The organism is Curtobacterium luteum (genome assembly GCF_014646995.1).
GTDB classification, from domain to species: domain Bacteria; phylum Actinomycetota; class Actinomycetes; order Actinomycetales; family Microbacteriaceae; genus Curtobacterium; species Curtobacterium luteum.
On sequence record NZ_BMOI01000014.1, the window covers coordinates 1 to 57671 of the forward strand.

A 57671-nucleotide genomic window follows, 5' to 3' on the forward strand; every position below is an offset into this window, starting at 1 on the left:
AGATGAGCCACGGGGTCAATAAATTGGCATTGACAATGTGCACGCTGTTGAGTTCTCAAGGACCAGACGCACTCCCCCCCCGACCCCGAACACGAGGTTCCGCCAGAGAGGCACTTCCTTCCACACCGAACACGACACCTTGCGGTGACGCTTCTTCGGGGTGATGTTGCTGCGAGCGGGACCCCGTCCGGACTGCATCTCCGGGTCTGTGACCCGGTGACCGTCTCGGCCGTTCCGTTCTCCGCCTCAGCGGCAACGAGTGATTACTCTACACACGCCCCGGGGGCCCCGCCAACCGTGGTCTATCCCGGGCGTGTCGCGCTCCCGGACGCGGCGGTCGTCCCGTGCATGAACGCGGACGGCCCGCCCCCTGAGCAGGGAGCGGGCCGTCCGTCGGAGCGGGTCAGTGGTTGGCGATGACCGGGTTCCGGAGCGAACCGAGTCCGGAGATCGTCACCTCGACGACCTCGCCGTCGCGGATCTGTCCGACGCCGGCGGGCGTGCCGGTGAGGATGACGTCACCGGGCAGGAGCGTCCAGATCGACGAGATGAACTCGATGAGCGTCGGGATGTCGTGGATCATCTCGTTCGTCGAGGCGGCCTGACGCAGCTCACCGTCGACGCGGGTCTCGAGGCGGATGTCCGACGGGTCGATCTCGGTCTCGATCGCGGGGCCGAGCGGGCAGAAGGTGTCGAAGCCCTTCGCCCGGGTCCACTGGCCGTCCCGGGCCTGGAGGTCGCGGGCCGTGACGTCGTTCGCGATCGTGTAGCCGAGGATCACGCTCGCGAAGTCCTCGCGGCGGACGTTCTTCGCGAGCGACCCGATCACGATGGCGAGTTCGCCCTCGTGGTCCACCCGTCCGATGTCGGCGGGGAGTCGGATGGGGTCCTCCGGACCGATCACCGCGGTGTTCGGCTTGAGGAACACCACGGGGTCGTCACCCGAGCGCTCGTCCATCTCCGATGCGTGCTCGGCGTAGTTGAGCCCGACGCCGATCACCTTCGAACGCGGGATCACCGGCGCGAGCAGCTTCGCCTCCGTCAGGGGCACCCGCTCCCCCGTCGTCTCGAACCCCTGGTACATCGGGTCCCCGGCGAGCACGACGAGGTCGCGCTCGTCGAGGATGCCGTAGCGGGGATCTTCGCCCTTGCTGCTGAACCGTGCGATCTTCACCGTTCGACCCTACCGACGCCGGAGCCGCGATCAGGACGCGTCGGTCAGCTTGGTCATCCAGCCGTGCGGGTCCGGCAGGCGCCCGTACTGGATGTCGGTGAGCTCCTGGCGGAGGGACATCGTCAGCTCGCCGGCGCCCTCGGTCGGGGAGCCGATCGTGAAGCCCTCGCCCCGGAGCTCGGCGATCGGGGTCACGACGGCAGCGGTCCCGCAGGCGAAGGCCTCCGTGATGGAGCCGTCCGCCACGCCGTCACGCCACTCGTCGAGCGACACCCGACGACGCTCGACGCGGAGGCCGCGGTCCTCGGCGAGCTGCAGGATCGAGTCGCGGGTGATGCCCTCGAGGATGGAGTCCGAGTCCGGCGTCACGAGGGTGCCGTCCGACTTCACGAGGACGACGTTCATGCCGCCGAGCTCCTCGAGGTACGTCCCCTCCGCCGAGTCGAGGAACATCACCTGCTGGCAGCCGTGCTCGTACGCCTCCTGCTGGGGCAGCAGCGACGACGCGTAGTTGCCGCCGGTCTTCGCCGCACCGGTCCCGCCCTTGCCCGCGCGGGCGTAGGTCGTCGAAAGCCAGATCGACACCGGCTTCGGGCCCGAGGTGAAGTAGGCACCCGCCGGGCTCGCGATGCAGTGGTAGTCCACGGCCTGCGCCGCGCGGACGCCGAGGAAGGACTCGGTCGCGATCATGAACGGCCGGAGGTACAGGCTGGTCTCCGGGGCCGAGGGCACCCAGTCGACGTCGGTCTGCACGAGCTGCCGGATCGACTCGACGAAGGCCTCGACCGGCAGCTCGGGGAGCGCCAGTCGCCGCGCCGACCGCTGGAAGCGCCGGGCGTTCGCGTCAGGACGGAACGTCCACACCGATCCGTCGGCGTGCCGGTAGGCCTTGAGGCCCTCGAAGATCTCCTGCGCGTAGTGCAGGACGCTCGCGCTCGGGTCGAGGGACAGCGGACCGTAGGCGTGGACGGCGGCGTCGTGCCAGCCGTCGTCGAGCGTCCAGTGGACGGTCGCCATGTGGTCGGTGAAGTGCTTGCCGAAGCCCGGGTCGGCGAGGATCGCCTCACGCTCGGCCGCCGCGCGGCGGTCGGGCGACGGCGTGGTGGAGAACTCGAGCCCGAAGGCGGTGTCGGTCGTCATGGGGGTGACTCCTGTCAGGCGGTGGTGGTGCGTGCCGTGAGGGCGGCGACGATGGCGTCGCCGACCTCGGACGTTCGACGCTGCGTGGTGCCCCGGTCCGCGAGGTCCGCCTCGACCGCCCGGGTCACCGCCGACGCGAGGTCGTTGCGACCGAGGTGGTCGAGCAGCAGGGCGACGGAGAGGACGGCGGCCGTCGGATCGGCCTTCTGCTGACCGGCGATGTCGGGCGCGGAACCGTGGACCGGCTCGAACATGCTGGGGAAGGTGCCGTCCGGGTTGATGTTGCCCGAGGCCGCCAGACCGATGCCGCCGCTGATCGCGCCGGCCAGGTCGGTGATGATGTCGCCGAAGAGGTTGTCGGTGACGATGACGTCGAACCGAGCAGGGTCCTGCACCATGTGGATCGTGACCGCGTCGACGTGCTGGTAGTCGACGGTGACGTCGGGGTACTCCGCGCCGACGGCCGCGACGGTGCGCTGCCAGAGCGCTCCGGCGTTGACGAGCACGTTGCTCTTGTGCACCAGGGTGAGGTGCTTCCGCGGCCGCCGGTCGGCGAGCGCGAAGGCGTACCGGACGACCCGCTCGACACCGTGCGCCGTGTTGAGCGACACCTCGGTCGCGATCTCGTGCGGGGTGCCGACGCGGATGGCGCCGCCGTTCCCGACGTACGGTCCCTCGGTGCCCTCCCGCACGACGACGAAGTCGACCGTGCCCGGGTCGGCGAGCGGGGTCGTGACCGCGTCGTACACCTTCGTCGGGCGGAGGTTCACGTAGTGGTCGAAGGCGAAGCGCAGCTTCAGGAGCAGCCCGCGCTCGATGATGCCGCCGGCGAGCCGCGGGTCGCGCGGGTCGCCGCCGACGGCGCCCAGCAGGATCGCGTCGTGCGACGCGATCGCCGCCAGGTCGTCGTCGGTCAGGATGTCCCGGTCGCGAGGAACCGATCGGCGCCGAGCGAGAACGCGGTCTCCTCGACCACGAGGTCCTCGGGCAGGACGGCGTGGAGGACCTTGAGCGCCTCGTCGACCACCTCGGGTCCGATGCCGTCGCCGCGGACCACGGCGAGCTTCACGGTCTGCGTCATCTGCCCGACTCCCCTACAGCGTGATGTCGATCTCGCGGAGCGAGGTCGCGTCGATGGTGGACCGCACGTGCTCGAGGATCTCCGCGGGCACCGGGGAGTCGACGGTGAGGACGCTGAGCGCCTGACCGCCGGCCGCTTCGCGGGAGATCTGCATCGCCGCGATGTTGATGCCGGCCTCGCCGAACTCCTTGCCGTAGACGGCGACGATGCCGGGGCGGTCGACGTACTCCATCACGACGTGGTGACGGTCGAGCGGAACCTCGACGTCGTGCCCGTTGATCTCGACGAGCTTCTCGACCTGCTTCGGACCGGTGAGCGTGCCGGAGACGCTGATCGCCGGGCCGTCGGACTGGGCGCCGCGGATGGTGAGGACGTTGCGGTACTCCGGGCTGTCGGCGTCGGTGATGAGCCGGACCGAGACCCCGCGCTGCTCCGCGATGAGCGGGGCGTTCACGTAGGAGACCTGGTCGCTGACGACGTCGGTGAAGACGCCCTTGAGCGCCGCGAGCTTGAGCACGCTGACGTCGTATCCGGCGAGTTCGCCGTGCACCTCGACGTCGATGCTCGTGACCGGCGAGGTCGCGAGGCCGGTGAAGACCTGGCCGAGCTTCTCGACGAGCGGGATGCCCGGGCGCACGTACGGGTCGATGACGCCGCCGGCGACGTTCACCGCGTCGGGGACGAGCTCGCCGCCGAGCGCGAGCCGGACGGACTTCGCGACGGAGACGCCCGCCTTCTCCTGGGCCTCGTCGGTGGAGGCACCGAGGTGCGGGGTGACGACGACGTTGGGCAGGGACGTCAGCGCGTCGTCCTGCGGCGGCTCGGACACGAAGACGTCGAGACCTGCGCCCGCGATCGTGCCGGAGGTGAGGGCGCGGCGGAGGGCGTCCTCGTCGATGAGCCCACCGCGTGCGACGTTGACGACGAACGCGGTCGGCTTCATGAGCGCGAACTGCTCGTCCGAGATCATGCCGACCGTCTCCGGCGTCTTCGGCATGTGGATCGTGGTGAAGTCCGCGCGGCGGAGCAGGTCCTCGAGCGAGACGAGTTCGACGCCGAGCTGCTGCGCCCGCGCCGTCGTCACGTACGGGTCGTACGCGATGACCGAGACCCCGAAGGCCTGCAGACGCTGCGTGATGAGCGCACCGATGCGACCGAGGCCGATGATGCCGACGGTCTTCTCGTAGAGCTCGACGCCGGTGTACGCCGAGCGCTTCCACGCACCGCCGGCGAGCGAGGCGTGGGCGGCCGGGATGTGACGCGCGAGCGAGAGGATGTGGCCGACGGTGAGCTCCGCGGCGGAGATGATGTTCGACGTCGGCGCGTTCACGACCATGACGCCGGCCGAGGTGGCGGCCTTGATGTCGACGTTGTCGAGACCGACACCCGCGCGGGCGACGACCCGCAGGTTCGGGGCCGCGGCGATGGCCTCGGCGTCGACCTTGGTGGCGGACCGCACCAGGATCGCGTTCGCGTCGGCGAGGGCGGACAGGAGCGCTGGTCGGTCGGTACCGTCCACGTTCCGGATCTCGAAGTCGGGCCCGAGGGCGTCGACGGTGGCGGGCGAGAGTTCTTCGGCGATCAGGACGACCGGCTTCGGCACGACTGCTGTTTCCTCACACGAGACGGGCGGTATCCCACCATGCTACCGACGCGAGCGCATGGTGACGACCGCGTGACGCTCGCGGTGGTGACCGGACGACGGACGGGAGGCACGGTGCGGGCCCGCACCGTGCCTCCCGTCCGGCCGTCCGCCGGGTCCGTCAGGACCCGATGGTGGTCGTGGTCGTCACGTACTGCAGCAGGCTGAACCAGAGGGCGCTCACCGCGCAGAGCGCGGTGAGGAACACGACGATCGTCCGGGCGGGCGGCATCCGGCGCGACACGACGAGGGCAACGACGAACCCGACCGGGGCGATCGCGACGTCGAGCACCAGTGCAACCCACGGGACGGAGCTCTGCAGGGCGGTGGCCCCGTTCTTCGCGAGGAACTCGTTGTTCGCGAGGATCGGGGTCGAGACGCCGACGAAGTTCCCGACGGCCTGCGTCGTCACGTAGGCGAGCAGGAGTGCGGCGACGACCCAGACGACGATCCGCCACGGGACGAGCACCCGGGCGGGGGTGGATGCGGGTGCGGGCGCGCTCAACCGAAGCTCCTCGTCAGGATGAAGGGCCACGGGATCAGCACGACGGCACCGATGAGCAGCCAGACGAACTTGGTGCGGTTGCGGCTCGACTGTCCGATCCAGAGCGTCGCGACGAACCACAGCGCCGGCGCCACGATCGCGAGCGCACGCATGACCTCGGAGGCGAGGTCACCCACGGCGAGGACGCTCGCGCTGATCAGCCACGCGACCGTGTAGAGCAGGTAGAGACCACCGAGGACGCCGAAGCCGATGAGCGGTCCGGAGCCGAGCGGGCCCTCGTCGTCGTGGGAGCGGCGCTCCTTGACGGCGACCGGGTTGTGGGCCGCGTCGACGTGCGTCGCGTCGTCCGCGTCACCCCAGCTCAGCGCGTCGTCGTCGTCGTGGTCGACGGACCCGTCCGGAGGTGAGGCTGCGGTGGTCATGCCTCGATTCTACGAGGCGTCGAGGAGTGCCGGTGTCGGCGGGGGGGCGACGTCGGTCGTCCACACGGGCGGGACGACGCGGGCAGCCCCGGACCGGGTCAGACGTCGGCGGACTCGGTGGCGAGGACCGCCGCCACGACGTCGCGGACCGCCGGGAACAGTGGGTGGCTCTCCATGAGGCCCGTGAGGATCTCGGTGAGGGCGTGCGCCGTCGCGCCGGAGCGCAGCAGGGCGTGCAGCTCGATCGACTCGGGGTCGTCCTGGTCGTCGAAGGCGAGGGCCGCACGGATCGCACCGAGGAGGTGGTCGACGGGCATGCTGCGTTCGGCGAGCTGGGACGCGGGGCCGACGAAGCGCTCGCGGCGCCCGAGCTTGCGGAGCGGGTTCCGCCCGACCCGGAACGTGGTGTCGGGCAGGTGCGGGTTCGCGATCCTGGAGAGGTTCGCCGCGACGTAGCGGGCGTGCTCCTCGGGGTCGAAGCCGTGCTTGGCGATGAGCAGTGCGGTCGTCTCGGCGAGGACGCCGTCGACCTCGGCCCGGACCTCGCGGTCCTCGAGCGCCTCGCGGATGAGGCGGATGCCGCGCGTGGAGCCGTGGTACGCAGCAGTGGCGTGCGCGGTGTTGACCGTGTAGAGCTTGCGCTCGACGAAGGGCTGGAGGTCCTCGACCCAGGTCACGCCGTCGATGACCGGCGGTTCGGTGTCGGAGGAGTCGAAGGGCGTGCGCTCGATGACCCACTCGTAGAAGGGCTCGAGCACGACGTCGAGGCCGCCGGACTGGCCGAGGACGCCCGACTGGTCCGGGACGATGCGGTCGATCGCGCAGTTGGCGAAGACGGCCGCGATGTCGCGGTCCTCCAGCACCGGGGCCCGTCGGATGCTCGCGTGCAGCGAGTCCGTGGCGTTGAAGGCGTTCTCGCACGCGACGATGGTGACGTCGCCGCGCTCGGTGCCGCGGGCGGCGAGTCCCTCCGCGATCACCGGGGCGACCAGCGGGAGGGTACGTGCACCGACAGCGGTGGTGACGACGTCCGCCTCCGCGATGGCCTGGACCACCCGCGCACGGTCGGTCTTGCTGTTCAGTGCGCGGAAGCCGTGGACGAGGTGCTCGACCGGCATCTCGCCGACCTCGTGGACGACGAAGCGACCGGCCTCGTTGAGGGCCGAGACGACGCGCTCGTCGACGTCGACGAAGGTGAGTTCGTACCCGCTCGCCACGAGGAACTGCCCCACGAAGCCGCGCCCGATCTTGCCGGCGCCGATGTGGACCGCCCGTCTCGTCACCGCCATCGGACGATCATCCCACGCCGATCGGTACGGTCCTGACCATCCCGGCCCTCGGTCGCCGACGGGCGTCGTCCGAGGGACGCGGGGACCCCGCGGACACGCCGATCTCCGGCGCCGGGGGTGATGAAGAGCTGCTGCATAACGTTCGGGTCACATCGAGAGGCGGCGGTGCACGGTGCACCGCCGCCTCGTCGTCGAGTGGTCTGCGAAGACTACCGCGCGGCCGAGCCGTCCACGTAGTCAGCGTCGTTCGACTTCCACGCGAACAGCGCGCGGAGCTCGCGGCCGGTCGCCTCGATCGGGTGGCCCTCGCCCTTCGCGCGGAGCGCCTTGAACTCCGGCGCGCCGGCGTCCTGGTCCTCGATGAAGCGCTTGGCGAAGGTGCCGTCCTGGATGTCCGCGAGGACGGCCTTCATGTTCTCCTTGACCTCGGGCGAGATGACGCGGGGGCCGGAGACGTAGTCACCGAACTCGGCCGTGTCCGAGATGGACCAGCGCTGCTTGGTGAGGCCGCCCTCCCAGATGAGGTCGACGATGAGCTTGAGCTCGTGCAGCACCTCGAAGTACGCGATCTGCGGCTGGTAGCCCGCCTCGGTCAGCGTCTCGAAGCCGTACTGGATGAGCTGCGAGGTGCCACCGCAGAGGACGGCCTGCTCACCGAACAGGTCGGTCTCGGTCTCCTCGGTGAAGGTCGTCTTGATACCGCCGGAGCGCAGACCGCCGATGGCCTTCGAGTACGACCACGCGAGGTCCCAGGCGGAGCCCGAGGCGTCGACCTCGACGGCCACGATCACTGGGACGCCACGGCCGGCCTCGTACTCGCGGCGGACGGTGTGGCCCGGGCCCTTCGGCGCGACGAGCGACACGTCGACGCCTTCCGGCGCCTGGATGTAGCCGTAGCGGATGTTGAAGCCGTGGCCGAAGACGAGCGTGGCGCCCGGCTTGAGGTTCGGCTCGATGTCGTCCTTGTAGACGATGCGCTGCACCTGGTCCGGCGCGAGGATGACGACGACGTCGGCCCAGGCGGTCGCGTCGGCCGGGGTCAGGACCTCGAAGCCCGCCTCCTCGGCCTTCTGGCGGCTCTTCGAGCCCTCCTTGAGGCCGATCTTCACCTCGACGCCGCTGTCGCGGAGGTTGAGGGCGTGGGCGTGGCCCTGCGAGCCGTAGCCGATGACGGCGACCTTCTTGCCCTGGATGAGCGTCAGGTCGGCGTCGGCGTCGTACACGATGTCAGTCACGAGGGTGTGTCTCCTTGGTTCTGTGGTCTGTGGGGGCCGACGGGGTCAGCGCACCCGGTCGGTGATGCTCTTGGGTCCGCGGCCCATGCCGAGGAGGCCGGCGCGCGCCAGTTCCTTGATGCCGTACGGCTCGAGCACGCGGAGGATGGCCTGGATCTTGCCGGGGTCGCCCGTGACCTCGACGACGAGCGAGTCGGTCGCCACGTCGACGACCTGCGCACGGAAGAGGGTCACGGCCTCGAGGACCGCCGAGCGGGTCTGGTTGTCCACGCGGACCTTCACGAGCATGTGCTCGCGCTGGACCGACTGCGAGAAGTCGAGCTCGACGATCTTGATGACGTTGACGAGCTTGTTGAGCTGCTTGGTCACCTGCTCGAGGGGCAGGTCCTCGACGTCCACCACGACGGTGATGCGGCTGAGTCCCTCGACCTCGGTGTTCCCCACCGCGAGCGACTCGATGTTGAAGCCGCGGCGGGCGAAGAGGCCGGCGACGCGCGTCAGCAGACCCGGCTTGTCCTCGACGAGCAGGGAGAGGACGTGGCTCATGCGGGGTCTCCGGTCATGTCGGCGTCCTCGACGTCCCAGCTGGGCGCGTGGTCGCGGGCGTACTCGATCGAGGAGTTGCCGACGCCCTGCGGGACCATCGGCCAGACCATCGAGTCGCGGCTGACGACGAAATCGATCACCACGGGACGGTCGTTCGTCTCGAGGGCGAGCCTGATGGCGTCGTCGACCTCGTCGGCGCGCTCGACGCGGATGCCCAGGGCACCGTACGCGTCGGCGAGCTTCACGAAGTCCGGCACCCGCCGGGTCTGGTGCCCGGTCTCGAGGTCGGTGAACGAGTGGCGGCCGTCGTAGAACAGCGTCTGCCACTGCCGCACCATGCCGAGCGACGAGTTGTTGATGATCGCGACCTTGATCGGGATGTCGTTGATGACGCAGGTCGCGAGCTCCTGGTTGGTCATCTGGAAGCAGCCGTCGCCGTCGATCGCCCAGACCACGCGGTCCGGCTCGGCGACCTTCGCGCCCATCGCCGCCGGGACGGAGTAGCCCATCGTGCCGGCGCCGCCCGAGTTCAGCCAGGCGTGCGGACGCTCGTACTGGATGAACTGCGCGGACCACATCTGGTGCTGCCCGACGCCCGACGCGTAGATCGCCTCGGGTCCGGTGAGCTCGCCGATCCGCTTGATGATCGCCTGCGGCGCGAGGAGTCCGTCGGTCGGCTCGGCGTACCCGAGCGGGAAGTCCTTGCGGAGCCCCTCGAGCTTCTCCCACCACGCGGCGGTGTCCGCGCGGTCGGCGGGTGCGATGCCGCCCCACGCGTCGAGCAGGTCGGCGAGGACCTCCTTCGCGTCGCCCACGATCGGCACGTCGGCGAACCGGATCTTCGAGATCTCGGCCGGGTCGATGTCGACGTGCACGACCTTGGCGTCGGGCGCGAACTCATCCGCCTTGCCCGTCACGCGGTCGTCGAACCGGGCGCCGAGCGCGATGATGAGGTCGCTGTCCTGCAGCCCGAGGACCGCGGGCACCGTGCCGTGCATGCCGGGCATGCCGAGGTGCTGCGGGTGCGTGTCGGGGAAGGCGCCGCGGGCCATCAGGGTCGTGACGACCGGCGCACCGGTGGCCTCGGCGAACGCCTTGAGCTCGGCCGTCGCACCGGAGCGGACGACACCTCCGCCGACGTACAGCACCGGACGCTCGGACTCGGCGAGCAGCTGCGCGGCGGCCGCGATCTGCTTGCCGTGCGCCTTCGTCACGGGGCGGTACCCGGGCAGGTCGATCTTCGGCGGCCACACGTACGGCGCCGACTTCTGCTGGGCGTCCTTCGTGATGTCGACGAGCACCGGACCCGGACGGCCGGTCGTGGCGATCTGGTACGCCGCCGCGAGGGTCGCCGGGATGTCGGCCGGGTCGGTCACGAGGAACGAGTGCTTCGTGATCGGCATCGTGATGCCGACGATGTCGGCCTCCTGGAAGGCGTCCGTCCCCATCAGGGTCGAGAACACCTGCCCCGTGATGGCGATGAACGGCACCGAGTCCATGTAGGCGTCGGCGATGGCCGTCACGAGGTTCGTGGCACCGGGGCCGGAGGTCGCGATGGCGACCCCGACGCGGCCGGACGCCGAGGCGTAGCCCTCGGCGGCGTGACCGGCGCCCTGCTCGTGACGGACGAGGACGTGGCGGATCGTCGTGGACGCCATGAGCTCGTCGTAGAAGGGGATGATGGCGCCACCGGGCAGGCCGAAGACGTCGGTGATCCCGAGGTGCTCGAGCGTCCGCAGGACGGCTCCCGAGCCGGTCAGGACCTCCGGCGTCCGGCGTGCACCGGCGGCCGCGGACAGCGGAGTGGCTTCCGTGGGCATGAGGTGTTCCTTGCCTGGAGTGATGGCGGTGGTGCGTGTGTCGACGCTAGCCCGTGACCGCGCCCTTGGCGGCGGACTGGACGAGCTTCGCGAACTTCGCGAGGACTCCGCGGGTGTAACGCGGGGGCAGCGGGGCCCAGCCTGCTCGGCGGGCCTCCAGCTCGGCGTCGTCGACCAGTAGGTCGAGCGAGCGAGCCGCGATGTCGACACGGATGCGGTCGCCATCGCGCACGAATGCGACTGGACCTGCGTCCACCGCTTCCGGTGCGATGTGGCCGATGCACAGGCCGGTTGTGCCGCCTGAGAATCGTCCGTCCGTCAACAGTAGTACATCCTTGCCGAGGCCCGCGCCCTTGATGGCCGCCGTGATCGCGAGCATCTCGCGCATGCCCGGACCGCCCTTCGGGCCCTCGTACCGGATGACGACGACGTCGCCCTTCTGGATCCGACCCTCGTCGAGGGCGTCCATCGCGGCGCGTTCGCGGTCGAACACGCGTGCGGGGCCCTCGAAGACCGCGGCGTCGAACCCGGCCGTCTTCACGACGGCACCCTCGGGGGCGAACGAGCCCTTGAGGATCGTCAGTCCGCCGGTGGCGTGGATCGGCTGGTCGAGCGGGCGGAAGACCTTGCCGTCGACCGCCGGCGGGTCGATCTCCGCGAGGTTCTCGGCCATGGTCTTGCCCGTGACGGTCATGACGTCGCCGTGCAGCAGCCCGGCGTCGAGGAGGGCCTTCATGACGACGGGGATGCCGCCGTTCTTGTCGACGTCGTTCATCACGTACTGACCGAACGGCTTCATGTCCGCGATGTGCGGCACCTTCGAGCCGATGCGGTTGAAGTCGTCGAGGGTGAGGTCGACCTCGGCCTCGTGCGCGATGGCGAGGAGGTGCAGCACGACGTTGGTCGAGCCTCCGAGTGCCATCGCGACGGCGATCGCGTTCTCGAAGGCCTCCTTGGTCAGGATCTGGCGCGCCGTGATGCCCTTGCGGAGCATGTTCACGACGGCCTCGCCCGAACGGTGCGCGTAGTAGTCACGGCGACGGTCGGCCGACGGCGGCGCGGCCGAGCCGGGCAGCGACATGCCGAGGGCCTCGGCGACCGACGCCATCGTGTTCGCCGTGTACATGCCACCGCAGGCGCCCTCGCCCGGGACGATGGCGCACTCGATCTCCTTGAGCTCGGCCTCGGTGATCTTCCCGGCCTTGCACGCGCCGACCCCCTCGAAGGAGTCGATGATCGTGACCTCCTTGAAGGAGCCGTCGGCCTGCTTCACGTACCCGGGCATGACCGAGCCCGCGTAGAGGAAGACGCTCGCGAGGTCGAGGCGCGCGGCTGCCATGAGCATCCCCGGGAGCGACTTGTCGCAGCCGGCGAGCAGCACGGTGCCGTCGAGGCGCTCGGCCATCACGACGGTCTCGACGCTGTCCGCGATGACCTCGCGCGAGACGAGGGAGAAGTGCATGCCCTCGTGGCCCATCGAGATGCCGTCCGACACGGAGACGGTGCCGAACTGCAGCGGGTAGCCGCCACCGGAGTGGACGCCCTCCTTGGCACCCTGCGCGAGGCGGTCGAGGGACAGGTTGCAGGGGGTGATCTCGTTCCAGGAGGACGCGATCCCGATCTGCGGCTTCTCCCAGTCGTCGTCGCCCATGCCGACGGCCCGGAGCATCCCACGCGAGGTGGTGGCTTCGATCCCGTCGGTGACGACCCGGCTGCGCGGCTTCACGTCGATGTCAGGCATGGGGTGAGTCTAGGCGCAGTTGGGATACCAGCCGAGCAACAACATGCGTCCGCATGGTGTGCGGTGCGGCGGCGGGGGCCGGGCGGGCGCGCGCGAGCGGCGGCCTGGAGGCTCGGGGCGCGTCCGTCAGGCCGGTCGCGTGGTCAGGCCGGTCGCGTGGTCAGGCCGGTCGCGGCGGTCAGCGCGTCGCGCGCGCCCGGGCGAGCTGCTTGAGCACCTCGGTGAGCGCCGCCGGGTCGGTCACCCGGTACCCGGCGAGCGTGTCGCCCTGGCCCACCTTGACCCCGACGTCGCCCTCGCGGAGCACGCGGAAGCCGTCCTCGTCCGTGACGTCGTCGCCCGCGAAGAACACCGCGTCCGCGCCGCGCAGCTCGCGCAGCCGGTCGATCGCGTCGCCCTTGGTGACGTGCCGGACGGCGAACTCGAGGATGTCCTTGCCGCCGCGCTCGAGGACGGCGTCGTCGACCTCGTGCGCGACCCGGCTCGCCTCGGCGTCCGCGGCCGCGGCGGTCTCGGCGTCGACGCCGCGGGTGTGGATGCCGAGGCCGGCGGGCTTGTGCTCGATCCGGACGCCCGGGTACCGCGAGACGACCTCGTCGAGGGCGGCCCCGAGGCGCTGCACGCGTGCGGACTCGTCGTCGGTCAGGGCGTCCTCGTCGTGGCCGTCGACCCGCCACTCGACCCCGTGGGACCCGACCAGCGCCATGCCGTCCGGCGCCTGGGTCACCCGGGCGAGACCGTCGAGCGGGCGGCCGGACACGAGCACGACCTCGGTGTCGCGGGCGCGCTGCAACGTGAGGACCGCGGCCCAGGAGCCGGGCAGCGCCCCGACCTGCGCGGGGTCGTCGGCGAACGGCGCGAGGGTGCCGTCGAAGTCGAGGGCGACGAGCAGTCGCGGCGCAGCCGCGAGCGTCTCGAGGGCCGACGACAGGGCGGACGGGTCGGTGACGGTCTCAGGCACCACGGGCCTCCCGGGTGTCCTCGGCCGCACGCGCGGTCTGTGCGCCTTCGTCGAAGATCGACATGCCGTCGTCCTCCGCCTCACGGTGCGCGTCCGCAGTCGCGTCCGGGTCGATGCGCGACCCCTTGGGCGCATGGCGGTCGAGCGCTTCGAGGAAGGATCGCGACCAGCGCGCCACGTCGTTCTCGCGGACCCGCTTGCGGAGCGCGCGCATGCGCGTGGAGCGCTCGCGCCGGGGCATCTCGATCGCGCGCTGGATCGAGTCCTTCAGCGCGCCGATGTCGTGCGGGTTGACGATCACCGCCTGCTTCAGCTCGTCGGCGGCGCCGGTGAACTCGGAGAGGATGAGCACGCCGTCGTTGTCGAAGCGCGTCGCGATGTACTCCTTGGCGACGAGGTTCATGCCGTCACGCAGGGCCGTCACGAGCATCACGTCGGCGGCGAGGTAGAGCGCCACCATCTCCTCGCGCGGGTAGCCGTGGTGCAGGTAGGCGATCGGCTGGTGCCCGATCACGCCGAGGTCGCCGTTGATGCGGCCGACCGTCAGTTCGATCTCGTCTCGGAGCGCGGCGTACGTGTCGACGCGCTCGCGGCTGGGGCTCGCGACCTGGATGAGCGTGGCGTCCTCGACCGCGACCCGGCCGTCCTCGACGAGTTCGCCGAAGGCCTTGATGCGGTGGCGGATGCCCTTCGTGTAGTCCAGCCGGTCGACGCCGAGGAGCACGGTCTTCGGGTTGCCGAGGCTCGCGCGGATCTCGCGGGCGCGCTCCTGGACCTCGGGCCGGTGCGCGATCTCCTCGAAGCCGGCGGCGTCGATCGAGATCGGGAAGTGCCGGGCCTCGACGTGCCGCACGGTGATGCCCTTGCGGCTGCGCGGGGCGGCCGGGTCGTCGACGGGGACGTCGATCGTGGAGCCCTTGGTCGTGTAGCCCTTGATGTGCCGGACCGCCCGGAGGAAGTCGCTCGCGTCGTCGTGGCGCTGGAAGCCGATGACGTCGGCGCCGAGCAGGCCGTCGAGGATCTGCGCGCGCCACGGCAGCTGGGCGTAGATGCCGACCGGCGGGAACGGGATGTGGTTGAAGAAGCCGATCGTGAGGTCGGGTCGGAGCTCGCGGAGGAGCGCGGGCACGAGCTGGAGCTGGTAGTCCTGCACCCAGACGACGCCGTCCTGCTCGACGATGTCGGCGATCTGGTCGGCGAAGCGCTGGTTCACGCGCTTGTAGGCGTTCCACCAGTCGCGGTGGTAGCTCGGGTGCTCGATGACGTCGTGGTAGAGCGGCCAGAGGGTGTCGTTGCTGAAGCCCTCGTAGTACTCCTCGACGTCCGCGGTGCTGAGCGGTACCGGGACGATGTGGATGCCGTCGTTGTCGAACGGGGGGACCTCGACCTCGGGCTGCCCGACCCAGCCGACCCAGGCACCGTCGTTCGCCCGCATCACGGGTTCGAGCGCGGTGACGAGGCCACCCGGCGAGTGCCGCCAGCCCTCGTTGCCGTCCTCGTCGACGACGCGGTCCACCGGGAGGCGGTTCGACGCGACGACGAAGGCGTAGCGGGTGCGGTCGGTTCGGTCTGCAGCCATGGGGTGGTGGTGTCTCCGTTCGCCCGGGGTGGTGCACGCGGGTCGTGGTGCACGTGGACGGTGCCGAAGTTACCAGCGGGACGTCAGCGGATTCACGGGACCTCGGCAGGTTGGATATGATGCACCCTCGTGTCGGGGGGACACGAGGTGCCCACAGGGGTGGCGCCGGCCTCCCGGTCGGAAAGGATCCGCCTCTCGTGAGCGAGCACCCGCCCGTCCCGCCGCAGCCCCCGCAGGACCAGGGGCCCCGTCAGCCCGCGCCGTCCGCGCCCGCCGCGCCCGCCGCGCCCTCGGACGGCTTCGACCGCCTCCTGCGCAGCGTGCCCGGTCGCGACTGGCTCGCCGCCGTGCTCGGTGCGGTCGGCGGCTGGTTCGCCGCCTACGTCGTCGCCGCGATCGCGCTCCTGCTCACCGTGGCGGTCGCCGCGGCCGGCTCGGGCGGAGCCGGCTCCGGTTCCGCCGACCTCGGGTCGTCGGGCAGCCTCGGCGGCTCGGGCGTGCCGGACGTGCAGTCGCTGTTGTCCGGCGTCAGCGTCCTCCTCGGCGCGCCCGCGCAGCTCGTGGTGCTCGCGGACCTCGGACGCCTGCACGGCTCCGGGTCGATCGGCCTGCTCGGATCGGGCTCCGGCTCCGTCGGGGTCGTGCCCGCGGTCGTGCTCGCGGCCCAGGTCGTGCTCGCGGTGCTGCTCACCCGCCGCATCCGCTCGCGGGTCGTGGCGCTCCCCCAGCTCCTCGTGACGAGCGTCGTCAGCGGCCTCGTGCTCGTCGCGCTGACGACCCTCACCGGGCTCGTCCTCGCGATCCGGTTCCCGGCCGTGGACGGCGTGTCGATCGAGCCCGTGCACGGCGTCGGCCTCGGCAGCGTGCTCGGGTCTTTCCTGGCCGGCGCCCTCACCGCGCTGCTCGCCCGGCCCGCGCTGCTCGTGCGCGGCAACGTCCTCGTCGGCCGGGTCCTCGGCACGGTCCGGGTCGCCGCCTCCCAGCTCGTCGTGCTCGTCGTGGTGGTGTCCGTCGTGGTCGCCGTCGTCGCGCTCGTCGCGCAGCCGTCGTGGAGCGCGGCGCTCCCGGTCTTCATCGGCAACGCCGGCGTCCTGCTGACCGCGCTCGGCTTCCTCGGCGGCATCGGCACGTCCGGGCTCGGCTCGGCGAGCAGCACCGCGAGCGTCTTCGGCGGCGCGGGCGGCTGGACGTGGCTCGTCGTGCTCCTCGTGCTCGTGTCGGCGTTCGTCGCCGGCCTCGCGCTCGCCGTCCGTCGCAACGACCGGGTCCGCAGCACCCTCGACTGGGTCGTGACGCCCGTGGTGTGGCTCCTCGGCGGCGTCGTGCTGCTCGTGCTCGGGACGCTGGTCGTCTCGTACCGGGTCACCGGCGTGAGCACCCTCGGCGGGACCGGATCGGTCGGGATCACGGCCTGGACGCCGGTGGTGTTCCTGCTCTGGGGTGCCGCCATCGAGGTCGTGGCGCGGTTCGTCGCCCCGGTGCTCCTCCCCCGTCTCGGCGGCGGTGTGCTGCTGCGCACCGCGAAGGTCGTGGGCACCGACCCGCAGCCGGCCGTCGCGTGGACGTCGCCCGTCGGCGCCGCGCCCACGGTCGGCGACCAGCCGTCCCCCGGGCATCCGGTCACCGGGCAGCCCGCCGCCGGGCAGTCGGCCGCCGGGCAGTCGGCCGCCGGCGCGTGGGCGCAGGCCCCCGGGGTCGAGGCGCCCGTCGGCACGCCGGCCGTCGCCGGCCAGCAGGCGTTCACGGGTGCCCCCGCCGGCGGTCAGCAGCCGTTCGTGGGCGCCCCGGCGGGCGGACCGCAGCCGTTCGTCGGCGGGCAGGCACCCGCCCCGATGTCCCCGAAGGCCCGGAAGGTCCTCGTCCGCTCGCTCGTCGCCGCCGGCGTCGTGGTCGTGGTGGTCGTCGCCGGTGCGGTCACGACAGGGGTCCTGCGCGCGAACGTCTGGGGTCCCGGGGCGACCGCACGCGACTACGTCGACGCGATCGCGCGGGGCGACGGTGCGTCCGCCGCGACCCTGACCGAGGCACCGTCGAACGCGTCGATGCTCGACGGTGCCGTGCTGAAGAGCGCCGAGGACCGGCCGACCGACGTGCGCATCGGACGGGTCTCGACCTCGGGCGACTCGGCGTACGCCACCGTCCGGTACCGGCAGGGCGGGTCCGACCGCACGGGCGAGATCACGCTCGAGCGCACCGGCACCTCGTTCCTCGTGAAGGACGAGTGGCGCGTCACGAAGCCGCTCGCCGACCGGGTGTCCATCGCCGCGAGCGACGTGCTCGAGGGCGCGCCCGTCACCGTCGCGGGGAAGAAGGTCGGCACGATCGAGAACGGCGTGTTCGAGTCGCTCGCCTACCCCGGCAGCTACCAGGTGGCGGTCGGCGGGACCGACTACTTCACCGGCGGGACGAAGACCGTGAAGGTCGGCGCCGCCGCGGCACCGTACGTGTCGTTCGAACCGAAGGCGACCAAGGCGCTCGAGACCGACGCCGAGCAGTACGTCTCGGACCTCATCGACGAGTGCGCCACGAAGACCGACATCGGCTACTCGGACGGCTGCCCCTGGTACGGCCCGTACGACGCCGACGGTGCCGTGCAGTACACGGTGGAAGCGGCGCCGGAGCTCTCGGTCGAGACCTCCGGGAGCGGCTACGTCGAGGTCCGGAGCACGAAGGACGGCACGGTCGCGTACTCGTACCGTGACTACTTCGGCGACGCCCAGAAGAGCGAGGACTCGTTCGACGTCGACGTCTACCTGAAGGTCGAGGACGGCAAGCTCGTCTCCGCCTACTGACGCTGACAGCACGTCCCGCACGACGGCCGGCCTGGGGAACCAGGCCGGCCGTCTCAGTACGCTGGCGTGATGGTCATGACGAGGGCGTGGCGCAACGGCGCCGCCGCGGAACGCGACTTCCCCGTCGAGCGGGTCTCCGACCTGGTCGCCGAGCCCGACACGTTCGTGTGGGTGGACCACACGGACCCGCGTCCGGACGAGCTCGCCGACGTCGAGGAGGAGCTCGGCGTGCACGCGCTCGCGGTGGAGGACGCACTCGAGCGCGGCCAGCGACCGAAGCTCGACCGGTACCGGGAGAGCCTCTTCCTCGTCGTCTACGACGTCACCGGCCGGACCGACACCGGCGAGCTCGTCAGCCACGAGGTGAAGGCCTTCGTCACGAAGCGCGCACTCATCACCATCCACGGAGCCGACGTGGACCTCAGCGACGTCGAGCACCGGCTCGACGCGAGCGCCGACATCGCCGACCACGGCGTCCCCTGGCTCATGTGGGCGCTGCTCGACACCGTCGTCGACCACGCCTCGGACGTCGTGGAGGACCTCGACCAGGCCGTCAGCGCGCTCGAGGACGACCTCTTCGAGCACGGCAGCAGCAGCGAACGGCAGATCCAGCGGCGTTCGTTCGTCCTCCGGAAGCAGCTCGGGGTGCTGCGGCGCCTCGTGGTGCCGACGCGGGACAGCGTCACGTCGGTCCTGCACGGGGACGCGGAGCTCGTGGTGGACGGCATCCGACCGTACTTCCGCGACGTGCAGGACCACCTCGTGACGATCGCCGACTCGGTCGAGCAGCTCCGCGACGCGGTCGGCAGCGTGCTCGACACGAACCTCGGCATCGCGTCGAACCACCAGAACGTCGTCATGAAGAAGGTGACGGGGTGGGCGGCGATCATCGCGATCCCGACGGCGATCACCGGGTTCTTCGGGCAGAACGTGAAGTTCCCCGGCATGAGCCAGTGGAGTGGGCTGTTCCTGTCGCTCGGCCTGATCGTCGCGACGTCCCTCGTGCTCTACCGGGTCTTCAGGAGCAAGGACTGGCTGTAGGGCCCCAGGGGCACGGAGCCCGTCAGATCCGCAGCGCGAGCACCCCGGCCACGACGGTGAGCGGTGCCACGACGCACCCGAGTGCCATGTACCGCCCCCACGACAGGTGCACGCCTTCGGAGGCGAGCCGCGCGTGCCACAGCAGCGTCGCGAGCGAGGCCCACGGGGTGATGAGGCAGCCTGCGTTCACGCCGACGAGCAGCGCCGCGTAGCGCAGTGCCTCGTGCCCCGCCGCCGGCTCGAGCACCAGGTAGGCGGGCAGGTTGTCGATCGCGTTCGCCGCGACCGCCCCGGCGCCGCCGAGGGCCAGGAGCGATCCGGTGCCGGTGCCCCCGGGCAGCGCGTCGACGATCGGGTCGGTGAGCCCCGTGGTGTGCAGGGTCTCGACGACCACGAAGAGCCCGGCGGCGAAGATGAGCGTCGACCACGGCACGCGCGAGATCCGCAATTCCGACGGCGCGCGGAAGGCGGCCACGACGACGAGCAGCACCGCGGCGACGACCGCGGCGATCCACACCGTGACACCGGCCGTCAGCGCGACGACGAGCGCGACGAGCACGGCGGAGGCGGACCAGAAGAACACCGGGTCCGACGCGCGCCGGACCGACACGGGTGTGTAGCGCCCGAACAGCTTCCCGCGGAAGACGACGAGGAGCACCGCGCACGGGATGACGACCCCGGCGAGCGCCGCCCACAGCATGAGACCGGCGAACGGGATCGGCCCGTCGAGTCCGATCCGGTCGACCGCGAGCAGGTTCGTGAGGTTCGACACCGGCAGCAGCAGCGACGCGGTGTTCGCGAGCCACACGGTGGTCAGCGCGAACGGCATCGGCGGCAGTCCCACGCGGCGCGCGAGCGTGATGACGATCGGGGTCAGGAGGACCGCGGTGGTGTCGATCGACAGGAACACCGTGCAGACGACGGCGAGCACGACGACCGCTGCCCAGAGTCCGATGGTCCGGCCGCCGCCGACGCGGGCGGCGAGGTCGGCGAGGCGGTCGAAGACCCCGGCGTCCGCGGCGAGCTCGGCGACGATGGTCAGCCCGAGGACGAACCCGAGCACCGGGACCACCCGGTCTGCGAGCTCGGCGAGGTCGGACAGGGGCAGGAGCCCGAGGGCGACGCAGACCGCGCCGACCACGAGCAGGACTCCGCCGATGACGGCCTGACGCACACTGACTCCTCACGAGCGCGCCGGCGCAGGGTGACCGGCGGCGCTGCAATGTAGCGGCCGGTAGCGTGGACGGGACGACCAAGAGGAGGAACCCGTGCGGAAGTTCATGTTCAGCGGTGCCGTGTGGAGCTCGATCATCAGCGGCTACAGCGTGCTCCAGACCACCCGGCAGGGCCCGCGCGACTGGCGCCTCGCGCTCACCTGGGTGGCGTGGCTCGCGACGACGATCGTCGCGATCGGCACGGTCGTCGAGGACGACCGCGCCGTGAAGGCGCGGCAGCCGTAGGTCGCGGACGCGACCGGCAGACGGACGGGAGGCACGTGGCGGGTCCGCCACGTGCCTCCCGTCCGTCCAGGGGCGTGTCTACGGCACGTCGGACGGGCGGACGTCGGAAGTGCGGATCGGACCGGTGAACATGGCGGCGCGGTCGTCGTGCTCGCCGCCGAAGAGGGCGGACGACGCCGCCGTCGACGCACCGGGGCGGCGCGGGGACGCGACGTCCTCGACCATGAGCACCCGCTGCACGGGCTGGGCGTCGGGGTGGGTGCGCTGGATCCAGGCGACGAGTTCCTCGCGGACGTAGCAACGCAGGTCGAACAGCGACGGCGCGTCGTGTGCCGTGACGAGCACGCGGACGTGCACGAACCCCTGGACCGCGTCGGTGACCTGGAGCACCTGCACCCGGCGGTCCCAGAGCTCGGTGCGCTCGAGGATCCGCTCGAGCTCGACCCGCATGTCGCCCGGCCGGACCCGCCAGTCGAGGTCGAACTCGACGGCGCCGAGCAGTTCGCTGTTCGTCCGGGTCCAGTTCTCGAACGGTGTGCTCGTGAAGTAGGTCGAGGGCAGCACGAAGCGGCGGTCGTCCCAGAGGTGCACGACGACGTAGGTGAGGGTGATCTCCTCGATGCGTCCCCACTGCTGCTCCACCACGACGACGTCGTCGACCCGGATCGACCCGGAGAACGCGAGCTGCATGCCCGCGAAGACGTTGCCGAGGGTCGACTGCGCCGCCAGGCCGGCGATGACGGAGATGAGGCCGGCGCTCGCCAGGACGCTGGCCCCGGCGGCCTCGACCCCGGGGAAGGTCAGCAGGATCGCCCCGACGGCGATGATCACGAGCACGGCGACGGTGAGCCGGCGCAGGACCAGGACCTGGGTCTTGATGCGCCGCGCCACGCGGTTGTCCGGGACGTCGGTCCGGTACCGGTGCAGGCCGAGGCTCTCGAGGAAGATCGCCACCTCGCACGCCAGCCAGCACCCGGTGCCGATCACCGCGATGAGGAACACGTGCGAGACGTCGTCCCGCCACGGGTACGCCCTCGTGTCCGGGATGCTGGTCGCGAACGCCGTCCACAGGAGCGCGACGAGCAGCACCGTGCGGAACGGGTGCTTCGTGCGGCGGGAGAGGACGGCGGCCCAGCGTTCCCGGCGTGCGAGCGACCGGAACACCAGGTGGGTGACGAGCGCCGAGACGGCCGTGACGAGCAGGGCGAACCCGATCGCGACGAGGAGTCGGAGGAGGATGTCCATGCCCTCCATGCAACCAAGACGACGGTGTCCCCGGTCCAGCCGGGCGGGGTCGTGTGCCACCGGCGGTCGCGGACCCCTGTAGCGTGTCGCGCATGACAGCGCAGAACGACACGGGGACCCGTCGCGCTCCCGCGAACGACTTCTCGCACGAGCAGGAGGGCTACCAGCACGGTCTGAAGCCCCGGCAGTTGCAGATGATCGCGATCGGTGGAGCGATCGGTACCGGGCTCTTCCTCGGGGCCGGCGGCCGGCTCAACTCCGCGGGTCCCGCGCTCGCGATCACCTACCTCGTCGCCGGCGTCTTCGCCTTCTTCATCCTCCGCGCCCTCGGCGAGCTCGTGCTGCACCGTCCCTCGTCGGGGTCGTTCATCTCGTACGCGCGGGAGTTCTACGGCGAGAAGTTCGCGTACGCGGCCGGCTGGATGTACTTCCTCAACTGGGCGATGACCTCGATCGTGGACACCACCGCGGCCGCGCTCTACATGCAGTACTGGAAGCCGTTCACCTCGGCGCCGCAGTGGCTCATGGCGCTCATCGCCCTCGTGGTGGTGCTCGCCGCCAACCTGGTCGCGGTGAAGGTGTTCGGCGAGCTCGAGTTCTGGTTCGCGCTCATCAAGGTCGCCGCCCTCGTCGCGTTCCTCGTCGTCGCGCTGGTCTGGCTCATCTTCGCGTTCCCGGTCGAGACCGGCGGCCAGGCGGTGCAGACCGGCTTCTCGATCCTGCAGAACAACGGCGGGGTGTTCCCGAACGGCCTGCTGCCCGCGGTGCTCGTGATCCAGGGCGTCGTGTTCGCGTACGCCGCGATCGAGCTCGTCGGCACCGCCTCCGGCGAGACGCAGGACACCGAGAAGGTCATCCCCCGCGCGATCAACTCCGTCGTCTTCCGCATCGCGGTCTTCTACGTCGGCTCGGTCGTCCTGCTGTCGCTCCTCCTGCCGTACACGTCGTACAAGGAGGGCGAGAGCCCGTTCGTGACCTTCTTCTCGTCCATCGGGAACCCGCAGGTCGGGCAGGTCGTCGGGTCGATCATGAACTTCGTGGTGCTCACCGCGGCGCTGTCGTCGCTGAACGCCGGGCTGTACTCGACCGGCCGCGCCCTGCACTCCATGGGCATGAACGGGTCCGCGCCGAAGTGGACCACGAAGATGTCCCGCGGCGGCGTCCCGTACGCCGGCATCCTGCTCACCGCGGGGTTCACGGTCGTCGGTGTCGTGCTCAACTACTTCGTTCCGTCGCAGGCGTTCGAGATCGCGCTGAACGTCGCCAGCCTCGGCATCATCACGGCGTGGGGCACGATCATCCTCTGCCAGATGAAGCTGCGGAGCTGGGCCAAGCAGGGCCTCGCGAAGGAGCCGACCTTCAGGCTGCCCGGCGCACCCGTGACCGCGTGGTTGACCCTGGCGTTCCTCGCCTCGGTCGTGGTGCTCATGGCGATCGACTGGCCGGTCGGGACGTTCACGATCGCGTCCCTCGTCATCATCATCCCGCTCCTCGTCGTCGGCTGGTTCCTGCAGCGCGACCGGATCCTCCGCATCGCCGCGCTCCGCGAGGGCGTCACCGGGCCCTACCCCGTGACCGGGCGTGACCCGGCGAACCAGGTCCGTCGTGACGGGACGGACGACTCCGCGAAGTGACTGTCCGCGGGCCGCGCCGGCCCGCCTGGACGAACGTGACGGGTCCGGCACCCACCGGTAGCATCGGTGGGTGCCGGACCCGTCGCTCGTCCCGTCCCTGGACCTCCAGCTGACCTGGCGCGGCGTCTTCGGCCGTGTGCGCGTCTTCGACGACCGGGTCACCGCCGAGACGAGCTTCGAACGCCCCGTCCGGACCACCGTCCCGATGACCTCGGTCCGGGGGTGGCGCATCGAGCCGTGCGACTTCGACGCGGTCTGCCTCGAGTTCGTCACCGACGACGACACCTACCGGGTCCTGCTCGACACCTCGGACGAGTCGATCGCCGACCACGCCCTGCGCCGCGTGCTCGGGCCACCCCTCGCGGACTGACGCTCCCCTCCCCCGACCTGACCCAGCCTCCCGCGTCCCGCATCCCGACCCTCGGACATCGCGACACGCCGGTGCCGGATGTCGTCCGCGCGGGTCCGCTCCTGGTGGAATGCGTCCGACACCCCGAGCAGCTGCCCGGTGCGCACGCGACACCGAGGTCGACGTCGACCGTGGCCGGCCGCTCCACCTGAACCCCGGCGTCGCCGGGCTCCGGGACGGATTCGGGTTCCGGCCCGCAGCCCGGCGACGACGGTCAGGCCGGACGCACACGCTCCCGCGGTGTCTGGTGCTCCGGAGGCGTGCGACGGTCCCGCGGTTCGGTGAGATCGTTGCGGAACGACGGGCCCGCTGTCGTGCGACAGCGGCGGTGTCGTACGACGACGGTCGCGTCGTACGACGCCGGTCCCGCTCTCGTACGACAGGCCCGCTGTCGTGCGACAGCGGGCCTGTCGTCGCACAGCGGCCGCTCCGCCCGCCTCGCGCAGCGGCCGCGCCGTCAGACGAGCAGGAGGATCCCCGCGACCACGGACGCGACGGCGATCACGAGCGCGATCACGACCAGGACGAAGTGCACGCGCCAGAACGTGGTCGGCCGCCCCGCGGCGTCGCGCGCACGGGGGTCCTTCGCGACCCGCTGGAAGAAGCGCGGCCAGGCGACGACGTTGAAGACGGCACCGACGAAGAGGACGAGCGCGGCGAAGACGGTCACACGACGATCCTAGGACGCCACGATGCGCTGGCCTGGCCCGGGCGAGCCTGCGGACGGGGCCCGGCGGTGCTCGGCCGCCCCCAACGCGGCCGAGTCCCGCGCTCGGGCGCCGCATCTCCTGCAGCTGGTGCCCCCGACCCTACACGCGCCGTTCGATCGCGTCGATCCGACGGCGAGGACGCACGACCCGGCACCGGTAGCCTCGGACGCTGTGAGCACCGTGTACCCGTCGACGATCGCGGCGCCGGTGGAGCACGAGATCGTGATCACGAAGTCCCGGTTCATCACGACCGTGGCACCCGTCGCCGACGTCGCGGACGCCGACCGGGTGATCGCCGGGGTCCGGAAGCGCTTCTGGGACGCCCGCCACAACTGCACCGCGATGGTCACCGGGGTCCTCGGCGACCAAGCACGGTCCTCCGACGACGGAGAACCGAGCGGCACGGCCGGGGTGCCCATGCTCGAGGTGCTCCGTCGTCGCGGGCTCACGGACGTCGTCGCCGTGGTGACGCGGTACTTCGGCGGGGTGAAGCTCGGCGCCGGCGGACTCGTCCGCGCGTACTCGACGTCGGTCTCCGAGACCCTCGACCGGGCCGTCCTCGTGCAGCGTCGAGCGCTCACCCGCATCGGGGTCGACGTTCCGCACGCCGAGGCCGGACGGATCGACAACGTGCTCCGCGACTGGGTACGGCACCACGACGCGGTGCTCGGTGACACCGGGTACGGGTCCGTGGCGACGTTCGAGCTCTGGGTGCCGCAGGAGCTGATCGGGGCGCTCCGGGCCGACCTCGCGAGCATGTCGGGCGGGGCGCTGGAGCCGCTCGTCGGGGCAGAACGCGTCGTCGACGTACCGACGGGCTGAGCGGGACGGGAGCGCCCGCGACGGACCTGCCGGATCCGACGCTCGTGAACACGTCGGGCGTGTCGCCCCGCAGCCGCCGCCAGCCCCGGGAACGACGAAGGCCCCGGTCCGTTCGGACCGGGGCCTTGCTGGTGCACCCCCTGGGACTTGAACCCAGAACCCACTGATTAAGAGTCAGTTGCTCTGCCAATTGAGCTAGAGGTGCGTTCGCTGCGTTCCGTTTGACCGTGCTGCAACGGGAAACAACAATAGCATGGCTTTCGGGTGCTCACGACCACCGGGCACCACGATCGAACAGGAGCACCATGACCGACCGTCTCGCCGCCGGCGACACCGCCCCCGACTTCACCCTCCCGGACCAGGACGGCACGGAGCACTCGCTGTCCGGGCTCCGCGGGAAGAAGGTCATCGTGTACTTCTACCCGGCCGCGTCCACCCCGGGCTGCACGACCGAGGCGTGCGACTTCCGCGACAACATGTCGTCCCTGCAGGCAGCCGGGTACGAGGTCCTCGGCGTCTCGAAGGACGAGCTCCCCGCGCTCAAGAAGTTCCAGCACGAGCAGGCGCTGACCTTCCCCCTGCTGAGCGACCCGGACCTCGCGGTGCACAAGGCGTACGGGGCCTGGGGTGAGAAGAACAACTACGGGAAGATCGTCACCGGCACGATCCGGTCGACGATCGTCGTCGACGAGGACGGCTCCGTACAGCTGCCGCTCTACAACGTGAAGGCCACCGGGCACGTGGCCAGCCTGCGGAAGAAGCTCGGCCTGGTCTGATCACCGGACGCGACGCACTGGAGGCCCGGTGCCGGTCCGTGGGACCGGCACCGGGCCTCCAGGCGGTTGCGGCGGGTGTCGAACGCCGAGCCGGACGTGTCAGTCGCGGTCCGCGTCCTCGCGGACGAGGGCGGCCGTGACCGGCCGCGAGAGCACGAGCGTGATGGCGAGCAGCGCGGGGATGAGCAGGAGCCAGCCGAACCAGGCGACGCGGAAGACGCCCTGGAACGCGCCGATCGCGAGCGCACCCTGCAGGACCTGCCAGACGATGATCCCGGAGCGGACCCAGGGGCGGCGGTTCCGGAGGCCGACGAACAGCGAACCGAGCCACAGGGCCGCGATCGCGGTGAGGATCGTCAGCGCGATGCCGGAGGCGAGACTCGACGCCGGCGAGGTGACGAGCTCGACGAGGAGCCAGACGGTCACGGCGGCCAGCGCGAGGAACTCGAGCCCGAGGACGACCTGCAGCACGCGGAACGCGGGCGAGGGCTGTCCAGGGTCCGCGGACCCGGCGGGTGTGGTGTCGTGCACAGCGATCCTCCAGCGTCGGAACCCTTGATTTGGCCCTACCAGTATGGAACGATATTCGAGGTCGTTTGGACGGCACGATGTGGTGCGCGTCTCCCGCGGTTCGACGCTCCTCCCCCGAGCGTTCAGCGGGCGTCAGACTCGCTTCCAGCGGATTCCTCCCCCACACGGTGTCCCCTCATGCTCAGCATGCCCAGCGTTCCGATCCCCGAACTGCGGCCCACGGCTGCCGTTCGAGCATCGACATCAAGGAGCACCACACATGGACTGGCGTGACCAGGCAGCTTGCCTCACCGCGGACCCCGAGCTCTTCTTCCCGGTCGGGAACACCGGCCCCGCAGTGGACCAGATCGAGAAGGCGAAGTCCGTCTGCGCCCGGTGCACCGTCACCGAGATGTGCCTGCAGTACGCCCTCGAGAACAACCAGGACTCGGGCGTCTGGGGTGGCCTCAGCGAGGACGAGCGTCGTGCGCTGAAGCGCCGCGCCGCTCGCGCTCGTCGCGCCTCCTGACACAGGTCGCCTGAAGCCCGTCACCCCGGTGGGGTGGCGGGCTTCGTCGTGTGCGGGCGGGGCAGGTGCCGGCGCCCGGGTGCGCGCCGGTGGGCGCCGGTGCGCTTCGTGCGCGCCGGTGGGCGCCGGTGGGCGCCGGTGCGCTTCGTGCGCGCCGGTGCCCTTCGTGCGCGCACAACAAAAGTCGAACGGCACCGCGGTTTCCCGTGGTGCCGTTCGACTCCGGTTGCGCAGCGCAGCGCGGCTGCGCGGGCGATCAGGCCGCGGGCGACCGGGTGAGCCAGCGGAACGGGATCGAGATGCCGACCTCGGTACCGCTGCCCGTGAGCGTGTGCCAGTCGATCGTCCCGCCGAGCTCGCCCTGGATGAGCGTCCGGACGATCTGCGTGCCGAGCCCCGACCCGACCTTGCCCTCGGGCAGACCACGGCCGTTGTCGCGCACCTGGATCTCGAGGTGGTCGTCGTGGCGATCGGCGACGATCTCGACCTCGCCGTCGCGACCGTCCAGCCCGTGCTCCACCGCGTTCGTCACGAGCTCGGTGAGGCCGAGCGCGAGCGGAGTGGCCGCCTCCGAGGGCAGGACCCCGAACTCGCCGGTCTTCTTCGGGCGGACGGTGGTGTTGTGCGACGCGGCGACCTCGGTCACGAGCTTGAGGACCGAGTCGAACACCTGGTCGAAGTCGACGTTCTGGCTGAGCCCGGTCGACAGGGTGTCGTGGACGACCGCGATCGCCGCGACCCGGCGCATGGCGTTCTGCAGGGACGTGCGGGCTTCGTCCGAGTGCGTCCGGCGAGCCTGGATCCGGAGCAGGGACGCCACCGTCTGCAGGTTGTTCTTGACCCGGTGGTGGATCTCGCGGATCGTCGCGTCCTTCGTGATGAGCTCGCGCTCCTGGTGCCGCAGCTCGGACACGTCCCGGCAGAGCACGATCGCTCCGATGCGCTCCCCGTGGTCGCGGAGCGGGATCGACCGCAGCGAGACCGTGACGCCCTTCGCCTCGACGTCGGCACGCCAGGGCGCACGGCCGGTGACGACGAGGGGCAGTGACTCGTCGACGTCGAGCTTCGAGCCGATGAGTTCGGTCGTCACCTCGGCGAGGGACTTCCGTTCGAGCTCACCCTCGAAGCCCATGCGGTTGAAGGCGCTGAGGCCGTTCGGACTGGCGAACGTCACGACGCCGTTCGTGTCGAGCCGCAGCAGTCCGTCGCTCGCGCGCGGTGCCCCACGTCGTGGGCCGGCGGGGGCACCGAGGTCCGGGAAGTCGCCCGTGGCGATCATGCCGAAGAGATCGTTCGCGCTCGCGGTGAAGTTGAGCTCCTGGCGGCTCGGCGTCCGCATCTCGTCCTGGTTCGAGTGCCGGGTCACGACCGCGATCGGCCGGTCGGTGGTCTCGGCGCTGTTCGCACTGAGCCGACGCAGGACCGGGATCGCGCGGACCCGGGTCGGGGTGTCCTCGTACCAGTCCGGCTCCGCGGAGTCGACGACGCGGCTCCCGGCGAAGCAGTCGGTGACCTGCTCGCGCCACTCCTCGCGGATCTCCTGACCGACGATGTCGCGGTAGAAGAGCGTCGCGGCCGAGCTCGGCCGGGCGTGGGCGACGGCGACGAAGGTCCCGTGCTCGGCGGTGGGGACCCAGAGCACCATGTCGGCGAACGAGAGGTCGGCGAGCAGCTGCCAGTCCCCGACGAGCAGGTGGAGCCACTCCACGTCGGCTTCGGAGGAACGGCCTTGCGCGAGGACGAGGTCACTGAGGGTCGACACGAGCCAATTCTAGGTGCCGCCCTGTGTGGACAGATCCGCGTTGTCCACAGCCCTTCCGCTGCAAACATTCTGCATGTCGCACGGGAAATACGCTCGGCCGGAACGAAAGGGGCCGGGGTGGCGCGAGGAGCAGTACAGCGGGACGACGAGGGGCAGGACCGGGCGGAGACCGTCGCCGAGCCGACACTCCACCTCGTCGCCCGGGAAGCCGACCGGCCGGCCCAGCCGCCGGAGGGCCAGCCGCCGGTGGCCCTGGACGTCCAGCCGCTGGTCGCCGCGCTCCCGGATCCACGACAGACCGCGCGGGCACTGGCGCTCTGCGTGGTCGAGATCCTCAGCGGCGCACGCGAAGTCGACAGCATCGCACGGTGGGTCACCGAGGACGTGCACCGGCACCTCCAACAGCGTGCGGCCGTGGCGGCACGGAACCGCTCGGCGACACGACGCCCCCACCGTCGACCGTCGCTCCGTGCCGGCAGCGTGGTCGCGTGCTCCCCCGCGGACAACGTGGTCGAGGCGACGGTGGTCGTGCACGGGCGGAGTCACGCGCGCGCCGTGGCGATCCGACTCGAGGTGCGGAACGCCCGCTGGCGAGCGACGGCGGTCGGCGTGTTGTGAGCCGCGCAGGCGGGGCGTCGGCGCGAGTCTCGTGGCCAGCGACACCGCTCGGGGTCCGGGACGCGCACAGTGTCGCGGAGCGCGAGTCTCGGGTCCGGCAGCGCGGAGCGGCGGACGACCGGACGGACGGACGGGAGGCGCGGTGCCAGCTGGCACCGCGCCTCCCGTCCGTCGATTCCTGCGTCAGCCGCGCTTGGCCGCCCGACGCTCGGCACGGTTGTTCGCGGACGCCTGGCCGGAGGCCGTGGCGGCGTTGCCGAACGCGGAGCCCTGCTCCGGGCCCTGCTGCTCCTCCGCCTCCGCCTGGGCACGCTGGGCCCGGGCGGTCGCCGCCTGCTCGAGGCGCCCCGGCTCGTCGCGGACCTCGACCTCGCCGTCGATCGACGGTGCCGAGTACTCCAGACCGCTCGCCTCTTCCTCGCCGAGGCCCTTCGCCTCGATGACCGCGTTCTCGCCGTCGGACTGCACCTGCACCTCGAGGTTGAACAGGTATCCGACCGACTCCTCGCGGATCTGGCCCATCATGCTCTGGAAGAGCGCGTAGCCCTCGCGCTGGTACTCGACCAGCGGGTCACGCTGGGCCATCGCGCGGAGGCCGATGCCGTCCTTGAGGTAGTCCATCTCGTAGAGGTGGTCGCGCCAGCGGCGGTCGATGACCGAGAGGACCACGCGACGCTCGAGCTCGCGCATCGCCTCGTCTCCGAGGAACTCCTCGCGCTTCTGGTACGCCAACTGCGCGTCGGAGAGGATCTCACGCCCGAGGAACTCGCGGGTCGCCTTGCCCTTCGAGCCGGCCTCGGTGATGACCTCGTCGATGGAGATCGAGATCGGGAAGAGCGTCCCGAGTTCGGTCCACATCGCGTCGAGGTCCCAGTCGTCCGGCGAGCCCTCACCGGTGTGGGTGTCGATCACGTCGTCGACGACGCTCTTGAGGAAGGTCTGCGCGCGGTCGTGGATGTCGTCGCCCTCGAGGATGTGCCGGCGGTCGCTGTAGATCGCTTCGCGCTGGCGGTTCAGGACGTCGTCGTACTTCAGGACGTTCTTCCGGATCTCGGCGTTCCGGCTCTCGACCTGCGCCTGGGCCGACCGGATGGCCCGACCGACGAGCTTGTTCTCGATGGCGAGGTCGTCGGGGACGTTCGAGCGCCCCATGAGGCTCTCGGCAGCACCCGAGTTGAACAGGCGCATGAGGTCGTCGGTGAGTGACAGGTAGAACCGGCTCTCGCCCGGGTCGCCCTGACGGCCCGAACGACCGCGCAGCTGGTTGTCGATGCGGCGCGACTCGTGGCGCTCGGTGCCGAGGACGTAGAGACCGCCGGCCTCGCGCACCTTCTCGGCCTCGTCCTTGATCTCCGCCTTGACGCGGTCGAACACGTCGTCCCACGCGGCCTCGTACTCCTCCGGCGTCTCCGTCGGGGACAGACCCTTCGCGTGCATCTCCTGCACGGCGAGGAACTCGGAGTTGCCGCCGAGCATGATGTCGGTGCCGCGGCCGGCCATGTTCGTGGCGACCGTCACGGCGCCGAGTCGACCGGCCTGCGCGACGATCGCGGCCTCGCGGGCGTGGTTCTTCGCGTTGAGGACCTCGTGCTTGACGCCCTTCTTCGCGAGGAGCTTCGACAGGTACTCGGACTTCTCGACGCTGGTGGTGCCGACGAGGACGGGCTGGCCCTTCTCGTGCCGCTCCGCGATGTCCTCGGCGACCTGCTCGAACTTCGCCTTCTCGTTCTTGTAGACGAGGTCGGTCTGGTCGATGCGCTGCATCGGACGGTTCGTCGGGATCGGGACCACGCCGAGCTTGTACGTCGACATGAACTCGGCCGCTTCGGTCTCCGCGGTGCCCGTCATGCCCGAGAGCTTCTGGTACAGGCGGAAGTAGTTCTGGAGCGTGACGGTGGCGAGGGTCTGGTTCTCGGCCTTGACCTCGACGCCCTCCTTCGCCTCGATCGCCTGGTGGATGCCCTCGTTGTAGCGACGGCCCATGAGGATGCGGCCGGTGTGCTCGTCGACGATGAGCACCTCGCCGTTCATGACGACGTAGTCCTTGTCGCGCTTGAACAGCGAGACGGCCTTGATCGAGTTGTTGAGGAACGAGATCAGCGGGGTGTTCGCCGACTCGTAGAGGTTGTCGATGCCGAGGTAGTCCTCGACCTTCTCGATGCCGGGTTCGAGCACGCCGACGGTGCGCTTCTTCTCGTCGACCTCGTAGTCCTCACCCGGGGTGAGGCGCTTGGCGATCGAGGCGAACTCGGTGAACCAGCGGTTGGCCTCGCCCGAGGACGGCCCGGAGATGATGAGCGGCGTGCGGGCCTCGTCGATGAGGATCGAGTCGACCTCGTCCACGATGGCGAAGTAGTGACCGCGCTGCACCATGTCGGACGCCTGCCACGCCATGTTGTCGCGCAGGTAGTCGAAGCCGAACTCGTTGTTCGTGCCGTACGTGATGTCGGCGGCGTACTGCTCGCGACGCTCCGCCGGCGACTGGTTCGCGATGATGCAGCCGGTGGTCATGCCGAGCGCGCGGAACACGCGGCCCATGAGCTCGGACTGGTACGACGCGAGGAAGTCGTTCACCGTGATGACGTGGACGCCGCGCGACGGGATCGCGTTGAGGTAGGCCGCGGTGGTCGCGACGAGGGTCTTGCCCTCACCGGTCTTCATCTCGGCGATGTTGCCGAGGTGGAGGGCCGCGCCGCCCATGAGCTGCACGTCGAAGTGCCGCATGCCGAGGGTACGCTTCGAGGCCTCGCGCACCGCGGCGAACGCCTCGGGCAGCAGGTCGTCGAGGGTCTCGCCGTTGGCGTACCGCTCGCGCAGCTCCTTGGTCTCGTCCTGGAGTTCCTCGTCGGTGAGGGACGCGAAGTCGTCTTCCAGGTCGTTGATCGCCGAGGCGTAGGCCTTCAGGCGGCGGAGGGTTCGTCCTTCGCCGATGCGGAGGACCTTCTCCAGCACGTTTGCCACGTGAGCTCCTTACGAGGTCGTCTCGCGCCGTCTGCGCGATGCGATCAGCCAGTCATGCTAGCAACCCCGCGACGACCGACGCTGGGAGCGACGCGGCTGTGCGCGGCCCGCGAACGGGCCGCGCACAGGCGTCGCGTCGGCGGTGCCGACGGGGTCAGGCGAGGGCCGCGGCCGGCTCGCTCACGGCGTGGGCACCGGCGGACGAGGGGTCCTCGATGCCGATGACGCCGTAGTCCCACCCCTTGCGGCGGTAGACCACGCTCGGCCGTCCGGTCGCGGAGTCGACGAAGAGGTAGAAGTCGTGCCCGACGAGCTCCATGTGGTACAGCGCGTCGTCGACCGTCATCGGCGCGGCCTCGAAGACCTTCTCGCGGATGACGACCGGGCAGTACGCCTCGTCCTCGGGCTCGTCCTGCGTGTCGGCCTCCACCGTCGGGATCGCTCCGGTGGCGACGGTCTGCAGGAGCTTGCCGTCCGCAGGGGTGACGCCGAGGTGCTCGAACGCCGTGCCCGAGGCCTCACCGACGGAGGTCGGGCGGTGACGTCCGCGGTGCACCTTGCGGCGGTCGCGTGCGCGTCGGAGTCGTTCGGTCAGCCGGGCGAACGCCAGGTCGAACGCCGCGTACTTGTCCGAAGCGGCCGACTCCGCCCGGACGAGCGGCCCGGGGCCGATGAGCGTCAGCTCGATGCGGTCCTCGCCGCCGCTGCCGCCGCTCTTCTCGTTGTGACGGCTGACCCGCACCTCGAAGGCGAGGGCCCGGTCGGCGAGCGCGTCGATCTTCTCGGACTTCTGTTCGACGTAGGTCCGGAATCGGTCGGTGACCCCGACGTTCCGGCCTGTGATCGTCACGTCCATGTGGCGGCTCCCATCCACGCTTCGGCGCGTCGCCTCCGTCCGGCGATCTCTGACGCCTTGTCGTGAGGCTAGACCCGACCCGGTGCACGTGTCACGACATCTCCGCGTTCCCCGATGGACACCCACCGGACACCCAGGAGACACCGTGGCTCCCCCTCCCCGGACCTGCCGGCGCTCAGTCCTCGACGCTCGCCACGGTCACGCAACGGACGACCGTGCCGCCCGCGGCCCGGACGGCGCGCACGGCCTCGGCCAGCGTCACGCCCGTCGTCACGACGTCGTCGACGAGCACGACCGTCCGCCCGGCGACACCGTCCGCGCGCAGCGTCCCGACGGTGGCGGCCACGCGGTCCGTCGCGCCGAGCTCCTTCTGGCCCGACGACCGGGCTCCCCGCGAGCGCACGAGCGCACGACCGACCGGCGCCCGACCCCGCCGGAGGAACAGCACCACCGGGTCGAAGCCACGCCGCCGCGCACCCCGGGTCGAGGGCGGCACGCGGAGCAGCAGCGGATCGGCCGGCGCCTCGGCGAGCGCCCGGCGCACGAGCGCGCCGAACCGCCGGGCGAGCGGCGGCGCGAGGTCGACGCGGGACCGCAGCTTGACCTCGAGCAGGAGCGTCCGGACGAGGCCCTCGTACTCGAACGCCGCATCGGTCCGGACCCCCGCGACGAGGCGGACCCGCGGCGGACGCTGTGCGACGAGGAGGCGGCAGGCATCGCACAGGGCACGGTCGGCTCTGCCGCACCCGGCGCAGTCGACCGGCAGGAAGAGACCGACGACGGCGAGCACGGCGTCGACGGACCGGTGCGGCGGTGCGGTCGCCGCCAGGAGGGGAACGGCGGGCGGGGGAACGGCGGGCGGGGTGGCGTCCGGCGGGGACGCGTCCGACGGCGGCGCGGTGTCGGACGGGCGTGCGGTGCTGGGCTGGCTCACCCGACGATCGTGGTCCCGGCCACCTGCCGGACGGCGGCCGAACGCGCGACGGTGGACGGGCCTCCAAGCCGGGCCTGCTGTGCAGGACCGACAGGAGGACGGTCAGCGCTGGGTGCCGAGCGCCCCGGCCCGGACGCCCGTCTTCTCCCAACCGCCACCCGTGGACTGCAGGACCTGCGCATCCGACATCCGCAGCAGCAGCGATCCGCCGCTCCCCCCGACGATCGTCGTCGCACGCCCCTCCGGCTTCGGCAGGGTCGTCGGCCGACCGCCGATCGTGGTCCGGACGACCTCCGGACCGGTGTCCGTCTGCCCGACCGAGGCCACGTCCGCGTCACTGACCCACGTGGCACCGACGGCGTCCTCGGACGCAGCCTGCACCCGGACCGGGGACCCGAGGGAGGTCGGGACGCGGTCGCGGTCGCGGATGATCGCCATGACGTACAGGGCCGGCCCGTCCGCGGTCTGCAGGAGCGCCAGCGCCCGCGTCGAGTCCCGGGACACCTGGAACGACACAAGTCGCCCCTTCGGCAGGGTCGTCGGGACCACGTGCGGCTCGCCCTTGAGGGAGTAGGACGTGACCTCGGACGGGTCGTCCTCGCTCCCGACCCAGACGGAGCCGCCGCCGAGGTCGTCGACGGACGGTGGCACGAGGTCGGTCCGGGTGTCGATGCGCAGCCGCTGCTGGCCGGAGCGGACGACGAAGACCCCCTCGTCGCTCCGCACCGCCGCGACCGTGCCCGAGCCGCTCAGCGCGAGCGCCGTCGGGTCGAGCGCGGAGATCTGCTGGCTCATGCCACCACCGAGTCCGGCGACGCTGCCCGTGCCGGCCGCGTAGCCGGCCTTGCCGCCGGCCTCGACGAGCGGCCGGGGGTCGACGTCGGGGTTCTGCTGGGCGTCGGACGAGCCGTTCTCCGGGACCGTCAGGGTCGCACCCTCGACCGTCATCGTGACCGAGGACACGGAGGCGACGGTGGCGAGGGACTTCGCCAGCTGCTCGCGCATCCGCACCCGGTCCGTGGTGCTCGAGCGCAGCGCGTCGCTCGACAGGTCGACCTGCGCCGTCCCGCTCTCGATGGTCACGGCGTTCAGCGAGAGCTGCGTGCCCTCGGGGAACGCCGACACGACGGCGCCCTTCAGCCAGTCGGACGGCCCGGCGAGCAGCGCGCTCACGATCCTCGTGCTGACCGAGGAGCGGGCGAGGAACCAGCGGACGTCCGGCACGAAGAAGTCGTAGGTGGGGTCGTAGAAGTACAGGGCGTGCTGCTGGAAGACCGACTGGAACCGCACGGGTGACAGGATGATGCCGTCGGGTGCGTAGGCGATCCGCCAGTCGTCGCCCTCGTGCACGAACTGGAAGGTCAGGGTCGAGGTGGTCGGCCGCACGGCCTGGGTGTACTCGCCGTCGGCGTCGACCGAGGCGCTCGCGGTGAGCGTGTACGTCAGCTCGTCCGCCCCGACTCGTTCGACCTGACCGCTGCCGTCGCTGATCGTGACGCCCTGGCGGGGGTTCCACTTCTGCGCGAACGAGGAGGAGAGGAACTCCCGGGCGGTCGCGTAGTTGTTCTGGGCCCCGGTGGCCGCCGCGATGAAGCCCCGGAGCACGGCGGTCTGGTCCTCGCCGCCGGAGGGACCGTCGGGGCGGAGCTCGACGCCGGAGACCGACTCGTCCTTGATGGACTGGCCCGAGCGGACGTCGCCGGAGACCGGGATGGCGGCGCAGGCGGACACGGCGACGAGGGTCAGCGCGGCGAGCGCGACGGCGAGGGTGCGGCGGAGCCGGCGGGCGACGCGCGGGGCGGCGGCGCGGCCGGCGCCCGGTACGGGGGCGCGGCCGGCGCGCGGTGCGGCGGCGCGCCCGGCGCCCGGTGCGGCGACGTGCCCGGCGCGGCCGGCGCGCGGTGCGGCGGCGCGGCCGGCGCCCGGTGCGGCGGCGTGCTGGCGGGTCATTCGTCCTCCTCGCGGACGGCACGCGGGCCGTCGTAGGGGTCGTCGAGGTCGGGCAGCGGGATCGCCGAGGTCGCGGTCGACACCTGGCCGGTCCGCGGCAGGGTGAGCACGAACGCCGAGCCCTCCCCCACGCGGGACCACACGTCGATCCGACCGCCGTGGAGGTTCGCGTCCCCGAGGCTGATCGCGAGCCCGAGCCCGGTCCCGCCGATGGTGCGCTTGCGGCTCGGGTCGGCCCGCCAGAAGCGGTCGAAGACGCGGGCGGCGTCCTCGGGCGGCATGCCGACGCCGTGGTCGCGGACGGCGATCGCGACGGTGCGCGCGTCGCTGTCGACGACGACCTCGACGGGGCGCTCCTCGCCGTGCTCGATCGCGTTGCCGACGAGGTTCCGCATGATGCGGCGGACACGGCGGGCGTCGAGCTGCATCGTGGTGTGCCCGCCGGGGGTGCGGAGCCGGAGGTCGACACCGGCGCGCTCGGCCAGGGGGCGGAACTCCTCGACGATGTCGGCGGCGAGCGCAGCGGGGACGACCGGCTCGGTCTCGAGCTGGACGGCCTGGGCGTCGTAGCGGGAGATCTCGAGGAGGTCGGCGAGGAGCAGCTCGAAGCGCTCGACCTGGGCGTGCAGGAGCTCCGCCGACCGCGCGACGGCCGGCTCGAAGGCGTGCCGGGAATCGTAGAGCACGTCGCCGGCGAGGCGGATCGTGGTGAGCGGGGTCCGGAGCTCGTGCGAGACGTCCGAGACGAACCGCTGCTGCACCCGCGAGAGTTCGGCGAGCTGGGTGATCTGACGACTCACGGCGTCCGCCATGCCGTTGAAGCTCCGGGCGAGCGTGGCGATGTCGTCACTGCCGTGCACCGGGATGCGCTCGTCGAGGCGTCCGGCGGCGATCTTGCGGCTCGTCTCGGCCGCACCGCGGATCGGCACGACGACGAGCCGGACGACGAGGCTCGTGACGAGGGCGATCAGGACGATGAGGGCGACGCCGCCGATCGAGAGCGTCTGCGACACGAAGTCGAGGGTCTGCTGCGCGTCGGACAGGTCGTACACGAGGTAGAGCTCGTACTGTCCGGCGCTCGGGATCTGCAGCGTCGAGCCGACCGCGAGCCCGGGCTGCCGACGCCCGCCGTCGTCGAGTTCGACCGGCTGCAGGCTGAGGCGTCCGGTGTCCTTGCCGACCTCCTTGCGGAGCGAGTCCGTGATGACGGCGTCGGGGAAGTCCGGGGTGACGATCGTCTGCAGGGTCTGCGGCGTCGTCTGGTTCGGGCTGCGCTCGATGGCGACGTCGGTGCCGCCGGGGCTCGTCGTGTTCGACAGGATCGCCTGCTGCGCCTCGTTCTGCAGGGTCTCGAGCTCGGACTGGTTGTTGTCCTCGCCCGCGGTCGCCGCGTCGAAGATGTTCTGCGCGACGATCGTGGCCCGCGCGGACTCCGCCTCGATCTGGTCGCGGCGCTGGGCGTAGACGTTGTTCGAGATGCTCACCATGACGGCGGTGCCGATCACGGCGACGGCGAGCCCCGTCGTGATGACGGTGATGGCCACGGAGCGGACCAGGAGCGACCGCCGCCACAGGTACGCGACTCCTCGCCAGGCGCGACGGCCCCACCGGCGGAGTCGGCGACCGGTCCGGCCGAGCGTGCCGGTGGCGACCGGGCGGGGTCCGGACGGTGCGCGCCGCGGCACGGTGCTCAGGCTCCTCCGGCCCGGTACCCGACGCCGCGGACGGTCGTGACGATCTTCGGGTTGTCCGGGTCGTGCTCGATCTTGGCGCGGAGGCGCTGCACGTGCACGTTCACCAGGCGGGTGTCCGCCTTGTAGTGGTAGCCCCAGACCTGCTCGAGGAGCATCTCGCGCGTGAACACCTGGTTCGGTTTCTCGGCGAGGGCGCGCAGCAGGTCGAACTCGAGCGGGGTGAGGGCGATGACGGTGTCGCCGCGGCGCACCTCGTGCCCGGGGACGTCGACGGTGAGGTCCCCCACGTGGAGCACGGTCGAGTCGGTTGCGGTCGGTCGCAGCCGGGTGCGGATGCGGGCGACGAGCTCCTTCGGGTTGAAGGGCTTCACGACGTAGTCGTCGGCGCCGTTCTCCAGACCGGCGACGACGTCGGCGGTGTCGCCCCGGGCGGTGAGCATGATGATCGGCGTGCCGCTCTCGGCGCGGATCCGCTTGCACACCTCGATGCCGTCGATGCCGGGGAGCATGACGTCGAGCAGCACGAGGTCCGGCTCGGTGCCGCGGAACGCCTCGACGGCCGCGTTGCCGTCGGCGCTGAACTCGGGCTCGAACCCCTCGGAGCGGAGGACGATGCCGATCATCTCGGCGAGGGCCTGGTCGTCGTCGACGACGAGGATGCGCGGTGTCATGTGATGGGGGCTTCCGTCCCTGTGGAGCGTGCGGTGCCCGTCCGGCACCGATCCTCACGATAGCCGGTGCCCCCGCCGCGCACGGTTTTCCGACAGGATGGGACCGACCGCGTGTCCGCGTGCGGTCCGGTGAGGGGGTGCGGCATGTCCGACTGGCAGGTTCCGGGGTCCGGTGGCGCCGAGGGGCGTCCGCCTGGAGGCCCGCAGCAGCCCGGCACGCCCCCGCCGTCCGCCGCGTGGCCGGGTGGGCCCGGCACGTCCGCCCCGTGGCCGGGTGGGCCTGGCCCGTCCGCATCGTGGCCGGGTGGGCCCGGCCCGTCCGCATCGTGGCCGGGTGGGCCCGGTCGGAGCAGCGCCCGGCCGGGTGGTCCCGTCCCGTCGGGCCCGGGTCCCGCCGGGTCGCGGCCGGTCGTGCCACTGCGGCCGCTCGGTCTCGGCGACGTCCTCGGCGGCGCGTTCACGGTCTTCCGGCGGAACGCCCGCGTCCTGCTGCTCTGGAGCTTCCTGGTCACCGGGGTCGTCGGGGCGCTGGCGAAGGTCGTGTCGACGCTCGCCCAGGGCGGCTTGCAGTCGCGGATGTTCTCCTCCCTCGACTCGGCCGGGTCGTCGTCGGATGCGGCGTCGATCGCCGCGGGGACCGCCACGGCGTTCGTCCTGCTCTCGGTGGGCCTGCCGTTCGTGGCAGCGCTCTTCCGCGGGTTCCTGCTCGCGCCGGTCGCGGTGGACACCGGACAGCGCGTGCTCGGACGCCGTGCGACGTTCCGTGGCATCTGGGGGCTGCTTGCCGGTCGTCGCTGGTCCGTCGTCGCGTGGGTGCTCCTGCAGGCAGCGGCCGGGGTGCTCCTCGGGGGCGTCTTCCTGGTGCTGTTCATCGGGTTCGTCGCCGGCCTCGCGGGCAGCCGTGCGAGCTTCGGCTGGTTCCTGCTCGCAGCGGTCGTGGTCGCGCTCGGGGGCGGTGTGGTCTCGACCTGGCTCGCGACGAAGTTCGCGTTCACGATCCCGACGATCGCGCTCGAGGGCCGCGGGGTCTTCTCCGCGGCGGCGCAGTCGTGGCGCCTCACGCGCGGGGCGTTCTGGCGCACGTTCGGCATCATGCTGCTCGTCACCGCGATGTTCGCGTTCGCGGTGTCGATCGCGTCGTTCCCGCTGCAGGTGGCCACGGTCTTCGTCAGCGGGGTGTTCGACCCGCTCGGGCAGACCTCGGGGTCGTCCGGGCCCGGGGTCTGGTCCGTCGTGGTCGTGGTGCTCGGGGCGCTCCTGGTCACGGCGGTGCAGTGCGTGACCGACGTGCTGTCGGGGTCGGTCCTGACCCTGCTGGCGATCGACCGGCGCATCCGGACCGAGGGACTCGACCAGCGCATCGCCGCGCACCTGGACACCGGGCAGCCGGCCGACCCGTTCGCCCCCGCGGAAGCCCTCCCGGTCCGGCCCCCGCAGCAGCCGTGGGGACCCCAGCAGCCCTGGGGACCGCAGCCGCCGCAGTGGCAGCAGCAGCAGTGGGCGCCGCCGCAGTGGGGCGGGCCGCGGTGAGCGCGGTCGACCCGGACGAGGCCCGACGCCTGCTCGAGCAGGAGCTGCAACGGGCCGAGTACGACGGCGCACGGGCCACCTGGTGGGACCGGGCGTCGAAGGCCGTCCTCGGCTGGCTCGGCTCGTTGCGCGCGGACGGCCTGGAGTCCCCCGCGGTCGGGCACACCGTGCTGGTGATCGCGGTCGTCGTGCTCGTCGCCGTCGCGGTGGTGGTCGTCCTCGCCCGGGGGCTCCCCCGACGGCGCGCCCGGACCGCCGCGGCGAGCGCCGGTGGGGTCTTCGACGACGGCGACGTCCGGACCGCTGCAGACCTCGCCCGCTCCGCGGAGTCCGCGTTCGACCGCGGCGACTGGACGACCGCGGTCCTCGACGGCTTCCGCTCGCTCGCCCGCGGTCTCGGCGAGCGCGACCTCGTGCCCGACGTCCCCGGCGCGACCGCACGGTCGATCGCCGCCCGTGCCGAGCGTGCCTTCCCGGACCTCGGTGACGCGCTCGACCGGGCCGCACGGACGTTCGACGACGTCCGCTACCTCGACCGCAGCGCGGGCCGCGAGACCGCGGACGCCGTCCTGACGACCGCCCGCTCGGTGGCGCGGGCCCGCCCCGCGCGGACGGACGCACCGGCGGTCCCCGCGTGAGCGCCACGACCGCCGTCGAGGCCCCGACACCGGCGTCGGCGACGACCGGCTCCTCCGGCGGCGCAGGGCACGGAACCGGCCCCGCGCGACGGCGTCGCCGGGGCGCCTGGGTGGTCGTCGCGGTCGTCGCGCTGCTGCTCGCGATCCTGACGGCGGCGGTCGGCGGCCAACGTGGGCCCGGCCCCCGTGAGCTCGACCCGGACAGCGCCACCGCGAGCGGCGCGAAGGCGCTCGTCCGGGTCCTCGAACGACGGGGCACCGACGTCGAGGTCGTCCGCAGCGCCGACCGCGTGGGCGCCGGCACCGTGCTCGTCGACGACACCGCCGGCGCGCTGTCCCCGGCGGTGGCCCGGCGCATCGCCCGGACCGCCGACCACGTCGTGCTCGTGGGCGCGACCGGCGCTGCGCTGCAGGCGTTCGGACTCGACGCCGAGCCCGTGGCCACGGTCGACGACGACACCACCGTCAGCACCGCGTCGTGCGCGATCCCCGAGGTCGCCGCCGCCGGCTCCGTGACCGCCGAGGGGACCGCGTACCGGGTCACCGGCGCCGGGATCGACCGCTGCGTGCCCACGGGGTCGGGTGCCGACCGGGGCTGGAGCATCGTCCGGGCCGGTACCGCCGCCGGCGACGTCACGCTCCTCGGCACGACGGCCGCGCTGCGGAACGACACGATCACGAGCGCCGGCGACGCGTCCCTCGCCCTGGGTCTGCTCGGCGGCTCCGACCGGCTCACCTGGTACGTCCCGGTGCCGGGCGGCGCCGACACCGCACCAACGCTCGGCGACCTCGCCCCGCCGTGGGTCCCGAGCCTCGTCGGGCTCCTCGCACTCGTCGCCGTGGCCGCCGGGGTCTGGCGCGGACGCCGACTCGGTCCGCTCGTGGTCGAGCCGATGCCCGTCGTCGTCCGCGCTGCCGAGACCACCGAGGGCCGGGCGCGCCTGTACGCGCGGACCCGGGACCGGGCGCACGCGCTCGACACCCTGAGGGTCGCCGCGCTCCGGCGGATCGCGGCGCAGCTCGGGCTCCCGCGCTCGGCGCACGTCGACGAGGTCGTCCGGCGCGCAGCCCGCGCGACCGGCAGGCCCGACGCCGAGGTCGGCCGCGTGCTCGTCGGCAGCGCCGCCGACTCGGACGCCGCACTCACTTCCGGAGCGGCCGCGCTCGACGAGCTCGAACGCGCGGTGTCCGCCGCCGCGACCGGCGCGTCGCCCCCGCCGACCACCGCAGCCCGACGCAGCACCCGCGAGCGACCGGGCGCCCCCGGACACACCCGACCGACCGACCACGATGGACCTGGAGCACGACCGTGACCGACCTGCCCCCGAACCACCAGCACCCCGCGGTCGCCGTCGCCGATCCGCTCCGCGACGCCTTCGACCGCGTCCGCGCCGAGGTCGCCAAGGCCGTCGTCGGGCAGGAGGGCGCGGTGTCCGGCATGATCGTCGGCCTGCTCGCGCAGGGGCACGTCCTGCTCGAGGGGGTCCCCGGTGTCGCGAAGACCCTGCTCGTGCGGAGCCTCGCGGCCGCGATGTCCCTGGACACGAAGCGGATCCAGTTCACGCCGGACCTCATGCCGGGCGACGTCACCGGCTCGCTCGTGTACGACGCGTCCACGGGCACGTTCCCGTTCCGCGAGGGCCCGGTCTTCACCAACGTGCTCCTCGCGGACGAGGTGAACCGCACCCCGCCGAAGACCCAGTCGGCGCTCCTCGAGGCCATGGAGGAGCGTCAGGTGAGCGTGGACGGCGACGCCCGCGCGCTGCCCGACCCGTTCTTCGTCGCCGCGACGATGAACCCGATCGAGTTCGAGGGCACCTACACGCTGCCGGAGGCCCAGCTCGACCGGTTCCTCATGAAGCTCACCCTCGAGGTGCCGCCGCGCGACGTGGAGTGGCAGGTGCTGCGACGTCACGCGGACGGCTTCGTCCCGCGGGACGTCTCGTCGGCGGGGATCGTCCCGGTCGTCGGACGCGACGAGGTGCTCGCCGCGCAGCAGGCCGTCCGCGGGGTCGGGGCCCGTGACGACGTCCTCGCCTACGTGGTCGACCTGGCGCGGGCCACCCGGCAGGTGCCGTCCGTTCGCGTCGGCGTCAGCCCACGTGGGGCGACCGCCCTCCTCGCTGCGGCGAAGGCCTGGGCGTGGATCACCGGCTACGACGCCATCACCCCGGACCACGTGCAGGCGATGGTCCTCCCCGTGTGGCGACACCGGCTCCGGGTTGCCGCGGACGCCGAGCTCGAGGGCGTCGGCGCCGACGGGGTGCTGCAGCAGGTGCTCGAACAGGTCCGGGTGCCGATCTAGTGGCGGTCAGCGGTCGCTTCGTCGCGCTCCTCGCGGTGGGCGTCGTCCCCCTCGTGCTCCTCGGGACGGGGTGGGGCGGGTTCGCCTGGGTGGCGGTCGTCCTCCTGGCGGCGACGGTCGACGTGGTGCTCGCCGCCGATCTCCGCCGTGTGCGGGTCGACCGGCGGATGCCCCGACTCGCCCGCCGCGACACCGTCGCCGACGGCACGCTCGTCCTCGCCAACGACGGCGGTCGGGCACTCCGCGCCGTCGTGCGCGACATGTGGGAGCCCTCGACCGGCCACGGCCCGACGCGCGTCCGGCTCACCGTCCCGTCCGGCGAGCGTCGCACCGCACGTGTCCGGTTCGCCCCGTTCCGCCGGGGCCGACGGCGGAGTGCCGGAGTCGCCCTCCGCGCCTTCGGACCGCTCGGGCTGGCCGCGCGCCAGCGTGTCCTCCCGGCACCCGCGGAGCTCGTCGTCACGCCGCCGTTCCGGTCGCGCCGCCACCTGCCGTCGAGGCTCGCCCGGCTCCGCGAGCTCGACGGCGAGACGACGCTGCAGCTCCGCGGTCACGGCACCGAGTTCGACTCGCTCCGCGACTACGTCCGGGGCGACGACGTGCGCTCGATCGACTGGCGGGCGACCGCGCGTCGGCAGGACCTCGTGGTGCGGACGTGGCGGCCGGAGCGGGACCGCCGGGTCGTCGTCGTGGTCGACGCCGGACGCGCCGGGGCCGGACGCGTGGAGGACGAGCCCCGCCTCGACACCGCGATCGAGTCGGCACTGCTCCTCGGCGCCCTCGCCGCGGCGGCCGGGGACCGCGTGGACCTCGTCGTGCTCGACGACCGGGTCCGCGGCCGCGTCGCCGGAGCCACCCGCGCCGACGTCGTGCAGCGGTTCGGCGAGACCCTCGCGGAGGTCGAGCCCGGGCTCGCCGCGACCGACTGGGCTGCGGTGCCGGCCGCGGTGGACGCCGTGACGACCTCCCGTGCGTTCGTGGTGCTCCTGTCGAGCCTCGACTCGGTGGGCGCGTCCGGCGACCTGCTCGCCGTGCTGCCCCGGCTGACCGCGCGCCACACGGTGGTGGTGACGAGCGTCACCGACCCGGCCGTCGCTGCCGCCGCCCGCGGCGACGCTGCCGGTCCGGACGTCCACCAGGCACCCGCATCGGGGCACCCGGCCGACGGCGGACACGGGGGCCGACGACGGCGTGGACCGGCCACCGGTCGACGGGGGTCGACCGCCGGACGCGTGCCGCGCCTCCCGGCCGGTGGGACGGAACGCGACGTCTACCGCCGGGCCGCAGCGGAACGCACGCTGCTCGACGCCGACGGCGTGGCGGACGCTGCCCGGCGCACCGGTGCGGAGGTCGTCCGGGGCACCCCCGCGGCCGTGCCGCCCCTCGTTGCCGATGCCTACATCCGCGCGAAGGCGACCGGACGGCTCTGACGGCGGGTCAGTCGGCCGTCAGGGCCGTCGCACCGCGCTCGAACTCCTCGAGGTCGCCGCGCTCGCCCGCGCGGTGGGCACGACCGCCCACGACCCACTGGTAGACGAGGACCACCGCGAGCGCCAGTGTCCCGATGCCGATCTTGACCGGCCACGGCCAGGGCTGGCGCGTGACGACGCCCTCGACCAGCCCGGAGAGCAGCAGCGTGAGCGTCAGCCCGACGGCCACGGTGATCAGCGCGCGGCCGTCCTCGGCGAGTGCCTGCGCCCGGGTGCGCGGACCGGGGGCCACCCACGACCAGGCGATCATGAGTCCGGCTGCCGCAGCGAGGAAGATCGAGTAGAGCTCGAGCTGCCCGTGCGGCGCGATGTAGAGGAAGAAGTCGCCCAGGCGGCCCTGCGAGTGCATCACCGCGCCGGAGACCCCGAGGCCGACTGCGTTCTGCACGATCGCGTACGGGACGAACAGGCCCGTGATGCCGAACGCGACCATGCTCGCGGCGATGTACGCGTTGTTCGTCCAGACCTGCGCGGTGAAGGCCCCGAGGCCGTGGTCCGAGTAGTAGTCGACGAAGTCCTGCGTGGCGTACCGCCGGAGCGCCTCGGGCGTCCCGAAGGTGTCGACCGCGCCGGGGGTCGTGCTGATCCAGACGCCGACGACGACCGCGACGGCCGCGGTGACGAGCGCGACCCAGATCGTCGTCCAGCGGATGCGGTAGAGCGCGGCCGGGAGCTGCACCGCGAAGAACGTGGTGACGGCCGACAGGGGGTCCACGGGGGTGCCCGTGAAGCGCAGTCGTGCCCGGAAGAGCGTCAGGGACAACCGGTCCCCCGTGGCCGTGCGCGGGGCGGCGCCACGGATGCGGGCGAGGTCGGTCGCGGCCTCCTGGTACGCGGACACCAGGGCGTCGACGTCGGCGCCGGAGCGGTGGCGCCGCCGGGCGAGCCGGTCGAGCTCCTGCCAGCGGTCACGGTGCACGTCCGCGTAGGCCTCGAGGTCCACGGTTCCCCCCTGGGTGGTCCGGTCGGTGTGGTCCGGTCGGTGTGGTCCGGCTCGTGCCGTGCGGCACGGGCGGTCCGGTTCGTGCGGTCCGGCTCGTGCCGTCCGGCGCCGGTCTCCGACAGAATGATCCCATGTCGAAGCCGAACGCGTCGCGCGGCCTCGCCGACGGCCGGTTCGTCCGGGCCCTCGACGACACCGCGGACGAACTCGTCGTCGGCGAGGCCGTCGCGCTCGACGTGCAGCCCGCGGGCATCGCACTCCGCTTGGCGGCGGCGCTCCTCGACGCCGCCTGCCTGGTCACGCTGTACGTCATGCTCCTGCTCGGGCTGGCACGGGTGGTCCCCCGCGGCGTCGACACCGGGTGGGTCGCCGCGTTGCAGATCGTGGTGGCCGTGCTGGTCCTGGTGCTCGTGCCGGCGGCGGTCGAGACGACGACCCGGGGCAAGAGCGTCGGTCGCTACGCCCTCGGCACGCGGGTCGTGCGCACCGACGGCGGGGCGATCGGCTTCCGGCACGCGTTCGCGCGGGCGCTGGTCGGGCTGCTGGAGCTGTGGGGCTCGCTCGGGTCCGTGGCGCTGCTGGTGGCGCTGTTCGGCTCGCGTCCGAGACGCCTCGGTGACCTGCTCGCCGGGACCGTCGTGCAGCACGAACGCGCGCGCCGGCAGCAGGACCCCGTCGTGCTCCTGCCCGTCGAACTCGCGGGGTGGGCGCGGGTGGCGGACGTCTCGGCGCTCCCCCAGCGGCTCGAGAACCGCCTGGGCGCGTTCTTCCGCGGGGCCGCCGACATGCGGCCGGACCACCGCGCGGCCACGGCGGAGTCGCTCGCCGCGGCCGTCGCCGGGTACGCGCACCCGGTGCCGCCGGTCCCCGCGGAGGTCTTCCTCGCCGGGGTCGTGGCGCTCCGGCGCGAGCGTGACCTGCGCGCGCTGCGGGGTCGGGCGGCGACCATCGCCGCGGCCGCTGCGACGGCGAGCGCGCGACCGCCGGGTTTCCCGCGCTGAAGCCGGGCGCGGCGGGCGGTCACGACTCCCCGCTCACCTCCGACCGTCGGTCGCGACCGGTCGCTCAGGACGCGGACGACCGACGCTCCGCGACCACCCGACGCCGGGCACACGGGGAGTCGCGACCGCCCGAGCCGCGTCGGCGAGCGCGCGACCGCCGGGCTTCCCGCGCTGATGCCGGGCGCGGCGGGCGGTCACGACGCCACGCTCACCTCCGACCGCCGGTCACGACCGGTCGCTCAGGACGCGGACGACCGACGCTCCACGACCACCCGACGCCGAGCACACGGGGAGTCGCGACCGCCCGGGGCCGACGGCGAGCGCGCGACCGCCGGGCTTCCCGCGCTGATGCCGGGCGCGGCGGGCGGTCACGACTCCCCGCTCACCTCCGACCGCCGGTCACGACCCGTCGCTCAGGACCCGGACGACCGACGCTCCACGACCACCCGACGCCGAGCACACGGGGAGTCGCGACCGCCCGAGGGCGACGGCGAGCGCGACCCCGCCCGGGCGGCAGTGCGCCCGAGCGGCCCCGCCCGGCCCGCCCAGCCGCTCAGTACCGGTAGTGGTCGGGCTTGTACGGCCCCTCCACCGGCACGCCGATGTACGCCGCCTGCTCCGGGCGCAGCGTCGTCAGCTGCACCCCGAGCGCGTCGAGGTGCAGCCGCGCCACCTTCTCGTCGAGGTGCTTCGGCAGCACGTACACCCCCGTCGGGTACTCCGACGGCCGGGTGTGCAGCTCGATCTGCGCGAGGACCTGGTTCGTGAACGAGTTGCTCATCACGAAGGACGGGTGCCCGGTGGCGTTCCCGAGGTTCATCAGGCGGCCTTCGCTCAGCACGAGGACCGATCGACCGTTCGGCAGGCGCCACTCGTGCACCTGCGGCTTGATCTCGACCTTCTCCGCCCCGGGCAGGGACTCGAGGCCGGCCATGTCGATCTCGTTGTCGAAGTGGCCCACGTTCGCCACGATCGCGAGGTGCTTCAGGGCGAGCATGTCGTCCACCCCGACGACCCCGAGGTTGCCGGTGCACGTGACGACGACGTCCACCTCGCCCGCGACGTCGGCCAGACGGGCGACCTGGTAGCCGTCCATCGCGGCCTGGAGCGCGCAGATCGGGTCGACCTCGGACACGATCACCCGGGCGCCCTGACCCCGGAGGGCCTCGGCCGCGCCCTTGCCGACGTCGCCGTACCCGACGACGAACGCCACCTTGCCGCCGATGAGCACGTCCGTCGCGCGGTTCAGGCCGTCCGGCAGCGAGTGGCGGATGCCGTACTTGTTGTCGAACTTCGACTTCGTCACGGAGTCGTTGACGTTGATGGCGGGGAACTTCAGCGTGCCGTCGCGGAACAGCTCGTACAGGCGGTGCACGCCGGTCGTGGTCTCCTCCGTGACGCCCTCGACGTCGGCGGCGATCCGGGTCCAGCGGTCCCCCGAGTCCCGCAGCGACGCCGCGACGGTGTCGAGGACGATCCGCCACTCGGCGCTCGCGTCCGCGGCCGGCTCCGGCGCACGACCGGCAGCCTCGGCGTCCGCGCCGGTGTGGACGAGCATCGTGGCGTCACCACCGTCGTCGAGGATGAGGTTCGGACCGATCCAGTCCGCACCGGCCGCCGACGCCTCGGCGCTCCAGTCGAAGATGCGGTTCGTGCACCACCAGTACTCCTCGAGCGTCTCGCCCTTCCACGCGAACACCGGCACGCCGGCGGGTTCCGCGGCGGAGCCGGTGGGCCCGACGACGACGGCCGCAGCCGCCTCGTCCTGGGTCGAGAAGATGTTGCAGCTCGCCCAGCGCACCTGCGCTCCGAGGGCGACGAGGGTCTCGATGAGCGCCGCCGTCTGCACGGTCATGTGCAGTGACCCGGCGATGCGGGCGCCGGCGAGCGGTTGCGAGGGGCCGAACTCCTCGCGGAGGGACATCAGGCCCGGCATCTCGTTCTCGGCGAGGCGGATCTGGTGGCGTCCGGCCTCGGCCAGGGAGAGGTCGGCGACGCGGAAGGCTGCTGCGGTGCGGGCTTCGGTGGGCATGCGGTCAGTCTCCCACGCACGCGTCCGCGCGCGGTGTGCGCGACGCGGTGCGACGCGGTCGGCCGGGAGGCACGGTGCGCGACCCGACGTCGGTCACGCGGGCAGGGCCTCCAGGCCGGCGTGTCAGTCGACCTCGCGGAGCGGCTCACGTCGCACGACGCGCCACCCGCGGGGCACGCGCAGCCGCGCGGCGTGCCGTGCGCAGAGGTCGTACCCGTGCGGTTCGACCCGCGTCGAGAGCGGCCCGACGACGACCATCGAGTCGGCGTAGTCGTACGTGAGGGTCGCCGACGCGCTCGCGCCACAGGTGACCTTGCTGCAGATCCGTACGTCCATACCGCCACCGACCCTACCGGGTGCGCCCCGGGCGGCCCGTCGCGCGTACGATGACGGGATGCGTCGCAAGCCCCCGCTCGTCACCCCGGTCGACCGAGGCCGGGGCCGTTCCCGGCACGGACGCGGCGGCCGGTCGAGCGTGACCGGGCCGGACCTCGCGCCGCTCGTCACCCGTGCCGAGACGTTCGACCGGATCGTCGGCGACACCGCGCACTACCTCGTGCAGCTGTGGTCCGACGAACTCACCGGCGTCGTGTTCCAGGTCGCTGACATGCCGACGGACCAGACCCTCCCGGAGCGCATGCCCCGGTGGCGGGTGGACCGCGCCGGACGGCGGGTGACGATCTTCCGGATCCCGGTCGAGCGGGTGACCCGACGACCCGAGAAGGACGACGTCGACCGACGGATCGTCATCGAGACCGCGGTGTTCCGCGCCGTGGGCGAGCTGATCGACAAGGACCCGTGGGACCTGGCGCCGGACCGCTACCGGCACTGGTGACGGCGGCCCGCCCCGGGACGGGGTCCGCGGCGGTCGCCGGAGACCCCGGTCAGGGGTAGACGCGCACCGGTGTGGAGACCGCCGTCGACGGACGGATCGGGTACCCCGCGATCCCCTCGTCGTCCTGGTACGTGACCCCGCCGACGAGTCCCTCGGCGCCCTCGATGCGCAGCTGCGTCGCCGTCGGTGCCGTGAAGGTCGCGGTCGCGCCGGACACGACCGTCAGCTCCTGCACGCGGTCACCCGAGGTGACGGTGACGTCGGCGTCCCGCTGGGTCGGGTTCACGAGGGACATCCGGGCACCGCCACCGGGTGCGATCGCGGTGACGACGTCGTCGCCGAGCGGCTCGGCGGACGCGAACCAGCCGAGGTCGGTCGCGCCGCCCTGCGTCGGGGTCGTCGTCCGGGCCCCGGCCACGACGGGCACCGTCGAACTGACCGTGAACGAGTACCGCCCGTCCGGGAAGTCGTCCAGCGCGACGTCGGTCACGATGCCCGGCTCGGCGGTGGCGTTCACCGTGGAGCCGCCACCGTCCGCCGTCGTGATGCCGATGGAGACGCGGGCGGTCGCGGTGCCGGGGACGAAGAGCCGGAGGACCGGGGCCGCGTCGGCGGTGTCGTCGCCGCGCTGCGCGGCCTCCGCGCCGCTCAGGACGACGCCCGGGATCACCTGCGACGTGCTCGGCGCGGCACCGCCGGAGACGATGTCGAACCCGCCGGGGGTCAGCGTCCGGACGACGGTCTCCTGCATGTGCGCGACGATCTGTCCGCCCGACGACTCGACGTGGACGACGGTGGACGCCTGGTCCGAGACGAACCCGGACAGCGGGACGACCTTCTGGCTGTTCGGCGCGACGACGATGCCGGTCGTGCCCGGTGCCGACACCTCGCCGGAGGCGTCGTAGATCGACAGGTCGACGGTGGCGTTCACGTCGGTCGGGTTGGAGAGCGTGATGAGGCTGGTCCGACCGGTCTCGGTCGACCCGCCCACGAGCCACGTCGACTGCGCCGGGTCGTCGCAGGACGCCGCGCCGACACCGACGAGGTCGCCGTCGGAGACGCTCTGGTAGCTGCTGCCCGCGACCTGCGGCGTCGTGGAGCCGGCCGGGGCGGTGAGGAGCCGCGGATCGCTCGAGCCGGAGGCCGACGCATCGAGGTCCGAGCGCTCGACGGTGTCCCCCGTCGTGGCGGTCGCGATCGTGGCGCTGCCGACCGCGGTGGCCTTCGTGGCGTCGTTGCCGGCGTCGTCGGACAGCCGGAGCGCATCGCCGGCGCAGACGCGCTCGGCGTCGGCCGCGACAGGGGTCACGGTCTGCCCGGCGGGACGACCGGGCGTCGAGGCGGTCCCGAGCGCGTGCGCCGCCGTCACGGTCCCCGCGGCGACGACGACCGCGACCGCGGTGGCCGTACCGCGGACGAGCCAGCGGCGGACGGTCGAGGGGGTGCTGGCGCTCATTCGTCGCGCTCCTCGTCGAAGGTGGTCGCGGGCTCCTCGGCCTCGATGCGGTTCGAGGTGGCACGGCGTCGGCGGGGCGCGGTCGGCACCGCGAGCAGGGCGGCTGCACCGAAGACCACGCCGAGGACGACCAGGTAGGCGACGTGCGTCGCGTGGGCGGCCGCTGAGCCGGTGGACGTCCGGTCGACCGTGCCGTCGAAGTGGAAGAGCTGGCCGCTCGGTGTCTCACCGATGCTGGTGAAGAGGGCGTTCTGCCCGATCGCCCCGGCGGCGCGGTCGTGCACCGCCTGCGCCTCGGGCGAGGAGCCGGCGTCGTCGAGCAGGACGAAGCTCACCCCGAGCGAGCGGAGCGCCGGGCGCGGGTCGTAGCCGCTCCGGCTCGCCAGGTTGCCCGCGAGCGTGGTGAGCTGCTCGCCCGCACGGCTCAGGGCCAGCGCCGTCGACTCGAGCGTCGACTGGTCGTCGAGCGTCGAGCCCTGACCACGCTCGAGTGCCACGGACAGTGACCCGTCCGGCTGCGGGTCGACGACCAGCGTGCCGACGTCGGGGTTCGCCTGCGCCTCGGCGTTGACGTAGGCGCTGAGGACGCGTCCGCTGGTCGGCTGGATCGCGGCGGTCTGCAGGTAGAAGGCCGCGAAGGCCGGCGCGACCGTCACGCCCGCGAGCACCGTCGCCACGAGTGCCGCGACGGGAGCGGTCCGCGGCAGGACGTCGAGCCCGATGCATGCTGCGGCGACGATCCCGAGCCAGGAGACGCTGAGCCCACTGCCCGGCCAGATGATCGTGGTCGTGGACCCGACGCCGGTGACCGCGAGCTGCGTGGCACCGAACGCGGTGGCGTACCCGAGCAGGGCCAGGACGAGTGCGGCGCCGGCGACCGACCACCGGTGCCCGAGCATCGCCCCGAGCGCGGCGGCGGCGACCGGGAGCGCGAGGACGGCCATGGCGACCGGCAGCACCCACACCGGGAGCCCCAGCGGCGCGGACGCCTGCAGCCAGCCGCTCCAGTCCGGCACCGGCTGCCCGATCGCGAGCTGGAAGGCCGAGGGCGCGCGGGTGGCGGACGGCACACCGGGGTCGGCGAAGACGGCGAGCGGGTTGCCCCGCGCGACCTGTGCGAGCACGAGCGGCAGGAAGAGCACCGCGGCGGGGACCGGGACGAACACCCGACGGTGCGCGCGTCGCCAACCGACGACGAGCGAGACGAGCCAGGCGACGAGGAGCACGGGCAGCAGCGACGGCGCCGAGGCCGCCACGACGGCGAAGAGGATCGCGGCCCCGGACGCCCACGCCCACGAGCGGTGGGCCTCGAGGAGCGCGAGGAAGAGCCACGGCAGCGTCAGGTGCGCGATGACGGCCCCGAGGTGGCCGCTCGTGACCGCACCGACGAGCGTCGGCGCGATCGCGTACAGCGCAGCCCCGACGACCGGCACCCAGGCGCGCGTGGTGACCTTGCGGACGGCGAACCAGGCACCGAGCGCCGACACCGGGAACGCGAGCAGCACCACGAGCACCACCGAGGTCGACGGCGACCAGAACGTGATCGAGCCGAGGACCGCGACCACCGCCGTGAAGGGGTCGCTCGGGCCGGTGAAACCGGTGCCGATCGAGTGCCAGCCGTAGCCGACGTTCTGCCAGAGGCGTCCGACCGTCGTCGACAGCGGCAGGAGTCCCCCGCCGGTGAGGGCCGGCGAGCCGAGCAGCGGGAACAGCGTGACGACGCTCAGGACCGCGGCCGCGAGGACGACCCACACGCCGCCGTCGCCGAGGAAGGAGGCGCGGGCGATCGGGGCGTCCTCGACCCGCGCGAGTTCGACGTCGCGGGAGGTCGTCCGCCGCTCGTGGACCCGGCGCCAGCTCACGCGGAGCGGCTCGACGGCAGCCCAGCCCACGGAGCGGTTCCGCGCCAGCACCTTCCGCGAGCGACCGGTGCCGCCGCCGAACGCGACCGCGAAGGCCGCCGCGAGTTCGCCGCTCACGGCCGCCGGGTGCTTCGCGACGAGGTGGCCGACCGCCCGCCCCACCGCGAACGGCACGAGCATCAGCCAGTGCAGCCAGAGCAGCCCGGCCGGCGCGTAGGTCATGCGGCGGTGCAGCTGCGCCTGTCGGTGCATCCGGACGCGCTTGCCCTCGGTGAGGCGCTTGCGGCCGAACTCCTCCACCGGGCCAGCGCTCGTGATCCGCGCCTCCGGCACGACGGCGACGCGGTGGCCGGCCAGTCGGGCTCGGACGCAGAGGTCGAGCGCGGCGTCGACGTCGGGCAGCGCCGGGTCGAACCCACCGAGCTGCTCCCAGACCGAGCGCCGCACGAGCATGCCCGCCGCCGCGACGCCGAGCACGTCGGTGTGGCGGTCGTGCTGCCCCTGGTCCAGCTCGTCCTGCACGAGCACGAGCGAGCGACCGGTCCGGGTCATGCTCTCGCCGAAGTCGCGGATCTTCGACGGGTCGTCGTCGTGCACGAGCTTCGGTCCGGCGACGACGACCGACGGGGCGATCTCCACCGCGGTGAGGAGCTCGGCGAGCGCGGTCGGCGCGGGCGCGTTGTCGTGCCCGAGGAACCACAGCCACTCGTCGACGGGCCCGTCGGCGTCCACGGGGCGGACCTCGCGCACGCCCGCGGCGACGGCCTGGGCGAACGTCCGGTGCCCCGGGAGGCGGATGAGTTCGGCGGAACCGCCGAACGCGAGGTCGGCGGTCGAGCCGTCGGTCGATCCGGCGTCGACCACGACGAGCCCTTCGGGGTGACGGGTCTGCCGGGCCAGCGCGTCGAGGGTGCGGTCGAGGTGGTCGCCGCCGTCGGCGGCGACCAGGATCGCGGTGACACGGGGCTGGGAGGCACTGGGCTGCATGACGGGCGTCACTCTACGGTCTGGAGGCACGTGCTCCGTCGCGGACGACGGCGTGCCGTGAACCTGTGGAGGTCATCACCGCACGGTGTGAGCCGGACGTTGTCCGGGCCTCCCGTCGGGCGGCTAGGCCCGTTTGCGCAGCTTGCGACGCTCGCGCTCGGAGAGACCGCCCCAGATGCCGAAGCGCTCGTCGTTCTCGAGCGCGTACTCGAGGCACTGCGCCCGGACCTCGCACGAGGTGCAGATCTTCTTCGCCTCGCGCGTCGATCCGCCCTTCTCCGGGAAGAACGCCTCCGGGTCGGTCTGCGCGCACAGCGAGTCCGCCTGCCAGGCGAGGGGGTTCTCCTCGTCGTCGGTGTCGGGACGCCGCACGCCCGGGACGCCGAGCGACACGGGGTCGACGTGCCAGTCCTCCGGAACTCCGGCGCTGAAGTCGGAACCGTTCACCCTGATCACCCCTGACGTCTCGTGACGGACCACGACGGGTTGCCGTCGTTGCCTGTAATTACAGCGGTGTCATTCGCCAGGTGTCAAGTCGCGGATCATAGAAGCCGCTGACCGTTCCGGCGTGTCATGTCCCCCGTACGGGCGTGTCGCCCGCGTTCTGTCCGGGCTTCGGGGGACAAGCCGGTCACACTCGGGACACGCTCCGGCGCGCCTCCCACGCACTCGACACCATCTCGTCCAGGGAGTGTCGCATCGCCCATTCGAGGTCGCGGGCAGCCGCCTCTCCGGTCGCGACGATGCGCGCCGGGTCGCCGGGACGCCGCGGAGCGACCTCGGGCTCGAAGGCGATTCCGGTGCCGGCCGCCATGGCGTCCATGATCTGGCGGACGCTCACGCCGTCGCCGCTGCCGAGGTTGTAGGCGCGCTCCAGCGGCTCCCCCGCCTCGAGCTTCCGCGCGGCGACCGCGTGCGAGTGGGCGAGGTCGGCGACGTGCACGTAGTCGCGGACGCAGGTTCCGTCCGGCGTCGGGTAGTCGTCGCCGTTGATGCGCGGGGTGCGCCCGGCGAGCAGCGCGTCGAACACGAGCGGGAAGAGGTTGTGCGGGCTCGCGTCGTAGAGGTCCGGCTCCCCCGACCCGACGACGTTGAAGTAGCGGAGCGACGTCGTGGTGAAGCCGCGGGCGACCTCCATGTCCCGGAGGAGCCACTCGCCGATCAGCTTCGACTCGCCGTACGGCGACTCCGGCGCCTTCGGTGTGGACTCGACGACCGTGTCGACGTCCGGGGTGCCGTAGACGGCCGCACTCGACGAGAAGACGACCTTCGTGACGTCCTGCTCGGCCATCGCGCGGAGCAGGGTCGTCATGCCCGTGACGTTCTGCTCGTAGGTGTGCAGCGGGCGCTCCACGGAGACCCCGGCGTACTTGAAGCCCGCGACGTGCACGACGCCCGTGACGGCGTGCTCGCGGAGCGTCCGTGCCACGAGGTCGCCGTCGAGGATCGTGCCCTCGACGAACGGCACGTCGTCCGGCACGAAGGCGCGGAAGCCGCTCGACAGGTCGTCGAGCGCGACGGTGTCGATGCCGGCACCCCGGAGCGCGCGGACGACGTGGGACCCGATGTACCCGGCACCGCCGGTGACCAGCCAACTCATGCTCGCCACGCTAGCGGAACGGCCGGGTCGGCAGGGCCGTCAGGGCTGCGAGTTCACGCGCCGGTCGCGATGAAGACGGTGGACGTCAGGCCCGAGGTCGCGTCCGCCTCGACCGTGACGTCGCCCTCGTCGGGGGTGACGTAGCAGCTCTCCCCCTGGCGGAGCAGGGTCGCGCTCGTCGCACCGACGAGCGTCACCACCCCCTCGGTGCAGATCGCGATGGAGGGGCCGTGCAGCGGTGCCACGCCGCCCGTACCGAGCCCGACCGGCCCGCCGTCGCCGGTGACCCGCACGAGCGCGAAGCCCACACCGTCCGGCGCGAACCGGTCGACCCCGGGCGCGAGGTGCTCCGGCTCGAGGACCGGCGCCGGGTACGCCGTGAAGTCGAGGACGTGCAGGAGCTCGGGGACGTCGACGTGCTTCGGGGTGAGCCCGCCACGGAGGACGTTGTCCGACGGCGCCATGAGCTCGATGCCGAGCCCGTCGAGGTACGCGTGGATGTTCCCGGCGGGCAGGTACATGGACTCGCCCGTCCGGAGCGTCACACGGTGCATGAGCAGCGAGACGACGATGCCGGGGTCGTCCGGGTACGCCTCGGCGAGGTCGCGGACGGTGCGGACGTTCGGGCTGGCGGCGTCGTCCGGCATCATGGTCGCGAGGTCGCTCACCGCCCGGACCACCGCGAGCGCGCCCTCGTCGGCGGTCTCGAGCCAGCGGACGGTGTCCTCGAGGCCCTGCCCGAGGTGCGCGACCAGCGGGCCGAGGCGTCCGGATCCGGCGTCCAGGCGCTCGACGTCCGCGAGGGTCTCGGCGACCGGCCGGAAGCCGCTCAGCGCCTCGAACCGCTCGCTCAGCGCCACGACGAGTTCGGGCTTCGGGAACGGGTCCTTGTAGTTCCGCGCGGGGTCGTCGACCGGGACGCCGGCCGCTTCCTCGCGGTCGAAGCCCTCCCGCGCCTGCTCCGGGGTCGGGTGCGCCTGGAGCGACAGCGGTGCGGCGGCTGCGAGCACCTTGAGGAGGAACGGCAGCCCGGTGCGGCCCGCCCCCAGCGCCGCCTCCGGCTCGGCGGCGATCCAGTCGAGGAGCGTGTCGGCACCACCGACCGTCGCCGGGTTCACCACGACGCTCGGGCTGCCAGGGTGCGCCCCCAGCCACAGCTCCGCCTGGGGTGCGCCGGTGACGGTGCGGCCGAGGAGCTCCGGGATCGCGGTGACGGACCCCCAGGCGTAGTCGCGCGGGGTGTTGGTGATGCCGAGGAACATGCGGCGAGCCTACCGGCGGGCGCGCGACGGTAGCCTGACGGGGTGACGAACACGTGGCCGCTGGCACGAGGGACGGTTCCGGAGCGGGAGGCGTTCGCGTTCGCGAGCACCCTGCTCGGTGTGGTGTTCGCCGGTGACGCCCTGCCGAACACCCTGACCTGGGTCGGTGCCGGGATCCTGTGGGGCGCGGTGGCCGTCTGGGGCGTCACGATCCTCGTCCGCGCCCGCCCGCCGATCACCCGCACCCCCCGGTCGCTCTGGTTCTTCCTCGCGTGGTGCCTGCTGTCGCTCGTCTGGTCCCACTGGCGCTACGCCACCCTGCCGAGCATCGTCGTCCAGGTCGTCTGCGCCGCGGTGGCGTTCGCGGTCGCCTCGACCCTGAGCTGGCGCCGCATCCTCGACGCGACGAGCCTCGCGATGCGGTGGGTGCTCATGCTCTCGCTCGTGTTCGAGGCGTTCGTGGCGGTCGTCCTCCGGCACCCGATCGCGCCGGTGTGGACCGACTACGGCGACGCGAAGATCCCCGATGCGTTCTACTTCTCGCGCGCCGAGCTGTTCACCGGCGGCCGCATCCAGGGGCTGCCGGGCAACGCGAACCTGCTGGCCATGGTCGCGCTCCTCGCGGCGGTCGCCGTTGCCGTGCAGTGGGCTGAGGGGCGCATCCGGCGTGCCCGGGCGATCGGCTGGCTGTCCGTCGCCGCGGTCGTGTTCCTGCTCACCCGGTCGTCCACGGTCGCCGCGGCCGCCGTCGTCGTCGCGCTCGTCCTGGTCGTGGCGCTCTGGGTCCGGCGGACCCCGACCGGGCGCCGCACGCCGCGCTACCTGGTCGTCCTGCTCGTCGCCGTGGTCCTCGCCGTCGTCGGGTACGTGGCGCGGGGCGCGGTGTCCGAACTCCTCGGCAAGGGGTCCGACGCCACCGGCCGCGGGGAGATCTGGGCGAAGGTGCTCGGCCTCGTCGACCAGCACCCGGTGCTCGGCTGGGGCTGGATCGGCTACTGGTGGCCGGGCATCCCGACGCTCGCGGACCTCGCGCACCGCAAGGGCGTGACGTACCTCCAGGCACACGACGCGTACCTCGACGTCTGGATGCAGACGGGGATCATCGGGCTCCTGCTCTTCCTCGTCTACGTCGTCACCACGCTGCACCGGGGGTGGGCCGGCGCGACCAGGATCGGCTACGACGCGCGCCTCGAGCAGCGGTCGTTCGACCCGGTGTCGCTG

General features: G+C 72.3%; 48 protein-coding genes, 1 tRNA gene and 1 pseudogene (1 of these 50 running past the window's edge). 17 read left to right on the forward strand and 33 right to left on the reverse strand.

The annotated features are described in order from the left end of the window. Positions 1-403: 403 nt before the first annotated feature. The 13 genes and pseudogenes from IEY20_RS14120 to otsA form a co-directional block, all read right to left on the reverse strand. The gene (locus IEY20_RS14120) at positions 404-1174 is read right to left on the reverse strand and encodes a fumarylacetoacetate hydrolase family protein (protein WP_022904386.1); all 771 of its coding nucleotides are present in this window, start codon (positions 1172-1174) and stop codon (positions 404-406) included. Positions 1175-1204: 30 nt separating this feature from the next. Beyond that, positions 1205-2314: a branched-chain amino acid aminotransferase gene (locus IEY20_RS14125; protein ID WP_175328681.1), complete on the reverse strand. Its 1110-nt coding sequence runs from the start codon at positions 2312-2314 to the stop codon at positions 1205-1207. A 14-nt stretch (positions 2315-2328) separates the two neighbouring features. Continuing rightward, a pseudogene (locus IEY20_RS14130) lies at positions 2329-3395 on the reverse strand (3-isopropylmalate dehydrogenase). A gap of 13 nt (positions 3396-3408) precedes the next feature. Then, positions 3409-4998, reverse strand: coding sequence for a phosphoglycerate dehydrogenase (gene serA, locus IEY20_RS14135; RefSeq protein ID WP_175328682.1), 1590 nt, complete (start codon positions 4996-4998; stop codon positions 3409-3411). Positions 4999-5158: 160 nt separating this feature from the next. Continuing rightward, the gene (locus IEY20_RS14140) at positions 5159-5542 is read right to left on the reverse strand and encodes a hypothetical protein (RefSeq protein ID WP_175328683.1); all 384 of its coding nucleotides are present in this window, start codon (positions 5540-5542) and stop codon (positions 5159-5161) included. Beyond that, a complete protein-coding gene (locus IEY20_RS14145) occupies positions 5539-5964 on the reverse strand; it encodes a hypothetical protein (protein ID WP_175328684.1) in 426 nt (141 codons plus the stop codon). Before IEY20_RS14145 ends, IEY20_RS14140 begins: the two co-directional genes overlap by 4 nt. 98 nt (positions 5965-6062) lie before the next feature. Then, positions 6063-7253 carry a mannitol-1-phosphate 5-dehydrogenase gene (locus tag IEY20_RS14150; protein WP_022904392.1) on the reverse strand — a complete coding sequence of 397 codons (1191 nt, stop codon included), beginning with the start codon at positions 7251-7253 and terminating at the stop codon, positions 6063-6065. 209 nt (positions 7254-7462) lie between these two features. Continuing rightward, positions 7463-8488, reverse strand: coding sequence for a ketol-acid reductoisomerase (gene ilvC, locus IEY20_RS14155; RefSeq protein ID WP_022904393.1), 1026 nt, complete (start codon positions 8486-8488; stop codon positions 7463-7465). A gap of 45 nt (positions 8489-8533) precedes the next feature. Next, positions 8534-9034: an acetolactate synthase small subunit gene (gene ilvN / locus IEY20_RS14160; protein ID WP_022904394.1), complete on the reverse strand. Its 501-nt coding sequence runs from the start codon at positions 9032-9034 to the stop codon at positions 8534-8536. Further along, entirely contained in the window at positions 9031-10854 is a 1824-nt protein-coding gene (locus IEY20_RS14165; protein WP_175328685.1) for an acetolactate synthase large subunit, read from the reverse strand. The genes ilvN and IEY20_RS14165 overlap by 4 nt, the downstream gene beginning before the upstream one ends. 46 nt (positions 10855-10900) lie before the next feature. Continuing rightward, positions 10901-12595, reverse strand: coding sequence for a dihydroxy-acid dehydratase (gene ilvD, locus IEY20_RS14170; RefSeq protein ID WP_188889246.1), 1695 nt, complete (start codon positions 12593-12595; stop codon positions 10901-10903). 178 nt (positions 12596-12773) lie between these two features. Further along, entirely contained in the window at positions 12774-13556 is a 783-nt protein-coding gene (gene otsB, locus IEY20_RS14175; RefSeq protein WP_229728069.1) for a trehalose-phosphatase, read from the reverse strand. After that, positions 13549-15135: an alpha,alpha-trehalose-phosphate synthase (UDP-forming) gene (gene otsA / locus IEY20_RS14180; RefSeq protein WP_022902426.1), complete on the reverse strand. Its 1587-nt coding sequence runs from the start codon at positions 15133-15135 to the stop codon at positions 13549-13551. The genes otsB and otsA overlap by 8 nt, the downstream gene beginning before the upstream one ends. Before the next feature lie 197 nt (positions 15136-15332). On the opposite strand from otsA, the gene IEY20_RS14185 reads away from it, so the two are divergent. Together IEY20_RS14185 and IEY20_RS14190 are read left to right on the forward strand one after the other, a co-directional pair. Then, the gene (locus IEY20_RS14185) at positions 15333-17927 is read left to right on the forward strand and encodes a hypothetical protein (protein WP_175328687.1); all 2595 of its coding nucleotides are present in this window, start codon (positions 15333-15335) and stop codon (positions 17925-17927) included. A 69-nt stretch (positions 17928-17996) separates the two neighbouring features. Beyond that, entirely contained in the window at positions 17997-18968 is a 972-nt protein-coding gene (locus tag IEY20_RS14190) for a magnesium transporter CorA family protein (protein WP_022904228.1), read from the forward strand. A 22-nt stretch (positions 18969-18990) separates the two neighbouring features. On the opposite strand, the gene IEY20_RS14195 is transcribed toward IEY20_RS14190, so the two are convergent. Then, entirely contained in the window at positions 18991-20142 is a 1152-nt protein-coding gene (locus IEY20_RS14195; protein ID WP_022904227.1) for an SLC13 family permease, read from the reverse strand. Positions 20143-20236: 94 nt separating this feature from the next. On the opposite strand from IEY20_RS14195, the gene IEY20_RS14200 reads away from it, so the two are divergent. After that, on the forward strand, positions 20237-20428 hold the full coding sequence (locus IEY20_RS14200) for a hypothetical protein (protein ID WP_022904226.1): 192 nt from the start codon (positions 20237-20239) through the stop codon (positions 20426-20428). 78 nt (positions 20429-20506) lie between these two features. Here the strand turns inward: IEY20_RS14200 and IEY20_RS14205 are convergent, their stop codons facing one another. Beyond that, positions 20507-21673 carry a mechanosensitive ion channel family protein gene (locus tag IEY20_RS14205; RefSeq protein WP_022904225.1) on the reverse strand — a complete coding sequence of 389 codons (1167 nt, stop codon included), beginning with the start codon at positions 21671-21673 and terminating at the stop codon, positions 20507-20509. A gap of 92 nt (positions 21674-21765) precedes the next feature. Between IEY20_RS14205 and IEY20_RS14210 the strand changes: the two genes are divergently transcribed. Both IEY20_RS14210 and IEY20_RS14215 read left to right on the forward strand, forming a co-directional pair. After that, entirely contained in the window at positions 21766-23307 is a 1542-nt protein-coding gene (locus IEY20_RS14210) for an amino acid permease (protein WP_175328688.1), read from the forward strand. Positions 23308-23377: 70 nt separating this feature from the next. Then, positions 23378-23677: a hypothetical protein gene (locus IEY20_RS14215; protein ID WP_175328689.1), complete on the forward strand. Its 300-nt coding sequence runs from the start codon at positions 23378-23380 to the stop codon at positions 23675-23677. 496 nt (positions 23678-24173) lie between these two features. Here IEY20_RS14215 and IEY20_RS14220 read toward each other — a convergent pair whose 3' ends face one another. After that, positions 24174-24386: an SCO4848 family membrane protein gene (locus IEY20_RS14220; protein WP_022904221.1), complete on the reverse strand. Its 213-nt coding sequence runs from the start codon at positions 24384-24386 to the stop codon at positions 24174-24176. A gap of 211 nt (positions 24387-24597) precedes the next feature. Between IEY20_RS14220 and IEY20_RS14225 the strand changes: the two genes are divergently transcribed. Further along, a complete protein-coding gene (locus IEY20_RS14225; RefSeq protein WP_229728071.1) occupies positions 24598-25248 on the forward strand; it encodes an IMPACT family protein in 651 nt (216 codons plus the stop codon). Between the two features lie 129 nt (positions 25249-25377). On the opposite strand, the gene IEY20_RS14230 is transcribed toward IEY20_RS14225, so the two are convergent. Further along, positions 25378-25453, reverse strand: a tRNA-Lys gene (locus tag IEY20_RS14230). A 100-nt stretch (positions 25454-25553) separates the two neighbouring features. Here IEY20_RS14230 and bcp point away from each other — a divergent pair. Further along, positions 25554-26024: a thioredoxin-dependent thiol peroxidase gene (gene bcp / locus IEY20_RS14235; RefSeq protein WP_022904219.1), complete on the forward strand. Its 471-nt coding sequence runs from the start codon at positions 25554-25556 to the stop codon at positions 26022-26024. A 99-nt stretch (positions 26025-26123) separates the two neighbouring features. Here bcp and IEY20_RS14240 read toward each other — a convergent pair whose 3' ends face one another. Continuing rightward, a complete protein-coding gene (locus tag IEY20_RS14240; RefSeq protein WP_175328691.1) occupies positions 26124-26555 on the reverse strand; it encodes a hypothetical protein in 432 nt (143 codons plus the stop codon). A 259-nt stretch (positions 26556-26814) separates the two neighbouring features. Between IEY20_RS14240 and IEY20_RS14245 the strand changes: the two genes are divergently transcribed. Then, positions 26815-27063, forward strand: coding sequence for a WhiB family transcriptional regulator (locus IEY20_RS14245; RefSeq protein ID WP_022904217.1), 249 nt, complete (start codon positions 26815-26817; stop codon positions 27061-27063). Between the two features lie 256 nt (positions 27064-27319). Here IEY20_RS14245 and IEY20_RS14250 read toward each other — a convergent pair whose 3' ends face one another. After that, entirely contained in the window at positions 27320-28825 is a 1506-nt protein-coding gene (locus tag IEY20_RS14250) for a sensor histidine kinase (RefSeq protein ID WP_175328692.1), read from the reverse strand. Between the two features lie 117 nt (positions 28826-28942). Between IEY20_RS14250 and IEY20_RS14255 the strand changes: the two genes are divergently transcribed. Further along, a complete protein-coding gene (locus IEY20_RS14255; RefSeq protein ID WP_022904215.1) occupies positions 28943-29443 on the forward strand; it encodes an Rv3235 family protein in 501 nt (166 codons plus the stop codon). A gap of 183 nt (positions 29444-29626) precedes the next feature. On the opposite strand, the gene secA is transcribed toward IEY20_RS14255, so the two are convergent. The 6 genes from secA to mtrA form a co-directional block, all read right to left on the reverse strand. Further along, positions 29627-32404 (reverse strand): preprotein translocase subunit SecA, encoded by a 2778-nt coding sequence (secA, locus tag IEY20_RS14260; RefSeq protein ID WP_188889253.1) that lies wholly within the window; start codon positions 32402-32404, stop codon positions 29627-29629. A 154-nt stretch (positions 32405-32558) separates the two neighbouring features. Then, positions 32559-33260 carry a ribosome hibernation-promoting factor, HPF/YfiA family gene (hpf, locus tag IEY20_RS14265; RefSeq protein WP_022904230.1) on the reverse strand — a complete coding sequence of 234 codons (702 nt, stop codon included), beginning with the start codon at positions 33258-33260 and terminating at the stop codon, positions 32559-32561. A gap of 175 nt (positions 33261-33435) precedes the next feature. Then, complete coding sequence (locus tag IEY20_RS14270) at positions 33436-34194, reverse strand: ComF family protein (RefSeq protein WP_022904231.1); 759 nt, start codon at positions 34192-34194, stop codon at positions 33436-33438. Positions 34195-34296: 102 nt separating this feature from the next. Next, positions 34297-36144, reverse strand: a complete 1848-nt coding sequence (locus IEY20_RS14275; protein WP_188889255.1) for an LpqB family beta-propeller domain-containing protein — start codon at positions 36142-36144, stop codon at positions 34297-34299. Next, positions 36141-37829, reverse strand: coding sequence for an MtrAB system histidine kinase MtrB (gene mtrB / locus IEY20_RS14280; protein ID WP_242088301.1), 1689 nt, complete (start codon positions 37827-37829; stop codon positions 36141-36143). Before mtrB ends, IEY20_RS14275 begins: the two co-directional genes overlap by 4 nt. Before the next feature lie 5 nt (positions 37830-37834). Continuing rightward, entirely contained in the window at positions 37835-38509 is a 675-nt protein-coding gene (mtrA, locus tag IEY20_RS14285) for an MtrAB system response regulator MtrA (protein ID WP_022904652.1), read from the reverse strand. Between the two features lie 411 nt (positions 38510-38920). Here mtrA and IEY20_RS14290 point away from each other — a divergent pair, with 411 nt between their 5' ends. Genes IEY20_RS14290 through IEY20_RS14310 form a run of 5 tightly spaced genes read left to right on the forward strand, consistent with a single transcriptional unit; the run spans position 38921 to position 44412 of the window. Further along, positions 38921-40039, forward strand: a complete 1119-nt coding sequence (locus IEY20_RS14290) for a glycerophosphoryl diester phosphodiesterase membrane domain-containing protein (protein WP_022904651.1) — start codon at positions 38921-38923, stop codon at positions 40037-40039. Continuing rightward, entirely contained in the window at positions 39991-40677 is a 687-nt protein-coding gene (locus tag IEY20_RS14295) for a DUF4129 domain-containing protein (protein WP_175328696.1), read from the forward strand. The genes IEY20_RS14290 and IEY20_RS14295 overlap by 49 nt, the downstream gene beginning before the upstream one ends. Next, entirely contained in the window at positions 40674-41990 is a 1317-nt protein-coding gene (locus IEY20_RS14300) for a DUF4350 domain-containing protein (protein WP_175328697.1), read from the forward strand. Before IEY20_RS14295 ends, IEY20_RS14300 begins: the two co-directional genes overlap by 4 nt. Next, a complete protein-coding gene (locus tag IEY20_RS14305) occupies positions 41987-42982 on the forward strand; it encodes an AAA family ATPase (RefSeq protein WP_229728075.1) in 996 nt (331 codons plus the stop codon). The genes IEY20_RS14300 and IEY20_RS14305 overlap by 4 nt, the downstream gene beginning before the upstream one ends. Then, on the forward strand, positions 42982-44412 hold the full coding sequence (locus IEY20_RS14310) for a DUF58 domain-containing protein (RefSeq protein WP_175328698.1): 1431 nt from the start codon (positions 42982-42984) through the stop codon (positions 44410-44412). The genes IEY20_RS14305 and IEY20_RS14310 overlap by 1 nt, the downstream gene beginning before the upstream one ends. A 7-nt stretch (positions 44413-44419) precedes the next feature. On the opposite strand, the gene IEY20_RS14315 is transcribed toward IEY20_RS14310, so the two are convergent. Continuing rightward, positions 44420-45415, reverse strand: a complete 996-nt coding sequence (locus IEY20_RS14315; RefSeq protein WP_175328699.1) for a stage II sporulation protein M — start codon at positions 45413-45415, stop codon at positions 44420-44422. Positions 45416-45546: 131 nt separating this feature from the next. On the opposite strand from IEY20_RS14315, the gene IEY20_RS14320 reads away from it, so the two are divergent. Continuing rightward, positions 45547-46416 carry an RDD family protein gene (locus IEY20_RS14320; protein WP_175328700.1) on the forward strand — a complete coding sequence of 290 codons (870 nt, stop codon included), beginning with the start codon at positions 45547-45549 and terminating at the stop codon, positions 46414-46416. Positions 46417-46969: 553 nt separating this feature from the next. Here the strand turns inward: IEY20_RS14320 and ahcY are convergent. Beyond that, positions 46970-48448 carry an adenosylhomocysteinase gene (gene ahcY / locus IEY20_RS14325; protein WP_175328701.1) on the reverse strand — a complete coding sequence of 493 codons (1479 nt, stop codon included), beginning with the start codon at positions 48446-48448 and terminating at the stop codon, positions 46970-46972. Between the two features lie 123 nt (positions 48449-48571). Continuing rightward, a complete protein-coding gene (locus IEY20_RS14330) occupies positions 48572-48784 on the reverse strand; it encodes a DUF3499 family protein (protein ID WP_175328702.1) in 213 nt (70 codons plus the stop codon). A gap of 58 nt (positions 48785-48842) precedes the next feature. Between IEY20_RS14330 and IEY20_RS14335 the strand changes: the two genes are divergently transcribed. Next, entirely contained in the window at positions 48843-49283 is a 441-nt protein-coding gene (locus tag IEY20_RS14335; RefSeq protein ID WP_175328703.1) for a metallopeptidase family protein, read from the forward strand. A gap of 49 nt (positions 49284-49332) precedes the next feature. Here the strand turns inward: IEY20_RS14335 and IEY20_RS14340 are convergent, their stop codons facing one another. The 5 genes from IEY20_RS14340 to manA form a co-directional block, all read right to left on the reverse strand. Further along, positions 49333-50739: a DUF5719 family protein gene (locus IEY20_RS14340; RefSeq protein WP_175328704.1), complete on the reverse strand. Its 1407-nt coding sequence runs from the start codon at positions 50737-50739 to the stop codon at positions 49333-49335. Then, positions 50736-53588 carry a glycosyltransferase family 2 protein gene (locus tag IEY20_RS14345; RefSeq protein WP_175328705.1) on the reverse strand — a complete coding sequence of 951 codons (2853 nt, stop codon included), beginning with the start codon at positions 53586-53588 and terminating at the stop codon, positions 50736-50738. Before IEY20_RS14345 ends, IEY20_RS14340 begins: the two co-directional genes overlap by 4 nt. Positions 53589-53711: 123 nt before the next feature. Continuing rightward, positions 53712-54044: a WhiB family transcriptional regulator gene (locus tag IEY20_RS14350; protein ID WP_083882040.1), complete on the reverse strand. Its 333-nt coding sequence runs from the start codon at positions 54042-54044 to the stop codon at positions 53712-53714. A 175-nt stretch (positions 54045-54219) separates the two neighbouring features. Next, entirely contained in the window at positions 54220-55188 is a 969-nt protein-coding gene (gene galE, locus IEY20_RS14355; RefSeq protein WP_175328706.1) for a UDP-glucose 4-epimerase GalE, read from the reverse strand. A gap of 53 nt (positions 55189-55241) precedes the next feature. Then, entirely contained in the window at positions 55242-56450 is a 1209-nt protein-coding gene (gene manA, locus IEY20_RS14360; protein ID WP_175328707.1) for a mannose-6-phosphate isomerase, class I, read from the reverse strand. A 42-nt stretch (positions 56451-56492) separates the two neighbouring features. On the opposite strand from manA, the gene IEY20_RS14365 reads away from it, so the two are divergent. Then, on the forward strand, positions 56493-57671 hold the 5' portion of the coding sequence (locus IEY20_RS14365) for an O-antigen ligase family protein (RefSeq protein WP_175328708.1). 219 nt of this gene lie beyond the right edge of the window; only the first 1179 of its 1398 coding nucleotides appear in the window; it begins with the start codon at positions 56493-56495; its stop codon lies beyond the right edge, outside the window.

What these genes read in the sequence shown, in the direction of transcription:
- galE (WP_175328706.1), bottom strand. Translation starts at nt 55,188, where the DNA reads ATGAGTTGGCTGGTCACCGGCGGTGCCGGGTACATCGGGTCCCACGTC.
- IEY20_RS14330 (WP_175328702.1), bottom strand. Translation starts at nt 48,784, where the DNA reads ATGGACGTACGGATCTGCAGCAAGGTCACCTGTGGCGCGAGCGCGTCG.
- IEY20_RS14190 (WP_022904228.1), top strand. Translation starts at nt 17,997, where the DNA reads ATGGTCATGACGAGGGCGTGGCGCAACGGCGCCGCCGCGGAACGCGAC.
- IEY20_RS14165 (WP_175328685.1), bottom strand. Translation starts at nt 10,854, where the DNA reads ATGCCCACGGAAGCCACTCCGCTGTCCGCGGCCGCCGGTGCACGCCGG.
- ilvD (WP_188889246.1), bottom strand. Translation starts at nt 12,595, where the DNA reads ATGCCTGACATCGACGTGAAGCCGCGCAGCCGGGTCGTCACCGACGGG.
- ahcY (WP_175328701.1), bottom strand. Translation starts at nt 48,448, where the DNA reads ATGCCCACCGAAGCCCGCACCGCAGCAGCCTTCCGCGTCGCCGACCTC.
- IEY20_RS14150 (WP_022904392.1), bottom strand. Translation starts at nt 7,253, where the DNA reads ATGGCGGTGACGAGACGGGCGGTCCACATCGGCGCCGGCAAGATCGGG.
- IEY20_RS14245 (WP_022904217.1), top strand. Translation starts at nt 26,815, where the DNA reads ATGGACTGGCGTGACCAGGCAGCTTGCCTCACCGCGGACCCCGAGCTC.
- IEY20_RS14275 (WP_188889255.1), bottom strand. Translation starts at nt 36,144, where the DNA reads ATGACCCGCCAGCACGCCGCCGCACCGGGCGCCGGCCGCGCCGCCGCA.
- IEY20_RS14205 (WP_022904225.1), bottom strand. Translation starts at nt 21,673, where the DNA reads ATGGACATCCTCCTCCGACTCCTCGTCGCGATCGGGTTCGCCCTGCTC.
- IEY20_RS14125 (WP_175328681.1), bottom strand. Translation starts at nt 2,314, where the DNA reads ATGACGACCGACACCGCCTTCGGGCTCGAGTTCTCCACCACGCCGTCG.
- IEY20_RS14145 (WP_175328684.1), bottom strand. Translation starts at nt 5,964, where the DNA reads ATGACCACCGCAGCCTCACCTCCGGACGGGTCCGTCGACCACGACGAC.
- manA (WP_175328707.1), bottom strand. Translation starts at nt 56,450, where the DNA reads ATGTTCCTCGGCATCACCAACACCCCGCGCGACTACGCCTGGGGGTCC.
- IEY20_RS14320 (WP_175328700.1), top strand. Translation starts at nt 45,547, where the DNA reads ATGTCGAAGCCGAACGCGTCGCGCGGCCTCGCCGACGGCCGGTTCGTC.
- IEY20_RS14340 (WP_175328704.1), bottom strand. Translation starts at nt 50,739, where the DNA reads ATGAGCGCCAGCACCCCCTCGACCGTCCGCCGCTGGCTCGTCCGCGGT.
- bcp (WP_022904219.1), top strand. Translation starts at nt 25,554, where the DNA reads ATGACCGACCGTCTCGCCGCCGGCGACACCGCCCCCGACTTCACCCTC.
- hpf (WP_022904230.1), bottom strand. Translation starts at nt 33,260, where the DNA reads ATGGACGTGACGATCACAGGCCGGAACGTCGGGGTCACCGACCGATTC.
- IEY20_RS14335 (WP_175328703.1), top strand. Translation starts at nt 48,843, where the DNA reads ATGCGTCGCAAGCCCCCGCTCGTCACCCCGGTCGACCGAGGCCGGGGC.
- IEY20_RS14210 (WP_175328688.1), top strand. Translation starts at nt 21,766, where the DNA reads ATGACAGCGCAGAACGACACGGGGACCCGTCGCGCTCCCGCGAACGAC.
- ilvN (WP_022904394.1), bottom strand. Translation starts at nt 9,034, where the DNA reads ATGAGCCACGTCCTCTCCCTGCTCGTCGAGGACAAGCCGGGTCTGCTG.
- otsA (WP_022902426.1), bottom strand. Translation starts at nt 15,135, where the DNA reads ATGGCTGCAGACCGAACCGACCGCACCCGCTACGCCTTCGTCGTCGCG.
- mtrA (WP_022904652.1), bottom strand. Translation starts at nt 38,509, where the DNA reads ATGACACCGCGCATCCTCGTCGTCGACGACGACCAGGCCCTCGCCGAG.
- IEY20_RS14345 (WP_175328705.1), bottom strand. Translation starts at nt 53,588, where the DNA reads ATGCAGCCCAGTGCCTCCCAGCCCCGTGTCACCGCGATCCTGGTCGCC.